Source organism: Bradyrhizobium sp. USDA 4011 (genome assembly GCF_054063415.1).
This window is the reverse complement of sequence record NZ_JBSSGG010000002.1, coordinates 114,365-172,035: the sequence shown is the minus strand read 5'-3', so window position 1 is coordinate 172,035 and position 57,671 is coordinate 114,365. Positions and strand designations below refer to the sequence as shown.

The following is a 57,671-nucleotide window of genomic DNA, read 5'->3' as shown; positions in this document are numbered from 1 at the left end:
AACAACGCCGGACCAACTTCGGAAGCTGCATCGATCAGGATGCTGATGCGCGACTGGTCTGGCTCGGCGCGCTCCAGGTGCTTGTGCGCGTTCTCGATCATGACGATGGCGGCATCCACCATCGCGCCGATCGCGATTGCGATGCCCCCTAGGCTCATAATATTCGAGCCCAGCCCAAGCAGCTTCATGGCTCCGAACGCCATCAGCACACCGACCGGCAGCATCAGTATCGCGACCAGCGCGCTGCGGACGTGCAGCAGGAACAGCACGCAGACGACGGCAACCACAATGCTTTCCTCAAGCAGGGTGTGCTTGAGCGTATCGATCGCGGCATAGATCAGGTTGGAGCGGTCATAGACCGGCACGATCTCCACCGATTTCGGCAGGCTGGTTGCGATCTCGCTAAAACGCTTCTTGACATTCTCGATGACGTTGAGCGCGTTCACGCCGAAGCGCTGCAGCACGATCCCGCTCGCGACCTCGTTTTCACCGTTCAGTTCGGTAATTCCGCGCCTTTCGTCAGGTCCGAGTTCGACCCGCGCGACGTCACGCAGCAGAACCGGGGTGCCGTTGCTGGTCTTAAGCACGATGTTGCCGAGGTCGTCGATGCTCTTCAGATAGCCCTTGCCCCGGATCACATATTCAAATTCCGACAACTCGACGGTGCGGCCGCCCACATCCGTGTTGCTGGCGCGGATGGCCTCTCGAATCTTTTGCATGCTGATGCCGCGATCGCGCATGCGCTGAGGATCGAGGACGACGTTGTACTGCTTGACAAAGCCGCCGACGCTTGCGACCTCGGCCACTCCTTCGGCCTTCGCCAGCGCGAATTTCAGATTCCAGTCCTGGAGTGTTCGCGTCTCGGCGAGATTCATCTCCTTCGAGATGACCGCGTACTGGTACACCCACCCCACCCCGGTCGCATCTGGCCCGATGGTCGGCGCAACTCCCACGGGCAGGCGGGAGGCGGCACTGTTGAGAAACTCGAGCACGCGCGAACGCGCCCAGTAAATGTCGGTGCCATCCTCGAAGATCACATAGACGAAAGAGACGCCGAAAAAGGAGAACCCGCGCACCACCTTGGACTTCGGCACTGTCAGCATCGCCGTGGTCAAGGGGTAAGTGACCTGGTCCTCCACCACCTGCGGCGCCTGACCGGGATATTCGGTGTAGACGATCACCTGCGTGTCGGACAGATCGGGAATTGCGTCCAGAGGCAGGTGGATCAGGGCATACAGCCCCGCAGCGGCTGCAAAGCCGGTGCCGAACAACACCAACAACAGATTTCGTGCCGACCAGGCAATCACACGGGAAATCATTTGTGGTCTCCCGTGTGCTGCGTATGCCCTGAGGTGTCGCTTGCATCCGAACTTGTCGCCGCCTGTGCAAAGCTTTTCAGAGCGGCTTTGAGGTTGCTCTCCGCATCAATTAGGAAGTTCGCCGTTGTCACGACAGCTTCGCCTTCGGCAAGGCCGTCTCTGATCTCGGCGTATCCACTGCCCCGTCGGCCTAGCTTGACCTCGCGCGGCTCGTAGCGCCCCTCCCCCTTGTCGACAAGAACGGCCTGTCGGGTGCCGGTATCCAATACCGCACTCTCGGGGACCGCGAGCGTAGGAGCTGAACTTGCGGTGTCGATTTCGGCATCGACATACATGTCCGGAAGCAGTGCAAAATCGGAGTTGGACAGTTCAATTCGCATGCGGGCTGTGCGGGTATCCCGGTTGACCTGCGGATAGATCACGCTGATGGTTCCGGTAAACGTCCGGCCAGGGAAGCTGCGAGCCCGGACATTGACGGGCTGGCCGACCGCGACGCTGCCGAGGTCGCGCTCGGCCACATCGACCAGCGCCCAGACCGACGAAATGTCGGCGATCCGAAAGAGTACGTCGCCGGGTTGCGCGCGCATTCCCTCAACCGCGTTTCGTTCAAGGACTATACCGTCTCGCGGCGCGGTCCATTCGATCGTCACCGGCGCAACGCGCGTCTTGTCCATCGACGAGATGACCCGCTCAGGAACATCCAAATTCATCAAGCGTTGTCGCGAACCCCGGCCGTACTCCTCCACACCTCCGGTGGTTTTCGAGGTGATCGTTGTGAGGTACTCCGCAGCGGCAGACGCGATTGCCGAACTGTAGATTTGCATCAGCGGCTGGCCGGCCTTCACGCGCGTGCCGGTTGTGACGTCAGCGATCTTCTGCACGAAGCTCTCGGACCGCATTGCAATGACCGAGACACGTCGCTCGTCAAGTTGGATAGTCCCGGGTGCCCGTACCGGCGTGCGCATGATCCGATGCTCGACCGGCTCGGATTTTACTCCCGTACGCTGGATTTTGCCCGGTGAGAGCTTGATCGAACCGTCGTCCGGCTCATCGCCCTCATAGACGGGCACATAGTCCATCCCCATGGGATCTTTCTTGGGTATCGGCGAAGTATCCGGTAGGCCCATGGGATTGCGATAGTAGAGAATCTTGCGCGGCCCGTTCGCGTTTTGAACCTGAGCCTTTTTCCCCGGGGGCTCGAGTGATGGCTCCTGATCGTCATAGACTGGAAGATAGTCGATCCCTCGCTGGTCTTTTTTGGAAGCGGCCGACCATAAGGGCGCTCCGCTGGGATCGCGGTAATAAAGCACCGAGCGCTCGGCGGCGGATGCCGGTGGCGCCGGATGCAAGAGTTCTTGTAATAGCGGCTGTTGGGCCGACCAGTAGCTGGCCGCGCCCAGCACGATTGCGAGCGCGAGCTTTGTCATGATGGAGTGTTTCATCGTCGTTACCTTGGAAGGAGGGCTGTGAGGCGTGTTGAGCTGCATCAAGAGGCGCAACGGCTTGACGGCATTTCGCATTCGAAATGCGCGCCTATTTGCTGGCCTTGATCACGACCTTGCCGGTCACCGTCTCCTGCTCGCCTTGGACCTTGGCGGCAACACTCAGCTGATAGCGTCCTGGCATCGGCAAATCAGCCGTGAACGGATAGATACCTGGCTCCTTTGACGGTAAGGCCGTCACTGGGGATTCCATTTCCGCCATTCCGTCCGGCGCCATATCGACCCGCGAACGAAAGATCACCGCATCAGTGACTGGGTTTCCGGTCGCCTTGTTGATCAGGCGGACCGCAATGGGGACGTCCTCCCCCTTTTTCACCTCCGCGCTTACAGGTTCGAAAACGTAATCGCTGGCCGCGGCCCAGGCGTGCTCAGCAATGGCTGTTGTCGCGGCAAGCGCCGCAACGGCTGCAATCTTCCACTGCATGGTTTTCCCTCTCTGACTGTCGCGATAGTGCGTCACGCGCGGGCGCGAACGGGCTCCCGCGGTTGCAGTGCCAACAGTCAGATGCGAGGAGGCTTGAAAGGGGGACTTCCGCGGTGGAGCGAAGCGACCTGATCCAGCGGGGTCGGCAGCCGATCGCCACTGGCTACTGGGGGATTGAACCAGAAGGGTGATGCGAAACCGATGCTAGCTGCTTGCGCCGCGCAGAAGGCCATCGGGCATTGAGCCTTCTGCTGGTCGCAAGGCTTGACGTCGATGTCATCTTGACAACATCCGTCCTCGCCCGCCGAGGACCCCGCCATCGTTTGCTGCCCCGCCAGTACGTTCATGGGTGCGGCAAACCCCACCGTCGGTAGCAGCGCCACCGAGACGGCGATGATCAGGGCAAATATCGGCCGAACAAGGCGCATCGCGTTTCAACCACCTGCGTGGCCATACTGAGAGAGGCAAGAGATTGTCAAGATCCTCCTTTTAGGAGATTAAGGATATTCCCTCGGACGTTCCTTGATCCAGCTCAAACCCCGGTGCTTTCTCTACCCTGTCCGCACTCGATCACCATAGGTGGAGCGCCCACGACTTTCCCGGACAGAAGTGATGCGCCCCGGCGTAGCGATCATCCGTGTTGGTCGAAGCCGCCATTGACACCGCGCCCGACCTCAACTCAGCTCGACGTGGCTCTGATTCGCACCGGAAGTTTTCTCGTCATGGGTGGGACGACCCTGATTCACCTGTCGCGGCTGATCTCGTTGCAGCGCAAGCTCGATGTCACCGCGCAGAACGTGGCAAACCTCGATACGGTTGGATTTCGGGCGCGGGAACTGTCGTTTCGTGAATACCTCAAGCCGGAGAGAGGTCTGAATGAAGCGGCGCAGCGAGAGCGACCGCTCTCGCTGCCCGACCCACGATTTCAATTCACCGACGATTCCCAAGGCGCCACTGAATTGACGGGCAACCCGCTCGATGTTGCCATCAATGGCCAGGGGTATTTCGTAGTACAGACCGAGCGAGGCGAGCGCTTCACGCGAAACGGCGCGTTCACGATTGATGGCAGTGGCCGTCTCGTGACGCTGGAAGGACAACCTATCCTCGGCCAAAACGGTCCACTGCAGGTCCCGCCCAACCAAGGGGGATTGGAGATCTCGCCTACTGGGATTGTCAACACGAAGCAAGGCTTCCTCGGTCAGCTCCGCGTGGTCCGCTTCGAACGGCCGCAGTTACTTCAACCCATCGGCGGGACTCTATTCAGGTCCGACGACCCGCCTTCTGACATCGCTCCGCCGGCTATCACCCTCACGAGCGGCGCCTTGGAGAAATCCAATGTGCAGAGCACGCGCGAAATGAGCCGCCTTGCGGAGATTACCCGAACCTACGAGATGGTCGGCAGATTGCTCAAGAGCTCGCAGGATGCCGACGACATCAATAAATTGGCAAATGTTCCCGAATAGCCATGGCGCCGTGAGCAGTATGGTCCATGCCGCGTCGATCGCGCGCCGGAGTAGAGCTGCGCTGATCGTCGCGCTGTCGTCGGCCAGATTGCGTGCCTGGATTGTCTCCTCGCAGAGCAATGAAGCAGCTCCCGTAGCGGCATATTGCCGCGGCTCGCGCTTGCGAGCCGCTCCAAACATCTTCAAAGTCTAGTCCTATCGCCGAAGACCTGAATTCTATGGGTTCGTGACGATAAAGCTGAGCACTAAATTAAAGTGGCATTTTCAATCATTCTGACGATGCGGATGGCGACGCGCCTGCGACAAGGCGCGGAGACAGCCGGCCTCGTCACCTACCTCGTCAGCTTTCCGCGCGCGATCCAACGCAGCCCGATCGTGGGCCGCCTCGATCTTTGCCCGCGCGTCGGCCTCGGTCGCGGACCTGATCGTGGGCTGGCGATGCATCTGCGCACGCACTGACTGGTGTGCGGACCAACCCCGCGCCGCAAGGTCGGCAACCGCGCTTTCGTAAGCCGCGATCTCCTGGGCGCACTGCCCGGCGTGCGCCGATCCAGCAACTGGAAGCGCGAGCGCAATTGCACCAAATAGATGGGCGAGTCGCATTGTCATCCGACACCTCGCATTCAGCGGTTAAGTCAAGCAAACGCTTTCTCAACGGTCCTCAGTAGCACAGCCGGTGACTTGTCGTGGCGGGTCACCGGCGGAATCGGGCGATCGATCTTCATGAGTTGATAGACCGCCATCTGCGCCGCGCGCACCGAGTACTCCACGGTGAAGACGACGTCGTCGGGAATCTCCACGAACTGGCTGACGAAGGCGAGGTTGACCGAGTTCTTCGGCACCGGCAGCGGCCGGTCGGTGAGCGCGCGCGGCATGAACATGCTGGTGATGTAGGGCATGCGGCAGGGAATGCAGATCGCATCCTCGAACACCGTGCGATCGAAGTTCAGGTGCCCGCACAGCTCGGTCAGGATCTCGGCGCCGTTGCATTCCGACATCGGCTTGGCGACGAAATTGCCGACGCGGTCGGGATGCAGCGCATAGCCCCAGAACACCTGCACGTTTTGCGGCTGGTTCACGAAATGCGGCTGATGATACAGCACCACCGACATCAGCCAGTTGGAATCCTTGAAGGTCACGAGGCCGCCGGTGCCGGCCGTGTTGCCGGAGAAGGCTTCCATCTGGTCGAAGAACCGGCTGTCACGGCAGGTGACGGTGAAGGACAACCACCAGGATTCGGGGATCGAACTGTTGAACGCGGCCGGGTTGCCGAATTCGGGATGTCCCTTCGCGATCTTCTCCCAGAGCGCCCAGCCTTGGCTGTCGGCCTTGGTCAGATGCGTCGGCGGCTCCGTCATCGAGCCAAGGCTCGAGGCATCCGTCATCGAGCCGTTCTGGAAGAACACGAGGTCGCCATCCTCGAGGCGGATCTCCGCCGTCCGGCCGTCGCGGTTGAGCACGAGCTGGCGCACGCGCAGTTTCTCGCCCTCCCGTTCTAACGCCATGTCGACCACACGCGTGTCCTGCACGAACTGCACGCCATGTCGCTTCAGCCAGTCGGTCAGCGGCCGCACGATCGCGTCGTATTGATTGTAGACGGTGCGCTTGACGCCGCCGAGCGTTTCGATGCGCGGGAACTCGTTCATGAAGCGATGCAGATAGCGCTTCAGCTCGACCGCGCTATGCCAGGGCTGGAAGGCGAAGGTGGTCTGCCACATGTACCAGAAATTGGACTCGAAGAATCCGGGTGACAGCCAGTCGGTGATCCGACTGTTGCCGAGCGTCTCCTCGGAGGTCTCGACCAGGCGCAAGAGCTCCAGCCGGTCGCGGCCGGAAAAGCCCATATGCGAGACGTCGACCTTGAAGCGATTGCGGTCGACGAGACGCGCGCGGGAATTGGCCCTGTTCTCCTCGTTGAAGGCGACTGTCTCGTCATGCACGCTCAAGCCGGGACGTTCGAGCGAGGGGATCGACGACAGGAGATCCCAGGTGCATTCGTAATGATCGGTGGTGAGCATGCGGCCGCCGCGCAACGTATAGGCGCCGTTCGGAAGTTGCGCGCCGTCCAGGCTGCCGCCGAGCGCCGGCAGCGCCTCGTAGATCGTGATGCCGCGTCCGGCAACGGCGGCATCGCGGATCAGAAATGCCGCGCCAGCAAGCGATCCGATGCCCCCGCCAATGAAATACGCCTTCACTGCTTGCCTCGATTGCCGTTCAGAGTTGTTTGATTATTGCACCCGAATGGGGTGTCGGGGCTTGCGGTGGATCAAGGTTTATCGGCTCCCCGGAATATCGGGTTGAAACCCGAAGCTACGTGGGATTCTTCTCGATCGGCCGCGCCTGGTTGCCGTTCCTATCGCCCAACCGTGCGGATGATGACGTGCCACCATAATGGTGACATGTATGCGTATTGCATGGAGAAGCATCAGTGACCAACGATGTTGGTTGAAGCCATTAAGGCTGCGATCGGGTCGGGGAGATGTCGTCCATCACCACGTCGGCTGTGCGCGGCGTGGTCGCTCTTGGTTTCGGCAAGGAAGGCAAGAACTCCTCCTAAGACGATTTGCCGTGCCCGAGGCGAGCGAGGCGCTGACCGAGGAGTGCTTCCATTCGATGTCACCTACAAGGGGAACACCGCATCTGGGTTCAACTTAAAGGGTGATGGCGACGATGAACATGTTGGAAACGACACGAGCTCAGTCGCCCGCTGTGCATGCGGGCCTATCCACGGATTCCACACAGTCCATGCGTTTCAAACGAGGGCCGATCGACTGGATCACCGCACTGCCGATTTTGCAAAGCAGCGATCACAGGAGAGCGAGCGAGGTTCGGACGTATCAAATGACCAGGCGCTCGCCGAGTCGGCCGTATCAGGAACGTTTTGCGCGGGCGGTTGCAATAGGCTTGGGTGGAGAAAGGACGGCGACCTCCATCCGCGCCGGGACTGTCGCGCTCCAGCCAAGCTCGCGCTCAATGCGAGAGCGCAATGCATCCGACGCAGCGGGCTCGCCGTGCGTGATGAATGTCATGCTAGGGGCGGACTTGGCGGTCCTCAGCCATGCCAAGATTTCCTCGGCATCCGCGTGAGCCGACAGCGCGCTGATATTCCTGACTTCGGCTCGGACTGGAATGTCCTCGCCGTGGATCCGGATGGCTCTCGCACCCGCCATCATCGCCGCCCCGCGCGTCCCTTTCGCCTGATAGCCGGCAAACAGAATCGTGCTTTTCGGATCGGACGCAAAGCGCTTGAGGTGGTGCAGGACGCGTCCGCCGGTCGCCATCCCACTCGCGGATATGATGACCTTGGGTATCGCCATGGCGCCCAATCGCTTCGAATCTTCCACGCTGCGGATGTAGGTCGCCACCGCGCACGAACTACGGCATTCGGCTTCTGACAGTTTGTGATCCCTTCGATGATGACAAAAGATCTCACTGGCATTGACCGCCATCGGGCTGTCGAGAAAAATTGGGACGTTTGCGAGCTTTTCGGCCGCCTTCAGACGTTCGAAGTAGAACAACAGGCTCTGCACCCGCCCGACCGCAAAGGCTGGTACGACGACCGTTCCGCCCCGCCGAACGGTGCGATTGACAATGTCGTCGAGTTCGCTCTGCGGGTCGGCTTGCGGATGCTGGCGATCGCCATAGGTTGATTCGACGACGACATATTGCGAATCGGGACGCGCCTCAGGGTCAACCATCAGCGGATCATTGAACCGCCCGAGATCGCCAGAGAACAGGACACTCACCCCGCCCCATTCGACTTGGAGCGATGCCGCACCCAAAATGTGTCCGGCGCGCGAGAGACGCAGCTGCGCGCCGCCGGGCAACGTTTGAGTCTGATGAAAGGGAATGGTCCACAGCTGCCGCAGCGCAGCTTCAGCATCTTCAACCGTGTAGAGGGGCAGAGCCGGCTTATGGCGAGAAAACCCGTGGCGATTGGCAAAATGCGCATCGCTGTCCTGGAGATGCCCAGCATCGCGCAACAGGATCTCGCAGAGGTCGGCTGTTGCCTCACTACACAGGATATCCCCTCGAAAGCCGCCCTTGACCAGCTTGGGAAGATAGCCGGAGTGATCGAGATGGGCGTGGGTCAGCATCACGGCCGAAATGCTTGCCGGATCGACCGGAAATCGCGACCAGTTTGCCTCGCGGAGTTCTCGTTCGCCTTGGAACAACCCACAGTCGATCAGCAGTCGTTGCGATCCGTTTTCCAAGAGATATTTGGATCCCGTGACCGTGCCAGCGGCGCCGAGAAAGCTCAATTTAATGCTCACGGAAAGGTTCCCCTCAGAACTCCAAGTCCTCTTAGATCGTGATCGAGCTGCTTTTGCCGGCGTGCCGGGTCTTGCGCTGCAATCGAACAAACACACCCTGCATTAGCGCCCATCACACAAAGTCGTCAGGCGCCCAGTTGCGCACACGGCCGAACGCGCGGAGCAGCGTCAGAACCAAACGATCAAAAATCAGGGACGCGGCGGAAGCGCGATCCCTCCTCTTCTCAAGTTTCTTTAAAATGTATCTCGGCTTGCGCTCGTGTTTGTTGAGCTGTATCAAGCGGAAGCTGATTATTGTTTTCCTTTAAGCACGGCCCCGTCACATTCAAGCTTGGCGCCAAAATGTCAGAGAAGCCGTCCGCTTCGCCCGCTCCTCAGACGACCTCCTCTCCGCGGCAGGCCGTCGTCGGGGACGCGCTATCTCGGGGCTATGATCGTCTGAGAGCTTACCTTGTCCGCCGGCTTGGAAATGCGGCCGACGCCGAGGATGTTTTGCATAGTGTCATTCTTCGCGCGATGGAGAAAGCCGAAGCGCTTCGCGATGAAGGTGCCGTCCATGGCTGGCTCAGCCGCATCGTCGCGTCTGCTATTGTTGATCACCAGCGCCGCCAGGCATTCCGCCGCCGCAATGAGAACGACCTTCTGCTGCAACAGGGTTCGCCGGAACCGATTGGCGACGAGAGCGAGGCCGCGGCGTGCGAGTGCGTTCACCTGATTTTGCCTTCGCTCAACACGGAATATGCGCAAGTGATCCGCCGGATTGACCTGGAGGCCGAGGATAGGCTTGCGGCCGCCGCCGCCCTTGGGCTGACAGTCAATGCGCTGACGGTTCGGCTGCATCGCGCACGCGGCCAGCTCAGGCAGCGATTGCTCAAGATGTGCCGGTCCTGCCGCGAGCACTCGTTCCTACGTTGCGGTTGCTAGAAGATCAGCTTTCGACAAACTCTCGAATGTGCAGGAACCTCGCTGCGACCTAACCCCACTCTCTGTGGGGCGAGCACCGGCAAGCAGCAAGCAGTAAATTCCACCGACCGCCAACAGGGCAAGTTTGGGAACACGGAACGAAGCGCCATCACGGCGAAATATCGCGACCATTCTATACTGCGAAGGACGACAGTTGGCTATCGACAAAGCTGGGGAACGCAAGGTCCGGATAGCTTGGCCTGGAGACTTGACCCGAGATGATGGAATGCAAAATAGAGGGGCGCGGCGCAGACGACAATTCCATGCGCGTCGGCAGACCAGCGTGCCCGCAGGGACTCTGCCGGCAGGCTCGTCGTTACCGTCGCGGCAAACGAGCCCATACCAAGGAGCGTTACGAATGAGCTGTGGTAAGGCCTGCTTCACGACTTAGGGTGAGGGCAAAATCATCCTTTAGATTTCGTGGCGGACCGCATTGGCCTGCAGTTCAGAGCAACTTTCGATGCTCGCATTTGAACGATGTTCGCTGGAACTCGTTACAGATGTGACCCGCTCCTTGTTGAGCTAGATCAACTTTGGCGGGCGCTCGGCGCTTTAACCTTTAGCTTAGGGCTGCGGAGCCCTCTCATCGAGAATAAGGAATTCCCATGTCAAACTCGTTCTCAAGAATCGCAATCCCAACCGCCATCGCGGCAGCGATGGCATTGTCCTTTGGTGCTGCGCTGGCTCAGTCCCAATCGGGGCAGAGTGGCAATCCGCCGACGCAAGCTCAGCCAGGCCAATCCTCGGGGGCAGCAGCCGATCAACCGAAAACTGGGACCAATTCCATGCCTATGCAAGGCATGGAGCACGGTCGCATGATGCGCGACCAGGGTCAGAAGATGATGCATAACGACCAGTCCCAGACTGGCAATCAGCCGTCGACCACGCAAGCTCAGCCGGGGCAGCCCTCGGGGACAGCGACCGATCAACAGACGACCGGAACGACTTCCGCGCCGCAAGGCATGGAGCACGGCCGTATGATGCGGGACCAGGGCCAGAAGATGATGCAGAATGATAAGAACATGGAGCATGGCCAGATGGGAACTCGCCCCTGCGGACCGGGGCAAACCCAGACACAGAACTCCGGCTGCAAGTAGGATCCCACTCCCGCCCGTCCCAGCGAAAGCCGGGACGGGCGGCGGGAGCGAAAGTGGGCGGAATGACCGAAAATAATTCCTCGCAAAAAGCGACGTCCGACGGTGTTTCGCAACCCGATTCCGGGCTTGCTTTCTCCCAACGAAACTCGTCTTCATACATTCTGCCCGCCTTGGATCAAGACTTCCTCCTAGGCGACTCGATGCGAGGCGTACGGTTTCTGCTCGAATACGCCAAGGCCGAAGAAGCGCTACGAAGCTGGGGCGTACGATCGACCATCGTGGTCTTTGGATCAGCGCGCGTGCGGCAGAACGGGCCTGGAAAACACGCCGACTGGTATGAACAAGCTCGTCAGTTCGGCTTGATAGCGTCGCAACGTGGCGGCGCGCTGACCGACAATGGTGGCGTGCGTGACAACGTCATAGCGACCGGCGGCGGGCCCGGTCTTATGGAGGCGGTCAATCGCGGCGCGCATGACGCTGGCGCTCCCTCTATCGGCTTTAACATCACGCTCCCGAGGGAGCAAAAGCCGAACCCCTACTCGACTCCCGAACTGACCTTCCAATTTCACTATTTTGCGATGCGCAAGATGCATTTGGCAATGCGCGCCAACGCCTTGGTCGCCTTTCCCGGCGGCTTTGGCACGTTCGACGAACTCTTTGAAATTCTCACGCTGCGTCAGACCGGAAAGTCGCCGCCAATCCCGATCGTCCTATTTGACGAGAAGTACTGGCGCGCGGCGGTTAACTTCGATGCGCTGATCGCCAGTGGCACGGTCGACAAGTCGGACTGCACGCTATTCCGTTTTGCCGAAGATGCCGAGGAGATTTGGAATGAGTTGCTGTCCTGCGGATTGGGCGTGCCTGGCCTCTCGTGCGCGGCGTCGCGCTATCACCACCTGCTCGACGGCCGATCGACAACTTCCGCCACGACAGTCGCCAGCCCCGCTCCCCTCGGCTCTGCAACGAGTAGGCGTTAGCCGTCCATGAGTCGCTGTCACGATTAGGACAGGAGATTTAGTCATGTGGAATCGACGTAACCTCTTGGGATCCTGCCTCGTGTTGGCCGCATCCAGCGGCATCGCCCGAGCTCAGGCGCCGGGTATGCCGGGGATGGGAATGCCGGGCATGGGACAGAGCCCAATGACCCGAGAGAGCTGCATCGATATTTGCATCAAGTCGCACCGCATGTGCCTTGAGACGGCGCGATATTGTTCCGAAAAGGGCGGCGCCCACGTCGCGCCCACGCATTTGGCGCTGCTGCTCGACTGCGCCGAGATGTGCCAGATGACGGCCAACTCGCTGATGCGCAGGTCGCCGCAGCACGGAGCGATTTGCAGCGCCTGTGCGCAACTGTGCGATGCCTGTGCCAACGATTGCGAGACCATCGCCGGAGACGAGCAAATGGCGCATTGCGCCTCGCTCTGTCGTGACTGTGCTCGTGATTGTAGAGCCATGGTGAACATGCCGATCTGATTTGGGAGACAGCGAAGCACCAGTACAGTGCATAATGGTCCCCGGCCCGGGGCCTCGCCGACCGGCCCGCCCGCGAGCGCTCGACCGGGAATAAGCTTCTGCGCATCCCGAGCCACGAAAAGTTTCATTCGTCTTCCGCAATCGAGCTCGCTTGGGATAGCTGATCAACCATTCACCCTTTGCCCCGTGTTGCTATTGAGCAACGCGTCGACGGCACCAGCAGCTCACCCTCGTTCACTGTAATAAAAAGCGACCCTTAGCGTCTTATCTTAGCGAGTTGACTCGCTCGAGTTCGCCTCACTTTCGAGACAAGTTTCGGATCGCTTTGGCTCTTGCGGGGCATTTAGCGCCAAGGTAGCATTTTCGGGGAGGCTACGCGGCAATGGAAGCACGGGACAACCATCCAACGCTGCTGGACCATCTTCGCCGTCAAGGCGTGTCGCGGCGTGATTTTTTGAACTGGTGCGCCTATACGGCTTCGATTCTTGCCCTGCCGCCGAGCGCAAGCCAAGCGATCGCACAAGCGCTTGCGACCAAGCCTCGCCCCAGCGTCATCTGGCTGTCCATCCAGGAATGCACCGGCTGCAGCGAGTCGATTCTGCGCTCGTTCGAGCCGACGCTCGAAAGCCTGATATTCGATCAGTTTTCTCTCGACTATCATCATGTGCTGCAGGCGGCCGCTGGAAACGCCGCCGAACAGGCGCGCGACAGGGCGATTGAGCAAAACTTCGGCAAATACGTGCTTGTGGTTGACGGCGGAATCCCGCTTGATCCGGATGGATATTACTCCACAACCGGCGGAAAGAGCGGACGCGATCTCGTGCGCGCTGCAGCAAAAGGAGCGGCGCTCATCATTGCGGTCGGCACTTGCGCCACTTATGGGGGCATCCCTGCAGCCTCGCCCAACCCGACTGGAGCGGGCGGAGTTCACGATGCCCTGCGCGAGCTCGTCGACAACACGGAGGTCGCGGCTCCCATCATCAACGTTCCCGGTTGTCCGCCGGTCCCGGAGGTGATGACCGGAGTTGTGGTGTATTTTCTCACTTATGGGAAACCGCCTGATCTCGACAATCTGGGACGCCCCATTCCATTTTTCGGGCGGACCGTTCATGACGATTGTCCGAGGCTGCCCTTCTTCAATCAGGGGCTGTTCGCCAAAAGCTTTGACGATGAAGGCGCCCAAAAGGGGTTTTGCCTCAAGGATCTTGGTTGCAAGGGACCCACGACGTTCAACGCATGCACGACGGTGAAGTGGAACGAGAAGACCAGCTTCCCGATGTTCTCGGGCCACGGCTGCCTAGGCTGCGCCCAACCGAAATTCTGGGATCGCGAAGGCGGCTTCTATGGCAAGGTCTTCTAAGAAGGTAGACGAAAAGCCCACCGCTGCGGCCAAGAATGCGCCCGCCGCGCAGCCTCGGCGAATTGTCGTCGACCCCGTTACTCGAATCGAGGGGCACCTCAGAATAGAAGCGGAGACGGATGCTCAGGGCGTGATCACCCGCGCATCCAGCTCGGGCACGATGGTGCGCGGCATCGAATTGATCCTGAAGGGGCGTGATCCCAGGGATGCGTGGGCGTTTACTCAGCGTTTCTGCGGCGTCTGCACGGTCGTCCATAGCATCGCCTCGATCCGGGCTGTTGAGTACGCACTCGGCTATGTGATCCCGGAGAACGCGCAAATCATCCGCAATCTGATGATTGCCGCGCAATATGTGCATGACCACGTCATGCATTTCTACCATCTGCATGCGCTCGATTGGGTCGACGTGGTTTCCGCGCTCAAGGCAGATCCCGCCGCGACTTCCAAACTGCAGATGAGTTTAAGCCCATGGCCGAACAACTCGCCGGCGTATTTCGGCGGAGTCCAGCAGAAGTTGAAGGGTTTCGTCGAGGGCGGTCAGCTTGGAATCTTTGCGAACGGGTACTGGGGTCATCCAGAGTACAAGCTTCCGCCAGAGGTCAATCTGCTCGGGGTTGCGCACTATTTGGAGGCCTTGGCCTGGCAACGCGACGTGGTCAAAATTCACGCCATCTTCGGCGGGAAGAACCCCCACCCCAATTTTGTCGTCGGCGGTGTCCCCTGTGCGATTTCTGAAACCTCGCATGCAACCGCGGTGAATGCAGAAAATCTGCGTCTCGTAGGCCAGGTCATCGGCAAGATGCGGGAGTTCGTCGATCAGGTCTATTTGCCCGACACGCTTGCGATCGCCGGATTCTACAAGGACTGGACAACGCGAGGCGAAGGCGTCGGAAACTTCCTGTCCTATGGTGAATTTCCGACCGGGGTGGGTGCCGCCGAGCGAGCGACCTTGCAGTTTCCCGCCGGGGTCATCATCAACAGGGACCTTTCGAAGATACAGCCGGTCGACTTTGAGGACCCGACGGAGATTCAGGAATTCGTCGCCCATTCCTGGTACAGCTATTCGGCAGGCAAGCAAGTCGGTTTGCACCCCTACGACGGCGAAACGAAGCTCGAATATACGGGACCGAAGCCCCCTTACGAGCAGCTCGATGTTGACCAGTCCTATTCATGGATCAAGTCGCCGCGATGGAAGGGTCTGCCGGTCGAAGTCGGGCCGCTTGCGCGTGTTCTGATTCTCTATGCAAGCGGAGAGGTGCGGACGCGAGGACTCGTCGACCACAGCCTCGGACGGTTGGGACTTCCGATCTCCGCCCTGTTCTCCACGCTGGGCCGCGTCGCTGCCCGCACCATCGAGACGAAATTGATCGCCGACATGATGCCGGGCATGTACGATGCGCTGATGGCGAACATCGCGCGCAGCGATCTTCGCACCTTCGATGATGTGCTGTTCGATCCGAAGACCTGGCCGAAGAAGGCGCGTGGCGTCGGCATGATGGAGGCGCCTCGCGGCGCACTGGCTCACTGGCTCACGATCGAGGAGGGACGGATCGGCAACTATCAGGCCGTCGTCCCCAGCACTTGGAACGCCGGCCCCCGCGACGCCCAAGGGCGAGAGGGGCCCTACGAGGCGGCGTTACGCGGCCACAAGTTACAGGATGCTTCCCGTCCCTTGGAGATCTTGCGCACGATCCACAGTTTCGATCCGTGTCTGGCCTGCGCCGTTCATGTCGTCGACCCAAACGGCGAAGAACTGGTTCGCGTGAAGGTGCTCTAATGCTGAATGCGAACAAGACAGCGAGGAAAGACCGGCAGCGGCGACTGAGCGTCTTCTCATCGGTCGCCATATTCGTCCTGACTCTGCTTGGTTGGCAAATGTCCCCTGTCCTCGCCCGCCCTGGGAATGGCTATGGCGACTTGATCGACAACTATTGCATCGAACGTGGCCGCTTGCGGGTCCGCGCGCACCAGCCGCATTGCGCGATGTGCCACCACCTTGGCACCTTCGACACGTCTCCCGAACATCGAATCGAACCGAACTGGAACGAGTTCATCAGAGGACGAACAACTGGCGATTTCGGCTTCTTCTGCCCAGGGGGGACCGATAGCACCCAAACGGCGCGCGTGCCCGGAGAGAAGTTGCCTCCGGGGCCTAAAAGCGCAACGGCAGAAGCCGCTGAGAACTCGACAAGCCCAATGGGTATGCCGCCGGGCCCAAGTCCATCTCTGCCGACGCCGGAGGGCGCGCAACCCAATACTGCGTCCTCCGAGAGTCAACCGAAGGTGAATGCGCAGCCGGCGACGTCAGACGAGGAGCTGTCTCGGGAGATGGCGGCCTTACATGATGCGGTCGGGATCACGACGGCACAGGAGCCGGCGTGGCTCGACCTCCTCGACGCAGCCGCGCGCGCGCTGCAGCGTCCTTCCGGTCCTGCCGAAGCTGCCACCAAGGACCCGGTGACGTTACTCAAGGTTCATGAGCTGCAATCATCCAAACACGTGGCGAGCATGCGCGCCGTTGGGCTCGCGCTTGCGCGCCTCAATGCGAGCCTTTCGGATCAACAGCGCCAGAGGCTTGTCGAGGGGCTCAGACCGATCCTGGCCGCCATCCCACCGTAGATCGTCGGAGAACTATCATGTGCCTCGCCATCCCCATGCGGGTGGATAGAATCGAAGGATTCCTCGCGCAATGCTCCGTCAAAGGCGTCTCTCGCGAGGTGAACCTGTTCCTGCTACAGGACCAGGACGTCTCGGTCGGTGACCACGTCCTGGTTCACCTGGGCTATGCGATCCAGCTCATCGACGAGCGGGAGGCCAAGTCCACCTGGGAAGTCTTCGACGCCATGCTGGCCGCAGGGGACAACCACTCGCATGCATGAGCTTTCGGTGTGCTGGGCTCTGATTTCCGAAGTCGAGCGCCTCGCGCAGGAGGCGGGCGAGGACAGCATTGCGCATATCGCAATCCGCGTCGGTGAGCTGTCGGGTACGGACCCAGGCCTGCTTGTTCGCGCATTCGAGGTCGCGCGTTCGGGCACGAAAGCGGAACATGCGTATCTGACGATCGAGCGCTGCGATCCACGTGTCAAATGCACGGAGTGCGGCCTGGAAAACGTGACACGCCCCAATCGCTTGCTTTGCGCGTGCTGCGGTTCATTTCGAGTAAATGTCATCGGCGGCGACGAACTGTCGATCGCGGCAGTCGAATTTACCGGAACCGGCATCCCCCGCACCTCGGATCCACCAGCAGCCGGCGGATCGGCGAACCTGAACACGGAGGAGGCGCCGCATGTGTAGCCATTGCGGCTGCGCCGCCAACAACAAGCACCGGCTTCATCTTCCACATAGGGGTTCGGAAGATAGCACAATTGCGTCGGTAGACGGGCTTGCCCACGAGGAAGGCGTGATCCGCAATATTCTCGCCGCCAACGATCGGATCGCCAGCCACAACCGGCAGCATTTCGATGAGAGCGGTGTGCTTGCGATCAATTTGATGTCCTCCCCCGGATCCGGCAAAACCTCGCTTCTCGAAGCAACAATTGATGCTCTCGGCCCCGAACTCGGTTTCGCCGTCATCGAGGGCGACCTTGAAACCGAGAACGATGCTGCCCGGATCCGAGCAAAGGGGGTCCCCGCCCTCCAGATTACGACCGGCGGCGCCTGTCATCTCGATGCGACCATGGTGCATCACGGGCTCCATGAGCTCGATCTGAACGGCGTCGACGTTTTGTTCATTGAGAATGTGGGCAATCTGGTATGCCCCGCTTCATTCGATCTTGGAGCGCACTGCAATGTTACGCTCTTGTCGGCCACGGAAGGTGACGACAAGCCGGCCAAATATCCGATCATCTTCCGCAAGAGCGATCTCGTGATGCTCACGAAATCGGATCTTTTGCCGTACCTGGACAACTTTCAGGTGGATCGAGCAGCAGCAACGCTCAAGGCATCAGGTTACGACGGTCCGCTTCTGAGAACGTCGGTGGCCAAGTCGGTTGACGTGGGCGAATGGCTGGCATGGCTCCGCCAGCGTCTGGCCGATCATCGCGCCGGCCTATTCCTCAATCGCAACCACCCCGGTTGAAGCAGGAGAGGCTTGATGAGCTCGCCTGCTCGCATTTGGCTGGACCGGATCAAGGATCTCCCGCTCGATCGGCCGATTCGGATCCTCAACGTGTGCGGTGGTCATGAGCGGACGATTGCGACCTCAGGCATCAGAAGCCTGCTTCCGCCTGCGGTGCAGCTGATTCCGGGACCCGGATGCCCGGTTTGCGTCTGCCCGGAAGAGGATGTCTTCCATGCTATCCAACTGTCGCTGACAAAGTCCGTCATCCTGGCTGCGTTCGGCGATATGCTTCGCGTCCCCGTCAATGGACCGAAGGCCCAGCCGCGCTCCCTTGAACAGGCAATCGCGCTCGGCGCGGACGTTCGCCCCGTCGCGAGTCCGAGCGAAGCTGCCGCTATTGCCAGGGAGAATCCGCGCAAAACGGTGGTTTTCTTCGTCGCCGGCTTTGAAACCACTCTTGCTCCCGTCGCGGCGCTGATCGCGATGGGCCTTCCGCCGAATCTTAAGCTGCTGATTTCCGGGCGGCTGACATGGCCAGCGGTCGCCATGCTCCTTCAGTCCGAACAACCGGGATTTGACGCTTTGATCGCGCCGGGGCACGTCGCAACCGTCATGGGCCCCGAGGAATGGGAGTTCGTGGTTCGCGGTCACCACATGCCCGCCGCGATCGCGGGCTTCACGGCTGACGCCTTGCTGGCGGCCACCTATTCGACGCTTCGGCAGCGGCTCGAAGGCCGGTACTTTCTCGATAACTGCTATCCCAAGAGTGTCAGGCCCGGTGGTAATGCCGTCGCACGCCGGTATCTTACCGAAACACTGGAGGTGACGGACGCCGCCTGGCGCGGCATCGGCGTCATCCCCCGATCCGGCTTCCGCCTCCGGCCCGAATATGCCGACCACGATGCAAGGATAGATTTTCCGTTGGACGAAGCAACAGAACGCCCTCGTCGTGGCGAAATGCCCCCAGGTTGCGACTGCGCGCGGGTCATTCTCGGCAAAGTCCTGCCAACCGATTGCCGATTGTACGGTTCTGCCTGTACGCCCGAATCGCCGATAGGTCCTTGCATGGTGTCGGACGAAGGGGCCTGCCATGTGTGGTGGACTGCCGGCTACCGCAGCGGCTGCCATGCCTTTGCGGGCGGCAGCGTGGCCCGCGCAGCAAGGTGAGCGCCGATGTCCTCCGCACCGCATGCCGCTGGTCTAGCAGTCACTGTCGTGGGCATCGGCAACGTGCTCCTCGGTGATGAAGGGGTAGGCGTTCACGTGATCCGGTACCTGCGTGACTGTCCGGAACCAAGCGCAAAGCTGGCGATCGTCGACGGCGGTACCCTGAGTTTCAATCTGCTGCCGGTCATCGAAACCGCCGGAAGTCTCATCGTCATCGATGCTGCGATGATCGGAGATGAGGCTGGAGCGGTTCGCGGCCTGGTTGGTGACGAGCTCGACGCGTTCCTCGGCACCTCGAAGCATACCGCGCACGAGATCGGGCTGAAGGAACTGTTCGACATGGCTCGGATGGAGGACCTTCTGCCGCATCGTCGCGCGCTGATCGGTATTCATCCTCAATGCATCGATTGGGGCGAAGGCCTGAGCGACCGAGTCGCAACGGCGGTGCCGTTGGCCGCCGGATTGGTGCTGCGCCTGGCTCGCAAATGGGTCCGCGCCGATCGGCTCGCGGCGCTCTGATGAACAGGAATGAGACCATCGAATCGCGCGGTGAGACAAGGCTGTTCGAAATCGTGGGTCGTGTCCAGGGTGTTGGATTTCGACCGTTCGTGAAGCGTCTCGCGGACGCTCACCAGATCGTGGGCTGGGTGAAGAACGAGGCGAGCCATGTGTCCGTGCTTGCCAGTGGCGAGCCTGACGCGCTCGACCGCTTTGCGGCCGGCCTGATCGCCCAAACGCCACCGCTGGCGCGGCCGATGATTAGGTCGGTTAGCCCGCGCCCACGAGCCGATTGTTGCGAATTTTCGATCCTCGCAAGCAAATCTGGTTCGACTCGCGATGCGGAGCTACCGCCCGATTTGTTCCTCTGCGACGACTGTCTCGCCGAGATAGATGATCCATCAGAGCGCAGGTACCGCTATCCTTTCACCAATTGCACCCAATGCGGCCCGCGATACACCATTATCACCGCCCTGCCCTACGATCGCACCAACACCTCGATGGCGGGCTTCGAACTGTGCCGAAACTGCCGGCACGAGTTTGAGAACCAGCAGGACCGCCGGTTTCACGCGCAGCCTTTGGCGTGTCCCGAATGCGGTCCGAAATTGGTCTTCAGGACGGCGAATGGCGAGGAGATATCCGGCAGCGAACAAGCACTCGCCGCCTCTGTCGAGGCCTTGCGCTACGGCCTGACAGTGGCCGTTCGCGGTATCGGTGGGTACCACCTGATGTGCGATGCGACGAATGAGACTGCGGTGCTCAGGCTTCGCAACAGGAAGGGACGCCCTGACAAGCCGCTTGCCGTGATGGTGCCGGGCGGCAACGACCGGCATCGATTTGCCAGAACGATCGCTGATCTCGATGAAATCGAAGAAGCGGCCCTCTGCGACCCCGTTCGGCCCATCGTCCTGGTGCGGCGGCGCGCGGGCGCGCCGGTCGCGGCTGCCGTTGCGCCCGGACTTGGCCAGGTCGGGTTGATGTTGCCCTATAGCCCGTTGCACCACCTGATCCTGAGCGAATTTGATGGTGTGCTGGTCGCGACGAGCGGCAACATCAGCGGCGAACCTGTGATCACCGATCCGGACGAGGCCGAGGAGCGGCTCGCCCGCTGCTGCGACGCCTTCCTGCACCACGATCGTCCCATCCAGCGCCCTGCCGACGATCCGGTCTGGCGGGTGATGGGCGGGCGGACCAGATCGATCAGGCTCGGCCGCGGTTCGGCACCCATCATCCTGCACAACGCCTATGCGGCGGCTGACGCCGTGCTCGCCTGCGGAGGTCAACTCAAGGCGACGGTGGCGCTCGGGCTAGGCGACCGGGTCGTCGTGTCGCCACACATTGGGGACATGGGATCCTTGCGCTCACAAACAACGCTGAAGCAGGTAGCTAGCGATCTTCAAAGACTCTATGCGACGGATGCAACATGTATCCTCCACGATGCTCATCCGGATTTCACGACGACGCGATGGGCTCTGCGGCAAGAAGTGCCCGCAATCGGGATCCAGCACCATGTAGCGCACGCATCTGCGCTGGCCGGGGAGCATGGTTGCAAGGAGAAGATGCTGGCGTTCACCTGGGACGGTCTGGGGCTTGGGACCGATGGCACCTTGTGGGGCGGCGAGACCTTGTACGGGTCGCCCGGACAATGGCAGAGGGTCGGCAGCCTGCGTCCGTTTCGGCTCATCGGCGGCGACCGCGTTGCAGTCGAGCCGTGGCGCAGCGCGTACACGCTGTCGTTGGAAGCCGATCATAGGTGGGACTGCGTCCACACCCATGCAGCCGCCTACCGCCGTGCCTGGGCTGCCGGGGCCGGCATGATGTCCAGCTCGGTCGGTCGATTGTTCGATGCCGCCGCAGCAATGGTGGGCCTCATCGAGCACTGCAGTTACGATGGCCAGGCGCCGGCGCTGGCTGAGAGCATGTCAGGTGAAGTCATCACCGAGCCCGCTCTGCCGGTCCGCCCCCAGGGCGAGATCCGGCGGATCGACTGGACTCCCCTGGTTCCAATGCTCGTGGATTCGTCCTTGTCCGTTGGCGAGCGGCTCGGACGCTTCCACGGTTCATTGTCAGCAACCCTGGTTCGCGAGGCCCTGCATCATGGCGCGGCCAATCGCACCAGTATCATCGGACTGACGGGCGGCGTGTTCCAGAACAAGCTGCTCACCGAGCATGCGGCGGCCGCTCTGATCAGCCACGGCTTCCAGGTTCTCTTGCATGAACGCATACCGATGAATGACGGTGGACTGAGTTATGGTCAGGTCGTTGAATTTTCTGCGCGGAAAGCCCCATGAAACCTGGTGACGCCAAGCACTCCTCGCGCGACCTGAGCCGCATTTCGCTGGCGCACGGCAATGGCGGCAGAAGGATGCGTGAGCTGATTGAACAGGTCTTCCGCCGACATCTCCACAACGACCTGTTCGATACAAGTGCCGATGCAGCGATCTTACCGATGCTGCCAGCCGGCAGTTTTCCGGCCCTGACCTCGGACGGCTTTACGGTGGATCCGCTGGAGTTTCCAGGTGGCGACATCGGAAGTCTGGCGATCAACGGCACCGTCAATGACCTCGCAGTGTCGGGAGCAGAGCCGCTCTACATCGCGCTGAACTGCTTCATCGAGGAGGGCTTCGAACGGGAGCGCCTCGAGCGCCTTGTCGCATCCATGGCCGCCGCGGCGCGGGCCTCATCGGTCAAGGTGGTGACGGGCGACACCAAAGTCCTCCGCAATGGCGAGGGTGGCGGGCTTTATCTGGCGACAACCGGGCTTGGATTTCGCAGCCCTGACATCGCCCTTGGCCTCGATCAGATCCTCCCTGGCGATCGCATCATCGCCAGTGGCTCGATCGGCGATCATGGAACGGCCGTCCTGCTTGCCCGCAAGCAATTTGGTCTCACGGGAACGCTACAGTCGGACTGCGCCAGCGTTCTGCCGCTTGCTAGAAGCGCCCTAATGCAGCAGGGCATCCGATTCATGCGCGACCCGACCCGGGGCGGACTGGCAAGCGTCGCCCACGAGATCGTTCGATCAACAGCAAAAACCGTGCGCCTGTTCGAGCGTAAGATTCCGCTGCGCGATGAAGTGCAGGCCGTCTGCGATATGCTCGGCTATAATCCGCTCTATCTAGCCTGTGAGGGCAGGATCGTGGCTGTCGCCGATTCCCCGTCAGCCGAACGGCTGGTGCAGGCTTGGCGCGGCCTGCCGGGTGGAGAAGACGCAGCGGAAATCGGCGTCGTGGGCGAAGATGGGCCTTACGTCGTGTTGGAAACGGAGCTCGGCGGCGAACGGTTGGTCGAGGAGCTCGATTCCGACCCGCTACCACGAATCTGCTGAGCTTCGCGGATCTTGAGCCGAAGGTCTTTCATGGCCTGTTCGATCTCGTCGGTCTCGCACTTCAGTAGTTCAGGGACATAGGCAATTTCGATAAATTCGCCGACAAGATCACCGCCGGTGTTGTATTGCTGCCCCCACCATACGCCGGCCACGGCCGTTTCCGAAAAGATGCATGATCCCACGCCCCTAAAACTTGCCTCGACCTGCCCGTTGCCAAGAAAGTCGCGTAGCGCGGCGGTACCGCCTACAGGCAACGGAAGCCGGCGCAGATCGATGCGAAAGCTCGTCCCCGATTCGACGATCTCCGCCAACTTTGCGCTCACTTCCGAGAGCAGCGCCGCGATGATTGGATCAGAAACGAAATTGCCGTTGCCAGTCATTATCAACGTCCTCAGGGACTTGCCCCACCCGCATGGATCGGCAGCGTCCGGCTTGGGCCGCCAGCGGTGACGCATGACGTGCCCGTAGCCATTCACCGAAGGCAATGCGCGCGACCCGACAACGCCGAAAACTTCCCACGGCGCGCCCAACGCTAAGGGCGCGAGCTTTGCACATCTCCCGTCCAGACGCTATTGTCGCATTTGGGGGCTGGTTAATCTCGCATGACGACGCCGGAGGGCGGGGAGCAGACCTGGCTCGGTATCGCGATCCGGGGACTTCAATGAGCATTGCGCGTACGTCAATTCGGTTGCTGGCCATGGCGGTCGTCGCGGTTTGGTCTTGGCGCAGCGGTGCGGCGCAGACGCTCGACGGGGCACTGGCTCAAGCCTACCGCAACAACGAGACGCTCAATGCGGAACGCGCCAATCTGCGGGCGACGGACGAAGAGGTGCCCCAGGCGCTCTCCGGTTATCGCCCGCGCATCGAAGCGACCGCGGAGGCCGGTCCTCGTTACCTCAACGAGAAGGGAGCCGATGGCGCGCAGCAAAGCTCGACCACCACCCCTCGCGGCGTCGGGGTGACGGCAAGCCAGTCCATCTTCAACGGATTCCAGACGGCAAACCGGGTGCGTGCGGCCGAGAACCAGGTGCTTGCCGGCCGGGAGGCGCTCCGCGTCATGGAGCAGACCGTGCTGGTGGATGCAGCGACCGCCTATATGGATGTACTGCGCGATGCCGCGATCCTTGAACTGCAGAAGCGTAATCTCGACCTACTGGGAGAGCAACTGAACCTAGTCCGTAACCGGCAAGCGAGCGGTGACCTGACCACTGCCGATGTGGCGCAAGTGGAAGCTCGCCTTGCCGCGGCGCGGACAGCGGTGCTCGCGGCTCAGGCGACGTACAACTCGTCGCGCGCCACATTCGCTCGCGTAATCGGCAGCGAACCCGGCAAATTGACGCCCGGCCAACCGGTGGATCGCTTTGCTCCTGCGACGCTCGAGGCCGCCATCGCACTTGCGCGCACCCAGCACCCGGCCCTTCTTGCCGCCATGTACGGCGTCGATATCGCGCTTCTGCAGACCAAAATTGCCGAAGGGGCGCTGTACCCGATGGTGACGCTGGAAGGTAGCGTGAAACGCCGCTGGGACATCATGCCCGACCAGAATCTGATGTTTCCGGCGACGGGCACCGATGCGTCGATCATCAGCCGGGTGGTCATTCCTCTCTATCAGGGGGGCAGCGAGTACGCCAAGATCCGCCAATCGAAGGAAATGACCGGTCAGAAACGACTGTCGCTTGAAGCGGTGCGCAAGCTCGCACGGGCCACCGTCGTGCAGGCGTGGAGCGCGGTTGCTGCAACGAGGGCGCAGGTCGATTCGGCGCAAGCTCAGGTGAAGGCGGCCGAGTTCGCACTCGAATCCGTCCGGCGCGAGTTCGGCGCCGGCCAGCGCAGCACGCTCGAGCTGCTCACGGTTCAGCAGGAGCTGCTGAATGCGCGGATCGCCCTGGTCATGACTCAGCGGGAGCGGGTGACGTCCTCCTACGCGCTGCTCGCGGCCGTTGGCCGGCTCGCTCCTGGCGTTCTCGGATTGCCGACAGAATCCTATGATCCGTCGGTGCACTATCATCAGGTCAGGGATTCCTGGTTCGGGGTGCGCACACCCGATGGCCGCTGATGCCGCTTCCGACTGCACATCGCTACGGACTCATGGGAGAAGTTATTTGTTCCGGGAGCCAACTCGGCGCGCTCGGGCGATTCCGGCTCGGCGGAGCTCCCGATTTCTGCGGAAAACCAGCTGATCCCGTTGTTGGGCTATGCCAACCGCTTTGCCAACCACGCGGCGATGATCATCCCGGCGAGCGCCAGCGCGCTCGCGATAGCGAACATGACGTTGGACAACCCATATGCCAGCAACAGGCCGGCGGCGCCCGACCCCAGGGCCTGACCAAGGCTGGTGACCGCAATCCATCGGCCCAAATCCTCGCCCTGATGCTCGCCCGCAATCAGGGAGGTCCAGTAGGTGATAATCGGGGCAGCCACACCCGCCGCCATCGCAATCGCGCCGACGCCAAGCGCAAGTGCTGGCGCAGTTGTCGCGGCCGAGGCGAGAGCAAGAGCGATCCCAAGCATGCCCAGCGCGGGCGCGATCAACCAGCGCGTCGCCTTCGGCGGCACAACCGGCGAGAACACGAGTATTTGGGCGAGCAGCATCACAGCGCTGCACTCGGCGAGCATCAATCCGATGGTCAACCCGGAGGCGCTTGAGCCAAGATTGCCGCGCAAGGCCAGGTGAACGTCAAGAGCAGCAACAGCGCCCGCAACGATCGCGGCCAGCACAAGCAAGCTCTTGGAGGTTCGTTGGTCATCGGCTCCGCGGAGGGTATGCATTGGCATGTGAACTGGAGGGTCTCTTCGAGACGGGAACTGTGCGCGCGATCACGCAAGCGCTAACCAGCGCAAGCACGATTGGCCAAAACAGCGGGGCTCCGGCCTCAAGTTGAGCTTGCTTCGAACTCAGGATGGACAAGGTGCCGCCGAGCAGCGGACCAACCATAAAGCCGATCATGGTTGCCGCTCCAATCCAGGCGAACCGCCGCGCACGCCACCCATCGTCGGGCGACCAGTCACCAACGGTCGCGAGCGCCACGGGTGTGATTGCCGCTGCCGAAACCCCGGCCAGCGCTCGCGCCGTGTAAAGAAGCAACAAGTCGCCTGCAAGTTCGAACAGCATCAGGCTGGTGGAAAATCCTGCAAGACCCAGGATGAGCACCGGTCGACGGCCCCAGCCGTCCGAGATCCTCCCAAGGAAGGGAGCGGAAACGAAAATGGCAGCCGTGTAGGCCGCCGTCATGAGACCTGTATGCCGCGATATCGTCGCGGGATCATCGAAGCCGGACACGGCCGCAATCCGCGACGGCAGGTTTGGCAGAATGATGCTGAACGCCAGGGCGGTCGCAAAGGCGGCGAGTACCAATGCCCCCCTGGTTGTGAGCGGCAAGCCGCGGTTGGAAACACTATCTGACATCTTGCGGTCTCGTTCAACTGGAGACCTTAAACAGCTGCACAATCGATAAACAAGCCTGCGCGTGCTGGTTGGATGCAGTGACGCCTCACCGACTATAGAAGTGATCATCCCTTGAGCATCCATGATCATCTAGCGGGCATTGGTCTGTTGACGCAATTCGCTCAAAGATGACGCGCTTTCTGGTACGACGCGCAAACGCGCCCCGTCGTCTCCGTGCGATGCTCGCCGCTTCAGCTGACAAATTCGGAGGGGGCGCGGAATTCTCGCGAACTTGGCGGTGACCACAGGGGTAAGCCAACCGGAAGCTCAAGTGCTGCTGTGCAGTGGACGTACCCTCAACGAAGATGCTCAGGGCTAGAAAACTCTTGATCCGCCTCCGCCAAAAGAGCCGGCTCACGGGACCATTATCCTTCCGACCTGATCAGCCATTTAGATCGTTCGAACGCGGCTTTCCGGGGGATGACACGAACGGCAGGCGGCTCACTCACCCGCGCTCCGCAATGGGTCCACACGAAGTGAAAGCTGAATCGGGGTCGGATTCTGTAAGATGTCCAGCACGGGGCAATGACGGTCAACGATTTCTTTGAGGCGCGCCAACTCGCCTTCGGGAGCCGGACTGTCCAAAATTACCTCGGCTTCAATGACTTGATAACCCGGCCGAACGTCCGCTTCGACGTCGAACAAGCCGCGCAAGTCAATCCTGCCGGAAAGCCGAACCGAAACGCCATTGAGGGGAATGCCAAGCGCGTCGGCATAGAGGCGGTAGGTGATTTCCTGACAAGAGCCCAGGGCAGCCAAAATGTACTCCACTGGGTTCGGTCCTGTGTCCTGCCCGCCGAGGCCCGCTGGCTCGTCGACCTGGACGCTGAACTGGCGAATCGCGACGGCGCTGTCAACGCCATCTCCGAGACGGGATTGCGCTCGGAAGGTCGCTAACGCTTGGGCAGGGTCAGCGCTCAGCGCAGCCTGCGCGCTCGAGAACACCTCCTTGAACTTGAATGCCATTTATTCCTCGACGGGTTGTGACGGTCGCGAAAAGCGATGGTTGTACAGATCAAACGGCCTATCAATCGGTCCGCACAGAAAACGACGGGCGTCATCTGAACCAAGAGCTCACGGCTATTTCGTCCTATTGATGCGATGGAGGAAAGACAAATTCCGCTGTCCGGGCAACGAAGACCAAGAACTCGAATTCTCCACCACTCCCGCGCGATCAATCAGGATGGCGATCGCATTCTTCCAGGCTTGAGGCAGATCAACACACGTCACGGCTTGCACGGCAATCTCACGGACCCTGCTAGGGACCGGTGGCGAAGCCGCGACGGGAGATCGACATGGCATACCTGGAGACCGAGGTGATAGCGGCGCACCGCCACATTCGCCGCCGCACGGTGGCATATGTGCTTCTCGGCACTTTGCTCGCCAGTTATTTATCCTATCCCTATGTGACCCTGTATCGGCTTGATCGGGCCTTGGAAGCCAGCGATACCCGCGTGGTTGCAGAACTGATCGACTGGCCGAGCATTCGGACGCAGCTGAAGACGGACGTTACGACGTCGCTCGCAACGCAGGCCTATGGCGCAAGCGGGCCGGAAGCGATTGGCGCGGCTTTTGCGCTGGCGTTAAGTCCATATGTGTTCGACCCCGTAGCCGAGCGCGTTATCTCGCCGTCCGGACTCATCGCCTGGTATTCGGACGCACGAAGATCGGGCCGATCGAGCACGTTATGGGAGGCAACGAGCTACGCGTTCTTCCGGACCCCGACGCGCTTCCTAGTCACACTGAGGATGAACGAGCCGCAATATCCGAATATCGAATTCGAGATGAGATTGAAGGGTTTGAGGTGGCAGGTCGATCACCTGGTCTGGCCGCGCGCGCGCGGTATCGCCGTTCCCGGGTCCGGCGCATCCGGACCGACGACAGAATGATCAATCGCAGCCACTCATGAGCGCGCTTGCACTTGCAGCAGCCCCGCGAAGCTTGCGGATGAAGGCGTTCACAATTGATGACGGCGGAGACGAGGGGCTCATAACTCGAGCGCCACTCTTAACCGGGCCTTCTCGAGCCGCCGACTTACCGCTGCCAGGCGGGTGATGAATTGATTGAGCTCCTCACCTTCAAAGCCCGCGAAAACGATATCGGCGGCGGCTTGCTGCTGCTCGCTATCGCGGCTTAGCTGCTTGAGCGCCTTGCGTGACAATGAAAGCCGAACGACCCGCCGGTCCAACGGGCAAGGCTTGCGCCCCACCAGCCCGGCCTTTTCAAGCAGCTTGGATTGGGTTGTGACAAAGGATCCATTAACATGCAACATCCTCGCAACGGCATTGACCTGAACGCCGTCGCCGGTGTCCAGATCGGAAATGGCCATTAGGATCATCCATTGCGGCCCGCTGATGCCGAGCGCTCGGGCCAAAATCTGCCGAAGCTCCTCCAGATGGGCATTGATCGCCGTGATTGCCCAGGTCAGGCGATTGGCCGTCTCACTCTCGCGCTTCCAGTCTGTGCTCTTGGTCGCGGACATCGTTCTTTCCGTCACAGCGTAACGCATTCCGGCGGCAGCACGGCGTCAGTGCATGCCGCCGCCGGCTGCTTCTTTGCGATCCTTGAACGAGTTCGTTTTATGACATTGGTGGCATTGATTGATCTGCGTGCTTCCGTGCCCACCCATCGAACCAGCCGAAAAATGTTCGGTAAAATGGCTCGGCGGGGCCTGATGGCATTGCGCACAGATCTTTGACGCGGGAGAGGGATGCAGAAACCAAGTGATCCGCCATGTCTCGGTGTCATGGCAGCTTGCGCAATTGCGTCCCAGGAGCTCCTGATGTGGGTCCTGATTACTGTGGCAGCTCGCACAATCCAGCGCACTCCTCTCCACCCCAGGTGAGACGGAAATTCCGAGAAAATCCGCCATATCCTTGACCATCTGCCGGGTTACTCCCGGATGGCCTGCCGCTCCGATGGCGAGGTGTGAGCCAATTCGCGCGAGCGCCGCGTGATCCATTCGGGTCGGCCGGCCTGCCGCTTGATGTTCGCTATGGCAGCCGCGGCAATCCTCGACCGTGGCGTGGAAGGCAGTCGGCTGCTTGGCCAGATCCGCGGCGGCGTTGGCGTGGCATTTGATGCAGGTCTGAGCTTCAACACCGCGCGCAGGTGTATGACACGCTTCGCACTTGCCGCTCAAGAACGCATGCTCCTTGGAGAGGGGACCAGGCTGGAAGGTTTCTTGCCATCCCGGAATAGAGGCCGATCCGGTGCGATAGAGCATCGCGATGGCGGTTCCGCTGGCAAGCAGCCCGGCGACGACCAGCAGAAGGTAAAAGGCATTGAGCGGCTTCACGACAGCCACCGCAGCCCGTAGTAAATTTCTCCTGCGATGTGCAGGGCGAGCAAAGTGTACATGAGGATTGCGGCCACGACATGCGCCACGATCCAGCGCATCGACACCTTCTTCAGGATCTCGCGCGAGCCGATGGCATATTCGAGATCGGCGATGCCTTCAACGACCTGCAGCATCGAAACGTTCTGCAGGGCTGGCGCGCTGATATTAGCGGCAGCGGCGTCCTCGAGGGCCTGGCGCTCGGCAAGGGCTTCCGCTGCCTGATTGTAGGTCGCGCGAAGTGTCCCCAGGTGCGACTCCGCCTCCTTCAGCTCAAGAGACGTCTGCGGCAGGTAATATCGGCCGATGAACCCCGTCGCCACCACGATCAACATCGTGACGAGAAGCGCGATTCCGAGTTGGCTCTGGTATTTGTGGCCGGTGTGAAGAATGGCCAGAAACGCGCCGAAGACACCGGCATAGACGTGAAACGCCAGCAGCGCGCGCAGCGACACGACGCGAGTCACCCATCGCTTGAGCCAAGCCGTATATTTGACGAGCGGATAGATCAGAAGCAAGACCATCAAGGTGGCAGCGGCCACCCCGAGCACAAAGCCTGTCAGGCTTCCGGCAAAGCGCGGCGCGGTGTGAAACAGGAATGCTGGCACCAGGAAGAGGATGACAGAGAGCACGGCCTCGGTGATCTGCCGTTCGGTCTGATTCATCTCAGGCCTCGACAACCAGATTGCCGACGGATTTGGCTTGGCAGGCGAGGATGATGTTCTGGGTCTTGTCCTCGGGTGTCAGGGCGTCCTCGACCTCCATCGTCACCTGACCTTCGAGGAGTTTCGTCTTGCAGGTACCGCAAACCCCGACGCGGCAGGCGTAGTCGATCGACACTCCATTGGACTCGGCGACCTCAAGCACGGTCTTGTCGGGCGGCAGGGCTGCGATTTTGTTGGCCTTGGCAAACCGAATGGTTGCCGTCGCCGGCCCTAGAGCAGGTGCGGCAGGCGGCGCACCCGCCGCCGCGGGAGCAGCCGGCTCGGCTGAGAGCACCTGTGTCACCCCCGGTGGCGGCACGGCGCCGCGCGCTGGTCCGAACGCCTCGGTCTTCACCTGGTCAGACGGCACCCCGACTGTCGCAAGGATCTTCTTCATGGCCTCCATCATGCCGGGCGGGCCGCAGAGGTGGACGCGCCGCTTTTGGATATCTGGAACCGATTGGCTCAGGAGCTCCTTGGTCACGTGACCCTGCGGTCCCATCCAGGAGGTGCCCTCTGCGCGCGCCATGGTGGCGATCACGTGCAGGTTCGGCATGCGGCGTTGCAGATATTCAAGCTCGTCGCGAAAGATGAAGTGCTCGGTGGTCTGGACGCCGTAGACGAGAAAAATGTCGCCCCGCCAGGCGGTATCAAACAGATAGCGTATGGCAGCCATCAAAGGGGTGATTCCCACCCCGCCACCGATCAGGACGACGCTGTCGGCCTCCTTGCCTCTGAAGGTGAACGCGCCAAAGGGCGCAGTGACTTCGATCAGATCGCCTTGTTTGACCTTGTCATGCATGTAATCGGAGAAGATGCCTGGCTCCTCCCGCTTGATGGTCGTCTCCACATAGGCGGTCTGTGCGGCCGACGAGGCGATGGTGTAGGAGCGCCGCACGAGCTTGCCATCAATTTCAGCGGTATAGGTGAGAAACTGCCCCGGCAGGAAGGTAAAGGGAATGGGACCGCCGTCGGGGCTCTTGAGTCGAAAGGTTTTGACGTCGTTCGTTTCGCGAAAGATGCCGGCGACCTGTAGTTTGCCTTTCCAGGGCGAGGATGCGGCGGCAGGACTTGCCGCCGCAACTGCCGAGCTTGGCGGGGCAGCTTCACCCGCCCGGGTCGATGGAGGCGTACCCGGAGATGCGGCAGGAGGTGGTGTGGTGGGCGGCGGCGCACTTGGCGGCCCCGGAGTAGCTACTCTGCCAGATGCAGTGGCGAGAGCGGGAGCGCTCGTCAATCTTTGCACCAACAGGTTGGCACGGCGCAGACGCAGAACATACACGAGGATCATGGCCACGGTGAATGTCGCCAGCACCGCCATTGTGACGACATGAAACCACGACAATCCAAGCCCCGCATCGTTCGAAGCCGTCAGGGCAGGAAGATTCAGTTGTGTCCTGAACCAGTCCAGCGCGATCTGCTGTGGGGGCTTTCCTTCTGAAAGCGCCCGAAGCGTGGTAGCCGCGCTCTTCGCCTGGTTAAGCGCATCCCGAAGCCGCGATGTAGCCTCCTCCGCGCCCTTGGAATCAGCCCTCGCATTCGCCTGGCGAAGCGCCGCTTCAGCGCTGGCGATCTCTTCTGTGGCGGTATTGAGCGCCGCGCGCGTTTGCGACTCGATGCGCTGGCGCTGCTCGGCTGAGAGGCTCGGCATCTCCATCAGCGACGGATAAAACTCCTTGCGCGGACGGCCCCCCATCATTTCGCCCATCCCGCCCATGCCGCCGCCGTGGCCTGCGCCGCCCGGGGATGCGCCTCCCATTTCTCCCATCCCTGCGCTCGGCGGGCCCATTGGCGGCCTCGACGGGACAGGCGGAAATCCCATGCTGCCCGGCGCCGCTGGATTCGCTGGCGCAGATGCATTCGGATGATGGGATTCGTGCCCCCCTTCCGTCTGCGCATCGGCGTGGAAGACAGAAAGGCTCACGAACGTGGCTGCTGCAATCCGGGCCAACCATGAACGGCGACGTTGAGATGCGAACGGCACGAAAGAGACTCCCGAACTTCTATTATGAGAGAGCATCATCTGGCAGAGAACACAACCCGGTTGCTTTTCCCGGAGTCTCCAGACACGTCCCATCGCCAGAGAGGGCACACAGCGCGACATCATAGTCCCGGGACTCAGCGATTTCCCTTTGGAAGATGGCGGGATTTGAAGTCACCCCGCGCACCCTATCCTCCTGCACAAGCCGCCGGCTGCGTCCAGGATGTTGCGGGCCACGAATCGCCCCCTTTCCTGCAGAGGTTTCAGGAATTGGCAAAGCCCCGGCTCCTACACCTGCAATGCGTCATGGTCATAATGAACCGGATTGGGTCGCCGTGATTGACCTGCATCATACTTGACAAGCCGGATGTTCGACAAACTGTTATAAGTTCATCCGATCATCGAGCTCATGCAATGCAACATTGTGAACGGAACCTTTGCCCTCCTTTGCCAGAGTGTCAATCCAAGCATCAAGCCGTGATAACTGCTCGAGATCACCTGGACGCGCTTGCGAAGGAAGCGGCGATTTCAACAGCTCCGCGGCGCCGGACCAACCACTGGGAACCGGCCCCGTATTTCGATGCGCCGGGCGCGCCGGGGATACTTCCGACCTGGACGAGCAGCTCAAAAGACGTGGTCGGCTGCTCGCTCGGGCCCGCCCGGCTTTGGTTCACGGCAGGTTACGGCATCATCAACGAAGTCTATTGGCCGAGGATCGACATTCCGCAGATTCGGGACCTCGGCTTCATCGTAGCCGACGACCGGGGATTTTGGATCGAGGTCAAGCGGATCGGTCAATATCAGCTGCGATCGGTCGCACCAGGCGTTCCCGCCTATGAAATCACCCATTCCCATTCGCGGTTCAGCTTGCGGCTTCGAATCACGCCCGACCCGCTGCGCGATGTGCTTTTGATCGAATGTCGCCTTGAGAGTGACGATCCGGCGTTGCGAATCTATGTGCTGGTTGCCCCCCATCTCGGCGCCACCGGCTACAGCAATCGCGCTGTCATCGCCGAGCATCGCGGACGGCGTTTTCTGTCGGCGGAACGGGCGCCGTTTGCGATGGCCCTTGCCGCCGTCGACGAGCACCAGCAGGACGCCGTCACGAGGGCGAGCGCGGGTTATGTCGGCGCCAGCGACGGCTGGCAAGACTTCGCCGGCAACGGCAGGATGGCATGGGAGTACCCGGCTGCCGGTCCCGGCAACGTCGCGCTGTTGGCGGAGCTGCAGCCATTCAGCGTGCTCGCTTTGGCCTTCGCAAGCAGCCAAGGTGCGGCCGCGACACTGGCCGTGTCATCACTGATGCAGCCGTTCGATAGCGTTTTGGACGCGCAAATCGCCGATTGGAGCGCCTGGCACCGCAGCTGCGCTGAATGTTGCGCCCGACCGGCGGGCGCTCCGGCTCATTTGCAGGATCAGTTTGTTACATCCGTGATGGTTTTGCGCACACACCTCGATAAGACCTATCCGGGCGCGATGGTGGCAAGCCTGAGCGTGCCCTGGGGCGACACGGGTAACGAGCGGAGCGGTTATCATTTGGTTTGGCCTCGCGACCTCGTCGAGTGCGCCACGGCGCTGCTTGCCTTCGGAGGGGAGGCGGAAGCGCGCAACACCCTACGCTACCTGATCGCAACACAAAATGTGGAAGGACACTGGCAGCAAAACCAATGGTTGGGTGGCGAACCCTATTGGCGCGGGGTCCAACTCGACGAAGCGGCCTATCCGGTTCTTTTGGCCGCTCTGCTCGCCGACCGGGATGCCTTAGGGGGAACAGAGCCCCACGACATGATCCGTCGCGCGCTCGGCTATATCGCCCGGGTTGGCCCCTCGACCGATCAGGACCGTTGGGAAGAAAATAGCGGACTGAACGCGTTCACCCTTGCCACCTGCATCGCGGCGCTTGTCGCAGGCGGCTCGCTGCTCGAGCCTATGGCGCGCCACTGGGCCACGGCGCTCGCAGACTTCTGGAACGCCCATCTGGAAGACTGGCTCACCGCGTGCGGCACCGATCTGGCAAAACAGTTCGCCATTGCCGGCTATTATGTTCGCACGTCGCCGCCATCAGTACTTTCCGAAGGCCAGACCGCGCTCGATGAGCACGTGCCCATTCGCAACCGAAGCGATGGGATGCGAATGCGGGCGAGCGAACAAGTCAGCACGGATTTCTTGCGCCTGGTCCGCTATGGCCTCAGGGACGCATCTGATCCACTGATCCTGGATACGATCAAGGTGATGGACCGGCTCCTAAAAGTCGAAACCCCCTCCGGTTCGTTCTGGCACCGCTATAATGGCGATGGCTACGGCGAGCACGATGATGGCCGGCCGTATGATGGGGCCGGCAGGGGCCGGCCCTGGCCGCTTCTCGCAGGGGAGCGGGGCCATTATGCCTTAAGCGCCGACGAAGATCCCTTGCCGATGCTTGAGACGATGGCCGCATCAGCCAGCCCCGGCGGTATGATCCCTGAACAGGTCTGGGATGCGTCACCAATCCAGGAGCGGCGATTGCATCCCGGCCGCCCCACCGGATCGGCCATGCCGCTCGCATGGGCGCATGCCGAATTTGTCAAGCTTGCCGTCTCCCGCAACCACGGCCGGCCATTCGACCGACCGGAGGCCGTCTGGAATCGCTACGGGGGAAGGAAGAAGACATCCGCTTACGCCTTCTGGTGGCCCCACGCGCAAATCCGGTCGATCATCGCTGGCTGCCGTCTGGTCATTGCGCTGCCTCGGGCGGGTATGGTGCACTGGGGCGTCAATGGCTGGCGTGAGGTCTCGGACCTCGAAGCACTCGATAGCAGTCTCGGCTTCTGGGTGGCGGAACTCGACACTGGCCGGATGAACAAGGGTGAAAGTATCGATTTCACCATCCGTTGGCAGGAGGGTGGTTGGGAACGGATCGACCATCGCATCGAGGTGGTATCTGCTCGCGAGAATATGTGAGGGCGTTCAGCCATGCCAAACTCCCGATAGCGGGTGGGATAGCCATGGTAGAAGAATTCCTTCCCATCTCCTTCGGCTGGAGATCATCATGTATCGCTGTATTCGAACACTTTCTGTTGTTTGCGCCGCGCTTGCCTTCGCAATGACAGCAGCTGCTTCTGCGCCCGACACTTCGGAGGTCGCGCGAGCCGCCTTTGAGGCCAAAGATCGCGGTCAGTTCCTGATGGCGATCGGCCTGTTCAATCAGGCCATGAAGGACGAGCAACTTTCGAAAAAGCAACGCGGCCTGCTGCTGTTCGGCCGTGGCGCCGCCTATCAGCAACTCGGGATGACAGAGGCCGCCCTCACCGATCTGGACGGGGTGGTCGCGCTGCTACCTGATTTTCCTGGCGGCTACGTCTATCGCGCCGTGATCTGGGCCGCGGAGCGGCGATACGGAGAGGCCTTCACGGATTTGCAGCTAGCCCATCAGCTTGCCCCGAACGATGCGAGCGTGCTTCTGAATCTCGGCAACCTCTACGCTCAAACGGGCAGGCTCGAGCTCGCAATTGAGAACTACGGCCAAGCGATCGCGCTGCGTCCGGATTTCGACAAGGCCTACTTTGATCGGGCGGGCGCTTACACGGTTAAGCACGATTTCGCACGCGCAATGGCGGATTTTGACAAGGCGATCGAGCTTCGTCCCTCGTTCGCGGATGCTTTCGCCAGTCGCGGGGCGCTGTATCTGGCGAATGGGAATTTCGAAAGAGCTCTTTCCGACCTCAACGCCGCCCTCGAGCTCGCGCCGCGCAACGCGCGATATCATGACGCCCGTGCCAATGCCTATCTGGTTGAGGCCCGCTACAGCGACGCGCTTGCCGAGTTCGAGGAGGCCTTGCAGATCGATCCCGGCAATCCCGCGCTGTATTTTGGACGTGGCCGCGCCCGCCTGTTTCTGGAAAATACCGCGGACGCAATCAACGATCTCCAGGTGGCGGTGCGGCTGCGGCCGACCGATGGCAACGCTGCGATCTGGCTGCACATCGCACGGCTTCATGCAAAATCCATTGACGACGATGAGTTCGCCACCAACGCCGCAAGAGTGAAACGTGACGTGTGGCCTGGCGCGGTGCTCGACCTGTATCTGGGAGCACTGATGCCGACGGACATGCTCGCAAAGGCCCAAGAAGGTGCTGAGCATGACTCCGAGCGGCGGCTTTGCGAGGCTCAGTTTTATGTCGCCGACTATGGTATCCACCGAGGCGCTACAAACGAGGCCTTGGACATCATGAAGGGTGTTGTTTCGCGCTGCCGCTCTTTTGCCCTTGTCTACGGCTCCGCACGGGCGGAGATCCGCTTGGCGCAGCACTGAAGCGTTGGTCGTTATCTGCAACAAGCACGGTGCACACCAGGGATTCCGTGAAGAGTAGCGTACCACGGGTATCGGCGCCGTCGCACGAACTCTTGCGACATCGTTTCTGGTCGGGATCCGCAGTATCATTCTGCTGGGCAACTAACGCGATGAAATCGCGAGTGCCAACGAGTTGACGCGGGTGCGCAGATCGATGTCCTCCACGCATGCATCTTAGCGCGGCACCGAAACCGTGATCCGCATTGAGCCGACGTGAATCAAGTTCGGCGACTTCGCCGAGCACGCCATTTGCGGGCTGTCGCGCGGCTTGCCCTGCTTGGCCGGCCAGGAACCATTGGATTGCGTTAGCCGATGCGGATCCGCGCCTCGGAGAGGAACTCGTAGGGCGGCAAATACAGATTGGCAGGCGCGGGACCGCGTCGTACGCGGCCAGAGGTGTCGTAGACGGAGCCGTGGCACGGGCAGAACCAGCCGTCATATTGGCCTTGGTGGCCGAGCGGAATGCAACCAAGATGCGTGCAAATGCCGACCACAACAAGCCATTGTTCGTGGCCGCTTTTCACGCGATCGGCATCACTTTGCGGATCGGGCAGTGTTCGCGGATCGATGGCGCGCGCCTCCTCGATCTCCTTAGCGGTGCGGTGCCGCACGAATATTGGCTTGCCGCGCCAGAAGACTTTGATGATCTGGCCTTCGGCAATGGGCGCGAGATCGATTTCAATGGGAACAGCCGCCGCAATCGTTGACGCATCGGGGTTCATTTGGCTGATCAGAGGCCACATAGCGGCCGCCGCGCCTACAGCTGCAGCCGCCCCGGTCGCAACATAAAGGAAGTCGCGGCGTGTTGGCTCGGCCAGACTGTCAGTGGTCATGTTTTGACTCTCGTGTCGTTCGAGGCGCCAGTGTCTGGCCCGATGGCCTCGTTCTGCGTATCTGTCCTCGATCGGGATCTCTTTGTGTGTTGTCACATTCTCGGACGTCACGTCACTAGCTCAACGGTCAGCACGCCGTTCGCGAACTGCGCCTCGACCTTGTCGAGGTCGATGCCGACTGGCATGTCAATGAACCGTTCGAACGAGCTATATCCGCGTGGGGAGAGTCGCGCGACGATACATCGAACGCCTCCTCCAACTCGAAGGGAACTTCTCGCGGCAATTGGTGTGTCAACGTTCCGCCGGTTGTGCCGGTTTGTCTCTGACCAACGGTACGCCATCACGCGGCTCCTGCCACTTGTTGCCGGCTAGGCGAGTATGGCAATGCTTCTGCAGGAAGCTGAGGTTACGGCGCTTCAGTGTTCCGAGGAGAGACCAGATAAACATCCTCCTGAAAGACCACATCTAAACAGCGGCTCAGCCTCCTTGGATTTCATTGAACGCCTACCATTGCTGTCGATCGTCTATTTACCCATATTCATCGACTTCGGCGCCGATGCAGGTGCGGCCGCTGAGCCTGGCATCGGCGCCATTCCCAGCACCATCTTGCGCTGATCGTCGGTCAGGACTTTGGCGGCATCGCCCACGTTGCGAATGAAGTTCAGTCTTTGATCCGCCCTCAACTTTTCGATCTCGCGGATTTTGGCCTCGACCGACGTGGCATCTGGCTGGTCTGCTGCCGTTTGCAACCAGAGGGCCTGCTCTGCTTCGTCGATCTTCCGCTGCTGATTTGACTGGTCGACGAGGGCGCGCTGCTTGATTTCGTTGAGGCTGGTCCTCTGCTGGGTAGAAAGGCCGAGCTTGTCGGCATATTCGAGGTAAAATCCCGTCGCACCCACGTGATAAATATGAGATGAGCCGGGAAATCCCGGTAGGCTGGTTTGCATTAACATGCCCGATGCACTGGACGACCCAGATCCGGGCGCCTGTCCCATCGATCCCATGCAGCAACCGCCGCCCATGCCGCTGGACGAAGCGCCGGACATTCCCCCCATACCCCCTGACGGGCTTCCCGACATTCCGCCCATGCCGGACATCGAATTGTTGGATTGGCCTCCCATCGAGCCCATTTCCTTGTCGTCCATCATCGCCATGCGAACGGACGGTGATGCCGCGAGCACAGAGGTTACGACTAGCTGCGATGACAGCACGCCCATGAGGGCGACTGCGGCGACCCGGTACGACATTGTCGGGACAGATAGCAGGTTGTTTCGACGGCTAAGGCTCATGTCTGGTCCTCCTGATACTCACGTCATGTTGCTGTCTCTTGGTGAAAGACGTTTGATCTAAAACAAAGTCTGCGGTCAAATGCGTGACAACCTCCAAATAGGTGACGGCACTTCAACGACAAATGGCCGCCGAGGCTTGTAATGATTTCGCTGTTCGAGCGTCTATCGAATGGTTGGTCCTTGGCATCAAAGGGGGAAGCGGAATGGGAGACCGGCGGAAGGCGCATGATTCGGCTCGGCATAAGCGGCCGATCAAACCCGGAAGTGGGGCTGCGCTCGGCGCCGACCAGGTTCCACGCAGTTGCCCGAAAATTCTGTTCGTCACCTCCGAATTTGCCGACTACGTAAAAGTGGGCGGCCTTGGCGAAGTATCCGCCGCGCTGCCCCGCACGCTCCGAAATAAGTGCGATGTGCGCGTCTTGCTCCCAGGGTATAGCGATGTCGTGAGCCAACTTCGGGCAGTCGAAATCGTCGGTCATTTGCCTTCCCGCGGCGGCGTCCCGGCCTGCGATCTTGCGCGCAGCACCACGGACGACCATCTTGCCGTCTATGTGCTGCTCTGTCCGCAGCTTTTCGAGCGCGACGGCGGTCCCTATGGAGACGCAACGGGCATTGACTGGACGGACAATGATCTTCGTTTTGCCAGGCTCGGTCTTGCCGCTGCACAGATCGCGTCCGGCACAGGTGATCCAAATTGGATACCGGACCTGCTGCATCTCAATGACTGGACCTCGGCGCTGGCGCCCGCCTACCTGGCCTGGAGCGGCCGATCGATACCGAGCGTGCTGACCATCCACAATCTTGCGCATCGCGGCTTGTTTGCGCGGCATCGCTTAGATCGGCTCGGCATTCCCCACGCAGCATTCGACATCAATGGGGTCGAGTTCTGTGGTGACATTTCCTTCCTCAAAGCGGGGATTTTTTACGCATCGCACATTACGACCGTGAGTTCCACCTATGCGCGGGAAATCGTGACACCCGAGCATGGCTGCGGCTTGCACGGGCTGCTCAGAGGAAAGCTCGATCAGGGGCGCTTGACCGGTATCATCAACGGCATCGACGAAAGCTGGGACCCTCTGACGGATCCGCACCTGGCGCGACCGTTCAGTCCGGATGACTGGAAGGGAAAGGCCGCCAACGCGCAAGCGCTAAGGAGAACGTTCGGCTTGGCGGTGTCGCGGGGCCCGCTGTTTGCGATCGTCTCGCGATTGGTCCATCAGAAAGGCCTGGACATTGCAATCGAAGCCATTGAAACGATCGTGCGACAGGGCGGTCAGATTGTCGTCACCGGCAGAGGCGAAAGCGAACTCGAACAGTCACTTTGCCAGATGGCCAAGCAACATCCCGGCAAGGTCGGCATCAAGATCGGATACGAGGAAACGACCGCGCGTCAGATGCTGGCGGGAAGCGATTTTCTGCTGATGCCCTCGCGCTTTGAACCATGCGGATTGACCCAGATGTACGCGCAACGTTTCGGCTCATTGCCTGTTGCACATCGAACCGGCGGGCTTGCCGATACCATTCAAGACGGTGTCACCGGTCTGTTGTTCCGTGAGTTCTCGCTCGGCGGCCTCCTCGGAGCGATCTACCGCTCTCTCGACGTTTATCATTCACCTTCGCGTCTGCGCACGATGCGCAGGGCCGCGATGGCGCGCCCCACCGGCTGGAATGATGCCGCAGCGGATTATGCAAGCATCTATGATTCAACCCTGACCGCGGCGTGAAGTCGGTACGCGGGCCAAACCATAAGAGTGTGCAAGTCTGGAGAAAAAACAAGAATCGCCGCGAGTTCCAATACTATCATCAACGTTCAAGCGAACCGCCGTCTCGTCGGCGGAAACATGGGAGGGAAAATGGGGCCCGCATTGCCGCAGCTTTGCGCGCTTGGACAAGCGATCTGCGTCCTGATCGCGCCAGAGACCACGTACAAGGCCAACTGGCAGGTGTACCAGAAAGGGCGTTCGGTCGAGGTCCTCTGCGTCGAAAATCCGACCCAGAAGCCCGCCTACGTCGTCTCGCGACCGCAATCCGAGAGGCCGCCGGAAATCGAACTTGAGGACGGGCTAAAGTTCTGCTCTCAGCTCGTGTCGTAGGCTGGATGCCGTCTAGGAAGTGGCCAAAAAAGCTTGCGCCGCAGATGCTGGCGGAAAGTGATCTTCGGCCGATGCCCATGCGGGTTGACGCAGATGTGCTTGCAACGCTTCGGCACACATCTATGAATTAGCCATGACCTCAGCCTGAAGTATGGCGCGCTGGTCACAGTGTCGGAATATTAATCCGCGCAGCTTGTACAACGAACCGGGTGTGCAAGTCTGGAGAAGGATACGAACCGCTCCGAGTTTCCGGGAGACCCCCATGCAGTCGTTGCTTCATCGCTTGCCGCTTCGCCTATTCCTGCTAGGCGTCATTCTCACGATATCGGGCGTGCAGGCGAGGGCTGGGACCTACAATCTGGTCCTTGAGCGTCGCGCGGTAAACATTACCGGCCGTCCGGCCGCGGCGATGTTGATCAATGGTCAGCTGCCAGGACCGCTGCTGCGTTTCAAGGAGGGCGAGAATGTCACGATCAATGTAACGAACCAGCTCGACGAACCCGCATCCATTCATTGGCATGGCTTAATCGTTCCGCCGGAGATGGATGGCGTGCCCGGCATCTCGCCCGGTTACGGCAATGGCATCCAGCCGGGGACGACATTCACCTATCGCTTCAAGGTGAAACAATCGGGAACGTACTGGTACCATAGCCACTCCTCCGGCGAGCAGGAGCAACTCGGGATTTACGCGCCGATCATTATCGAGCCTCGGCAGCCGGACCCTTACCGGTACGACCGTGACTACATCATCATGATGTCGGATTGGACCGACGAGGCCAGTCGCGTGATCCATAACTTGAAGATCGATAGCAGCTGGTACAATTTCAACCGGCGCACTCTGGTCAGTCTGTTCCAGGAGCTTTCGCAGGCGCCGGACGAGCAGGCAAGCAAAGCTATCATCAACGACCGCATCGCCTGGTCCATGATGCGAATGGATCCGACCGACATCTCGGACGTGTCGGCCTATACTTTCCTGGTCAACGGCCGAACGCCCGAGCAGAATTTCACGGCTCTGTTCCGCCCCGGCGAACGCATCCGTTTGCGCTTCATCAATGCCTCGGCGATGACCTACTTCGACGTCCGCATTCCCGGCCTGAAGATGACAGTGGTCGCCGCCGACGGAAACAACGTCGAACCCGTGCGCGTCGATGAGTTTCGCTTCGGCAATGCCGAAACTTACGACGTGATCGTCCAGCCGACGGAAGACCGCGCTTACACCATCGTGGGCGAACCGATGGACCGCACCGGGTTCGCGCGGGCCACCCTGGCGCCGCGCCCCGGCATGATCGGCGGCCTGCCGCCGCACCGGCTTAGACCCCTGGTGTCCATGGCCGAGATGGGCATGAATTTGGGACCCAAAGGACAGGATCGCGGCACGCGGCAGCCCGAGCAGGATTTGCCAGGCCATGTCGCACCGGAAGATCCTGTCGCTATGGAAATTGGCATGGGGGGCATGTCCTCCGGTGGCGGGATGAGCGGCATGCAAGGAATGAAAGGAATGCCGAAGGGCGTCCCGACGAGCTCCGGTAGCGCCCAGCACACTGGCCACGCGGCGAGCGCCCCGCGATCCAAGCCCAGCAAGCCAGCGAAATCGCCAACCGTGCCGGGCATGGACCACGGCAAGATGCCCGGAATGAGTTCAGCGCCTACGCAAAGTACCAGCGAGGCGCTGGCACAAATGTCGGGAATGGATCATGGAGCGATGAAAGGCGGTTCGCAGGGCGCAAGCCGAAGATCTCGGATGTCGCCAGCGTCGATGCCATCTACTGGGCTTCAGACTGGGCCGCAGGCCGATGCCTTGCGCGGCGGCGAGGACATGGCCAGCGTCCCGGTCACCTCGGTCAACATGGACCCCGATCCACTGACCAACGATACCGGCGCGCCTCCAGGCACCAGAGTTCTTTCCTATCGCGATCTCAAGGCGATCGATCCCTACCCATACAAGCGCTACGACCGTATCATCGAAATCCGTCTCACCGGAAACATGCAGCGCTACTTCTGGTCGATTAACGGCCGCAAGTTTAGCGAGGCACAGCCCATCGTGCTGCGCTACGGCGAGCGTGTCCGATTCCGGTTCATCAACGAAACCATGATGAACCACCCGATGCATATTCACGGCACCTGGTTTCTGCCTGACGTCGGCAATGGCGCGCGAAGCCCAAAAAAGCACACGGTCAACATCAAGCCAGGCGCGACTGTCGACGTCGATGTTCCGGCCGATGCCGAAGGGCCTTGGGCCTTCCACTGTCATCAGCTCTACCACATGGAAACCGGCATGATGCGCAAGATCGAGGTCGTGCGCGAGACGGCCTCGGCCGCAAAATAGGAGGACGGAATGCAAAAATTGCTTTCCACCTTGGTCGCAAGCGGAGGTCTTATTCTTGCGACGCTGTCGATCGCCTCAGCGCAGTCATCAACCAACTCGCTAAAGCCGAACTATTCTGACCTGAGCGTCCCACCCGTCCCCTACTATCAGCCAATGTTCCCAGATCAGCAGCCATTCGGCAGCATGCGGTTCGAGAAGCTGGAATGGAACGGGCCCGGGTCGAACGCTCGATGGGACATGGAAGCCTTCGTCGGGGGGGACTACGACAAGTTCTTCCTGAAGTCGGAAGGCTTCTATGACGGCAAAACGAGAAAGCTCGAAGAAGGACAAGTGCAGCTACTCTATTCGCGCCTCATCAGCTATTATTTTGATGCACAATTCGGCATTCGCCAGGACTTTTCGGCCAAGTCCAACCGCACCTATGCCACCATAGGCGTCGAAGGATTGGTCCCATTCTTCATCGAGATCGACGCCGACCTCTACATCAGCCAGAAGGGCGAGGTCTCAGCCGCGCTCACCGCCTTTCACGATGTTCTGATTACCAACAGGCTTATTCTGCAGCCTCGCATAGACCTCAAGCTGCAGGCGCAGCGCGTCTCCGATCTCAATCTCGGCAGTGGATTCACCGATGTCGAGCTGGGTGCTCGGCTACGCTATGAAGTTACTCGCAACGTCGCCCCCTATATCGGCGTCGTATGGGACCGCAAGCTCGGAGAAACAGCCGGTATTGCGAGGGCCAACGGAGAGGCTGTCGGCAGCCTGTTTGTTGCGGGCGGCGTTCGCGTATTGTGGTAAAGCAAGATCGAACCAGGACAGCTTGTAGAAATCCCGAAGCTTCAACCGGCTCTCTTCGACTTGGTCACTTGAAATCGAACCTGCAGCTGGTGCCTTACATGTGATGCGACCGATATTTGATGCCGTTTGCGATCTGGAGCTCTCGAACGTATCGCACGATGGCCGCCACCTGATCCTCACGGACCTGGGGTTGCGGCGGCATGTTTCCATAGGGCCAGTGATGCTGCCTCACGCCGAACTTGGCTGCCGAAAAAAATGCGGGATCCGCATGGTGCCCGGGATTGTAGATGTCATGAACAAGGGGTGGACCCTTCTCCGTCCCCGAGGCCCTCATTCCATGACAAGTTGCACAATTGGCCTCGAATAAGGGTTTGCCCTTTGTGGCCAATGCGGACAGCTCGGGCTCGGTGACCTCCACCTTAACAGATCGCGGCGGTCCGGCGGAGGACATCATCCACAACACAGCCACTGCTGCGACGAGCATTGCCGCGCCGAGGGCAAATTTGATATTGCCATACCGGACTTGCTTCATGACTTGATCTGGCTCTCTCGGATTATTTTATCAGCCGTGGCGGAAAACCGCCAGCCGATTGGCCCAGGATGCGGCTGAGCTTCGGAATGAATCCGGGCACCTTGGCCGCATATCTTGCGTATGCCTCGCCAAATGCCGCTCTGGCATCCTGCTCTTCGGCCCACGCAAGCTTGACATACATCATTGTCAAGACCGGAAACATAGCGAGCGTGAGGATCGTCGGCCACTGCAACAGGAAGCCGCACATGACCATGATGAAGCCGACATACTGCGGGTGCCGGACATAGCTGTAGGGTCCCGTCGTTGCGAGCGACCGCGATTGCTGCACATCATAAAGGACCTTCCACGCTGCAGAAATCAGGATGAAGCCGCCGCCGATGAAGACGAAGCTTAAGATGTGAAATGGACCGGCGTGCGGATTGGCCTTCCAGCCAAACATCATTTCCAGGAGGTGACCCGCATCGTGCGAAAACCAATCCACGTCGGGAAACCGCGACTGCAGCCAGCCGGACAGGAAGTAGATGGTCAGCGGGAATCCATACATTTCCGCGAACAGTGCCACCAGAAACGCGCTGAATGCGCTGAATGAGCGACAATCCCGAGGTGTCCGTGGTTTGAAGAACGTGTAAGCAAAGAAGATGAAGATCGCCGAATTGACGATCACAAGGCTCCATAGGCCGTAGGCAGGCGTGGCCTCGTTCATGACGCTCTCCGATTGTCCTGCTGACTGTCAGTGCCGTCATGGCCGTGCCCACCGTGCACGAAAACGTGCATCAGCGGACAAGCCAGCAAGGGGAGCCAAATCAGAAGCCCGAGCACGTGTGCGCGGTGTTCGGTGAACAGCAGGACACCTGCGACGATCAAAAATCCGATCACAACCAGTCCGGCGCGCGATTGAAGTGACAAACCCTTCGGCGGCTGTGCCTGGTGATCGGAACGCTCCTGCAGCGACATCGTAAACTCCTGCTACGTAAACAGTAAACAGTATGCTGCAGCGGAAGTCTTGATCGATATCAAAGGCGCGAACCGAGAGGAACGATCCGCCCACCTACGGGCTTCCGTTGTCCCGAAAAGAGAGTTTCCGGTCGCCCGCCTCGCGTCGAACATGCAGCTACATCATCGGGAATTTCTGGCTCGTTGATATCTCCAGACCCGCCTGCTCGGAGATGGCGCGAAGGAGTAGCCCGGCGGCGCCATAGGAATTAAAGCGAACGCAGAACTCCCGCCGTCCTGCGGAACCGACAGCTCATGCGCGCTCTGCCTCGCCTCGTTTGGCCAATACCGCCTATCCGAAATGGTGACACCTGCGTAAGCACTTGCCGTTGCTGTTGCCAATGGCAGTGCCAGCAACAGAGTTCTGACTGTGTGCTTGAACATAACCCGGCTCCAACTCAACGCGCCGACCGGCAGCTTTTCGCCCAAGGAGGCGATCCACGAATGCCAAAATGGCAGGAACCAACCGAGTTGCTTGTCTAGCGGCATTCGCGGCCTGCGGATCCCACTGCGGCGGCAGGTATTTCATTAAATAACATAGTCCAGGTCCGATGGGCGTCTTTGATCCGGGATCAAGCATTCGTGACCGTCGCTCGTTTACTATCCGCCCGGCCGACGACTTCCATCAGTTCCGCGATCTTCGGCGCTGATCGGCTTGTCGCCGCTGCGGATGGCGTGTTCCACGCAGTGGGCGACGTGATCCTTCAGGATTTCTTCTTCTACACGACGAAGCGAGGAACGCACGGCTGAGATCTGGGTAACGATATCGATGCAGTATCTGTCCTCGTCGACCATCTTTCGCGAGCCCGTGAACTTGGCCTTCGATGCGGTTCAGGCGTTTCTGACAAGAAGCCTTGATGTCGTTCATCATGAGCCGTACGTACCCCCCACGGGTACATTCCGCAAGAGATGGAGTAGATGATGATGTTTGAGCAGGACGCCTCAGGTTTGGAAAAAGCGCGCGGAAGCTGCTGCGGACAGTCTCACTCCACCTCCCAGGAGTCCGCAGATCACCATCGTCACGATCCAGCGCAAGGCCCGACCGTGGATCCTGTCTGCGGGATGTTGGTCGATCCCGCCACGGCTCGTCACAAGATCGAGCACGACGGACAGACCTTCTACTTCTGTTCGGAGCGCTGCCGGGCGAAATTCGCGGAAGATCCGGCGACGTACGTTCACCGCGAGACGCAGCAAGCGACCCCTCCCGACGCGCCGGAAGGCACAATCTACACATGCCCGATGCATCCGCAGATACGCCAGTTCGGGCCGGGCAACTGCCCTATCTGCGGCATGGCGCTCGAACCCGAGCTGGCAAACGCGGAAACCGGTCCGAACCCCGAGCTGATCGACATGACCCGGCGCTTTTGGGTGGGCCTCGCCCTCTCGGTCCCTGTTGTAATCCTTGAGATGGGCGGTCACCTCATCGGCGGCCATGGCTGGATCGATCAGACGCTTTCCAACTGGATCCAGTTGGTCCTTGCAACGCCGGCGGTGCTTTGGGCGGGCTGGCCGTTCTTCGTGCGCGGCTGGCAATCGGTCCTGACACGCAATCTGAACATGTTCACGCTGATCGCGATGGGCATCGGGGTCGCGTGGGTCTACAGCGTCGCCGCCACCGTTGTCCCGGGTGTCTTTCCGGCCACGTTCAGAGGGCAGGATGGAGCGGTAGCCGTCTACTTCGAGGCGGCTGCGGTCATTACCGTGCTGGTCCTGCTTGGCCAGGTGCTCGAACTGCGGGCCCGCGAAGCGACTTCAGGCGCGATCAAGGCTCTTCTCGACCTCGCGCCGAGGACAGCCCGTCGTATTCGCTCTGACGGCATGGACGAGGAGGAGGTCCAGATTGCGGTGTTGCAGCCAGGTGATCGCCTTCGCGTGCGGCCGGGCGAGAAGGTGCCGGTCGACGGTGAGATCGTCGAAGGCAGATCCTCGCTCGACGAGTCGATGGTTACCGGCGAATCGATGCCCGTCACCAAGGAGGTCGGCGGCAAGGTGATCGCCGGCACGCTGAATCGTTCCGGCGGCTTCGTCATGCGCGCCGAAAAGGTCGGCAGCGACACCATGCTGTCTCAGATCGTTCAGATGGTTGCGCAGGCCCAGCGCTCCCGCGCTCCCATCCAGCGCTTGGCCGACCAGGTTGCAGGCTGGTTCGTCCCGGCCGTCATCGTCGTTGCTATCGCGGCCTTTGCCGCCTGGGCGGTCTACGGTCCGGAGCCCCGCTTCGCCTTCGGCCTCGTCGCCGCAGTCAGCGTCCTAATCATCGCCTGCCCCTGTGCTCTCGGTTTGGCCACTCCGATGTCGATCATGGTCGGTGTCGGGCGCGGCGCTCACATGGGCGTCCTGATCAAGAACGCCGAAGCGCTGGAGCGCATGGAGCGCATCGACACCATCGTGGTGGACAAGACAGGCACCCTCACGGAGGGCAAGCCGAAGGTCGTGGCTATCGTGCCCGCTGGCAACTACTCGGAGGCCGAAGTGCTGCAGCTCGCGGCCAGCGTGGAACGCGCGAGCGAGCACCCACTTGCGGACGCGATCGTGAACGAAGCGAAGGAGCGAGGCATCCAGATAACTGACGTCCAGGACTTCGACTCGCCCGTCGGAAAGGGCGCGCTGGGAGCTGTCAATGGCAAGAAAGTTCTGCTCGGTAACGCCAGCTTCATGCGCTCGCAGGGAGTGGATACTTCCGCCATAGAAGCCGAAGCCGAGCGTCAGCGCGGCGAAGGCGCCACCGTCATCAACATGGCCGTGGACGGCAAGCTCGCCGGCATCCTCGCCATCGCCGACCCGGTTAAGCAGTCCACACCGGAGGCGCTGCGGGACCTTGGGGCCGAAGGCGTCAGGGTCATCATGCTCACCGGCGATAACCGCACCACGGCTCAGGCGGTCGCACGCAGGCTGGGCATCGGCGACGTCGAAGCTGAAGTCCTGCCGGATCAGAAGAGCGCAGTCGTCGCCAGGCTACAGAAGGAAGGCCGGAAGGTCGCCATGGCCGGAGACGGGGTGAACGACGCGCCGGCGCTGGCCGCCGCCGAAGTCGGAGTGGCGATGGGCACAGGGACGGACGTGGCGATGGAGAGCGCAGGAGTGACGCTCCTGAAGGGCGATCTGAACGGGATTGTGCGTGCACGGCGTCTCTCGCGCGCCACGATGCGCAACATCCGCCAGAACCTGTTCTTCGCCTTCGTCTACAACGCGGCGGGAATTCCGATCGCAGCCGGGGTGCTCTACCCGACGTTCGGTCTTCTGCTGACACCGATCGTCGCCGCGGCCGCGATGGCGCTCTCCTCGGTCAGCGTGGTGGGCAATGCGCTGCGACTACGAACTGTCCGAATCTGAAACTAGCCAGCCCTGCAAGTTTGCTCGAAGAAAGTCTCGTTCCGTGGATCTTTGTCGGCGAGGACGTACAGCAAGAACCCGAGCGGCCCATGTAGAGCGTGACCAGGATAAGCCCCACTTCATAACTGTCGGGCCGGGATTCCCCGCGAACTGGTCGTAGGCACATAGGCCGTAGATGCCAGCGCGAGCACGAACCAGACAATCAGAAAACAATCATACGGTAGGGCAATCACGGCGGCTCCGAAGCGCTGATTGACATCGTTCCCGTCGGCATTGTTCCTCTTAGAGTTGGTGAGCACCGGGCAATCAAAGAGCCAGGCAGCGGAGGCGACTTGACAAGGCCTAAGCCCACCGATGATCTTGTCTATTCGCGAATTGATTGGTGATCGACTTAGACAGGCAAGAAATGTCCAAGGGAGAGTGGGGTGGCTGATCTCCTGCGCGTATTGATTGAACGTTGGCGTGATGATCCGGAATCAACCTATCGAAGTTGGTTTCTCTGGGACGAGCGACTCAAGAATTTTCGATCGATCCGGCGGGGCATTGCGCAGGTGGTCGAGGAGATCGAGGCCGGAACTTTCGGCAACGTCTACAGGGGCTCCTCGCTGGAAACGATCGTAGGCTCCATTGCGGAGCAGCGGCAAATATTCAAAGGCGCCGATCATGCCTTCCTTTGGAAGCCTAAGCTGCGCATTCCGGATATCTATGAGGATGCGCAGAACCAGCGGGCCTTCGGTCGACTGCTCCATCACTGCTCGTGTTGCAGCACCGAACAGGAGTTGATCGAGGGAATCGAGACAATCGATCGGTTGGCCATCAAAGGGCTCGGTCCGGCGGTCGCAAATCTGCTTTACTTCCTGCACCCTACCCTGATGTCGCCGTTCAACACCGCCATCGTCAATGGCTTCAATGCTGTCACCGGTTCGAAGGTCAAGCTCGGACGCTGGGATCAGTATCTGGCGATGCGAGCCGGCATGTTGCGGCTGAACCAGACCCACCGCGATCTCCTGTCGAACGATCTCGGGGCAATCGCGGGCTTCCTCTTCGATATCGGTATGGGACGTTACTCCGCGCCGCCGGTGGCCGAAGGAGATGCGGCGCGCGATGCGTGGTTCGCAGAATTGTCGAAGGCACGGGATACAGCCAAGAGACTACAGGGATCGATCGCCGCCGCCCGAGAAGGCGATCGCACGCACACGGAAATTCAGGCGTGGCTCAGGGATTTGGGGCTAGCGCTCGGCTACAAGGTCTGGGTTGCCTCAAACGATCGTGGGCGCACCCACAATGGTGGCATGCTGGCCGCTGGCTGCCTGGAGTGCCTTTCGCCGTCGATCGAAAGCTTGTCGGGGGCGGACTCGATCCGACTCATCGACGTCCTTTGGATCAACTCGGATGGCACGCGCGTGACGGCCGCTTTCGAGGTCGAACACACGACCTCTATCTACTCGGGGATCGTTCGCATGCTGGATCTCGCCTTAAGCAGCGACCTGCACGCGACGGGCGGTCTCTTTCTGGTTGCCCCCGATGCGCGTGAAGAGGAGGTTCGGGCACAACTTCGCCGCCCCGCTTTCAGTCGCGTAGCGGATTTGCAGGTACGCTTCTTGCCTTACGGCGAGTTTGAAAGGCACAGGGAGGCAATCGCGCGGTTCGGGAGCGGAATGAAAGGCATTCAGGCGATTTCGCGCATACTTTGACCGGCACCGGCCCCAATCGCGATCCGATCGGCTCCCGGACGTCCCGGGCTAAACCACTCAAGCGATCACCATCCGGTTGACGAGCGCCAGCCTGTTCGAGAGATGGACCTTGTTAAGGGCCGGCTGAATCTCGCCCAAATGAGCTCCTCTGCCAGCTATGGCGCAATCCGCTTCAGACCCCAGCTCGCTCTCCGCCGTAACATCTCTGCCACCTCATTCGGCGCCCGACGAGCCTTCCGTGATTCGTTTCATCGTCAATTCGCTCGTCGGCTGTCCAATGAGGGGCAATTCCTCATGACTCCTGAGGGGGCAAGTTTCATGGCGCGACGGCCAGTGTAGGATTGCGAGCCGCATTCGTGCCTGCCCGGGAGGATGTTGCCGACGAAAGTCGGTTAAGAGCTGCCCCGGATTTCCCGACGCAAGGCTTAAGTGTGCGCCAGTTGTGGAAAAAACCTTACCTCTGTGTCGCTAGGCAGCTATTGTGAAGGGTATCGATACTTTCAAGATCGGAAAAGAGTTTGCGCGAAAAAGAACTCCGCATAGCGCTTGTTTGCTTTGGCGGTGCCTCGCTCGCTATCTATATGCATGGGATCACCAAGGAGGTTCTGAAGCTCGCCAGGGCTTCGAGCGCTCTTCATTCCGTTGCCAACCGGAAGAAGCGCTCGAGCGTCGCATTCGCAGATGTCCGCGATGCCTCCGACCCCGAATTTGATACCGAAAGGATCTATTTCGACCTTCTGCGCGACGTCGGTCGAACGGTCGACCTGCGAGTCGTGGTTGACATAGTTGCTGGTGCCTCTGCGGGGGGAATCAACGGGGTCATGCTGGCACGTGCACTGAGCCATGACCTGCCCCTGGGGAGATTGCGCGACCTCTGGCTTGAGAATGCCGATATAACTGAACTCCTGGCATCCGAAGCAAAGGCAAGTAGATTCAGCAAATGGGTTCTTCGGCCGCTTTTCTGGGCAGCGGGTCTAATTGGAAAGGGGCTCGTTAGAGACCCGGAGGTGCGTTCCAAGCTGTCGCTGTTCATGCGGTCTCGCTGGTTCGAACCGCCGTTTGATGGTCCGAAGATGACGGCTCTGATGTACGACGCGGTGGCGGCGATGGGAAGGCCACGGGAGGAGACGTCGTCTCTGCTTCCTCCAGGTCAGGGTCTCGACTTATTCGTGACCTTGACTGATTTCAACGGTCATCAACGAAGCATGCCGATTCACAGTCCGCCGATCATCCATGAGCGCGATCACCGTCACCAGCTTCATTTCAAATATCGGCGGAGCGCAAGCGGAGCTATCAAGAGCGATTTTGACATGACGAATGCGCCCGCACTAGCTTTCGCCGCGCGCGCAACATCATCAATTCCAGGAGCCTTCCCGCCGGCGCGCATTCTGGAGGTCGATCAGCTACTCAGAGACCGCTCTATTATTTGGCCGCACCGCGCGGATTTTATGGTCAGAAACTTCGAAAATTATGCGCAGATGAATGTTGACGCTGCGTCCGTGCCCTTCATCGATGGCAGCGTCTTGAGCAGCCATCCGTTTCGCCAGGCGGTCAGCGCCATCCGAGGCCGCGCCGCTTATCGTGAGGTAGATCGACGGGTCGTTTACGTTGATCCCAATCCCACACCAACGGGCTTAGCTGCCCATCACGGCCTGCCGGGGTTTTTCTCGACATTGAAAGGCGCGATGTCCGAGATTCCGTTGTCCCAACCTGTAACCGACGAGCTTGGCTGGATAGCCGACTTCAACGAACAAGTGCGGCGGCTCAGATCGATCGTGGATAGCGCTCGTCCTCATATCCGGCGAGTTGTGGAGGAAGTCGAGGCCTTCGACTGCGAGGGGTCGGACAGCGCGGCTCAGATTCGCGGTTGGCGCGAGCAGGCAAACGAGAGGGCCGCTCGCGACGCGGGCTTCGCATACGATGCCTATGTGCGTCTGAAGCTCGCCTCGGTGCGAGATTTCATCAGCCGAATGATAATGGAGATACGCGGCGTTCGTATGGAATCGCCGTTTGCACGGTCGATCACGGAGATCATAGACGCCTGGGCGATCCGCGCTGGTGTAATATACGAGCCCGCAGACAGTTCGTCTGTGCGTGGAGTTACAGGCGGTGAGATCATCCCGAAGTGGATCGCGTTTTTGCTTACATTTGACATAAGTTATCGAAAGCGCAGGCTACGGTTTTTGATTGAAGGTCAAAATCGCCTTTCCCAAATGCTCGGTTCACAAGAGTTCGATGGGCTAGACGCCGCCAGCGTCGACCGCTTGAAACGTAAGTATTACGAGTGTGCCGAGGCGCTGGAGCGGAGAGAGACGGAAGCCAGCGTCAGCGCGACCACGCGCAATCTGGTCGAAGACATCTTTCGGGCAGGTCCATCTCCGGCTGAAGTCAAAGAGATATCCAAATTTGCGCAGTCGTTTGTGACGCGACATAAGGATCGGATTGATCTCCTCATCGAGCACTTGGGCTCGGACGTGGACCTCAAATCCACTACCTCGGACCTCGACGTTCTCCTTGCCGAAACCGAGCGGTGGCCACCGCGTGCAGCGCATGAGGTCCTGGTGAATTACCTCGGGTTTCCCTTCTGGGATATTGTGACGTTTCCGGTCATGCCGTGGCGCGAAGTTGGGGAGTTCAATGAGATCCGGATTGATCGCATCGCCGCACAGGACGCTGTCGGCATCAACAGACTTGGTACATTCCGGCTAAGGGGAACTGGCTTTAGTCAATCTGCAGCGTTCCTGTCGCGGGCTTACCGTGAGAACGATTACCTACTCGGCCGCCTGCATGCCATGGACCGTCTGATCGATATTGTTTCCGAGGCGGCCGGTCCGGACTCTCAAACTCCAGCTGCCATAGCGGCAGCCAAGAAGCGAGGATTTCTCTGTATTTTGGATGTGGAGGAACGCCACCTACCCGCGTGCGGGAAACTGATTGCTGAACTAAGGGCTGCGCTCACCTGAGACGAACCCAACGATCCAATGATGCGGGATGGTTGACTGCGATATGAGATGCTCAATGAAACTCGCACTATCAGCGTTCGCGATGCAAAAATGGACCGACTTGGACTCGACGATCTCATGTGCCGATTGGACTTGGCAATGCCAAACTTGGCCGAGCTGACCGTCGTCAACCCCCTATCCTTAAAAAAAAGTCCGCCCCGGGCGGTTAGACCGAGATGGTGAGTTGATATAACGAAAGCGGTTGCGGGAGCCGCTGTCACATGCGCTTCATCAAGCTGGTGGTATCTCGCGGTCTCGGTTATCCGTTCGACCGACAAAAGCTGTGTAGGAAAGGCACAAAGGCAAAGGGCCTGCTTGCAAAAACGGCTTTCTGGTAGTCACCCCCCCCACGTCGGTCAGTTTGTATCTTACAGATCTGAATGTCATCCGCGACCTGCTTTCGCGTGATTTGTCCAAAGGCCGATGAGCATCTTGCCGTAATGACGACGCCCACGCCACAGGTGACTCTCGGCGAGGCTCGTGTGCGGCTGAGCAAAATCTCGTCTGGCTTGGCCAGGCCTATCGGCGAGCCCAATTGCCTGGGCCTCCCTGGTCAGTGCGGGTTCTCGACGGTTCGGCAATTCCCGAGGGTCAGTCGGAGTCTGCGGTGCGCGGAATCATTGCGTCCGATGAATTATCTTCGAAATGTCAGATTGTGAATCCGCGCGACGACGTGACGTGATACAAAGTCGAAAGATTGATTGCATGAACTCGCGCATTCAGCGCTCTCGCTCTTGCAGCCTCACTCGTTCGCCGCCCCGGCTTTGCCGGACCTCTTCTTTGTTGCGCCCCGATTGCTGCCGCTCTCCAACGGGCTCCATGACGGTTGCTCGCGCAAACGAGTGCCCCTGCTCGAGGCGTTGGGCGATGCGCTCCTTGGCGAAAGCCAGAATGCTCTGGCGAGCATTCTCATCGTTCGGCAGAGCGCGTTCGACAAGCTTGTTGATGACGACAATCTGGGATCGGGCCGCGAGCAGGTCGGAATCATGCGAGGCAGCCGGTCGGTCTGCACGGCGCGCCTCCACCGTTACACTCCACCTGTTGCGCCACATCTGGCGCCGTTCAATGCCAGCGTTTCCTGTGGCGGTGTCTATGGAGTTGATCGTCCTGATGATGGGTTCGACGCCATCCCTGCGCAGAGAGATGCGGTCGCCAGGCCTGGCGCCACTATCTGCGACATCAGTTACAACGCCGACGCCCCACACCTGATGTCGCCGGCCATCGCCCAGTTCGATGGCTACATAGGTTGACGGCTCCGCGTCGGGTCGGTTGCGGTAGGGGCCAATACCGACCTCCATCAGACGTCCGGAAACGCCCTTGTCGTAATCGAGCCTATCCGCCTTGGTTGACCTGTCGGAGGTCGAGCGGACCCCTACGTCGTTGGTCCGGGGGTGGGCTCGATCCCATGCGACTCGTCGGTCAGCGAGCGCCTGGCTGTCAAGCTCGTTTGGCTGATAGCCCTTCACGTCGATCCCGCGTGCGGCAGCCTCCAGCCAAGCCTCGCGTCTAAACTCGACAGAACCACGGACGTGAAGCGCCTCCCACTGGCGATGTTGTGCCACGCTGACCATATCGCGGATCACCTCAATGGCAGCTAGGCGGGTGACCAGGCGATCGTCAGTGGCCTTGAACGCGAGGTACTCTTTCCGCTCATCGGCATAGAGCCGCGCTTCCCGGGCGGATCCATCCTTTTCGGTTTGACTGGCCACCACGTAATATTTGCGGCGGATGCGATCGGGGAGAGCATTGTCGAGACCTTCCGTGGAGGAAGACTTGTCAGTGGCGGCCTTGCTTCCGGAGTCATCGCCCCTCTTGTCTCTGTTCGAAGAATCCGCGGCGCGGCGGTGCCGTTCGAGGCTGAACTCGTTGCTATCATCATGTGTGTCGCTCATGCTGCTGTTCGCTCCGCTTGCGGCCGGGCCGTCGCGCCGGCGGGATGGCCTGGGCGTCGATATAATTCAGAACCCAGGCCTTCATGTCGTCTTCGGAAAGGCCTTCGAGGTCCACATCCACGTCACCGAAATCAAAACTGGCGCCTGCAGGAATCGTGGAGGGATCGGCCACCTCCTCGTCGGTCATGGGTCGTGCTCGGAATACCGCACGCAGCTCGGCGATCTCGGAGCGCAACTCCTTGATTTCGGCGTCGAGCAGTGCATTTGAACGCGCTTTGGGCATCTTGGGGACAGGCGCCGGCAGCAATCGCTTCAGAAAAGACTTGTCCTCGTAGTAGATGATCTTATCGGCGATGATTGGCGGAATGCCGGTGCCAAGAATGAAGGCCTTGGACTTCGGAAGAAGCTTGAGTTCTTGTGGCAGCATGAGGGCGCGCCGGTGCTGGGACACTGTTTCGCTGATTGCACGCATCGCGAGCCCTTTTGGTCCGCTGCGGCTGCGGGCGTTCACGGTCTCGTAGCCGATGCGCTCCGAGAGCTCATTCGCCACGTCCTGCTCTTTCGGGGCAAACACGACCTCGACTGCGTGGTTAGTCATGAAGTTGCGGGCTGCGTCGATCCCGTAGATGGCGCGCAGCTGCGCCGGGCTCTGGACGACAGTGAGAAGGCGGATGCCGTAGCCGGCGATGAAGGCGACCGATTTTGCCAGCACATTGACATTGCCGAGCGCCGGAAATTCGTCCATCAGCAGCAGTACCTTGCGATTGAGTTTGGGGTTTTGTTCTGGCAGCTCCCGAGTATTGAGATCGACCACCTGCTGAAAGAACAGGTTTAAGAGCGGCGCCATGCGGTCGAGATTGTCAGGTGTCACCCCAAGGTAGATCGACATGGGCTCTTGGCGAAGCTTCCGCAGGTCAAAATCATTGGTCGAGGTTGCGGCATCGATGCGGGGATTGAGCCAGAGGCCGAGCCGTGCCGTCACGGTCTTGCGGACCGAGTTCAAGGTGTTCTCTGAGGCAGCAAGGAAGTCGTTCAGCGCTGTGATGCAGTACCGCGAGAGCGGTGAAAGACCCGCCTTACGGTCGGCGATGATCTTGTCGAAGTGGGCTTTCAGATCCTGGGTCGCCGACAGCTGGCGCAGGATCTCGCCGATCGTCAATGGCAAGCCCGGCGTTTCCGCGACGTACCCGCCGATCGCCACAAAGGATGAACGAGCGGCCTCAAACCAGAACGGGTCCCCGCGGCTCTCGGCCGGAAACAGCATCACCGCAATGCGCTGTAGGTCGTCATACAGGTCGGCGGGATCGCTGCGCACATATCCCAGCGGATTGTAACGCGCAGTACGACCGTTCTCGTCGAGCGGATCGAACAAATGGACCTCCTGCCCGTGGCTAGCGCGAAAGCCGGCCGAGCGATCCCAGTTCTCCTTCTTCACATCCAGCGCAACAACCGAATCCGGCCAATTGAGCAAGTTCGGAATGACATAGCCGACCCCCTTCCCCGCGCGCGTTGGGGCATAAAGGAGGACGTGCTCCGATCCGCCGAAGCAGAGCATTTTTCCATCCTTGCGGCCGAGCAGTAGACCCTCTTTGGATCGCAGGCCGGCAGCCCTGATCTCGCGCTCGGATGCGAAACGGGCTTTGCCGTGAAGGGGAACCGGACGGTGCCGGAGGATGGCGCCGAGCAGGCCAAAGACTGCAATCAAGCCAGCGAGGGTCGACAGCGTCAGCCAACGGTCGAAGCGCGGATCCGTGCCATAACGCGGCCAGCCTGTGGCGATCTCCGACCAGTGGAAGCCGCCATCGTGGAGTCTGAGCCCGAGCAGCAGAACGTTCGAGGCGACCAGCAGGAAAACGGCGCCGGCCGCGAGCGCCAGCGCCGTGCCGAGGCCGGTCTTAACGGGCGTGGTCGCGTTTGCGAACGGGGTCATAGTAGATTTCCGAGATGCGGTAGCGGCCGTTACGCTTCTGCATCTGCACCACCACGTCGACCAGATGCAGCAAAAGCGAACGGATATCGTCGCGGTGGAGGTCACGTCCCTCCGCACTCTCTTTGGCCAGCAAGGTCATCTGTTCGAAGGCAAGGCGAGCGCTGTCGGCGTGAACCGTCGTGATCGATCCTGGGTGCCCCGAATTCACATTCCTGAGATAAAAGAAGGCGGTGC

Annotated in this window: 48 protein-coding genes and 2 pseudogenes (2 of these 50 running past the window's edge); 27 read left to right on the top strand and 23 right to left on the bottom strand. The window is 60.4% G+C overall.

Annotated elements, in window-relative coordinates:
* From ACVW1C_RS41160 to ACVW1C_RS41150, 3 genes are all read right to left on the bottom strand, one after another.
* A protein-coding gene (locus tag ACVW1C_RS41160; protein WP_028133056.1) for an efflux RND transporter permease subunit crosses the window boundary here: on the bottom strand, positions 1–1,319 show its 5' end (the start). It extends 1,876 nt beyond the left edge of the window; 1,319 of the gene's 3,195 nt are visible here — the first part of the coding sequence; its start codon is at positions 1,317–1,319; the stop codon falls past the left edge of the window.
* Entirely contained in the window at positions 1,316–2,761 is a 1,446-nt protein-coding gene (locus ACVW1C_RS41155) for an efflux RND transporter periplasmic adaptor subunit (RefSeq protein ID WP_080672102.1), read from the bottom strand. Before ACVW1C_RS41155 ends, ACVW1C_RS41160 begins: the two co-directional genes overlap by 4 nt.
* Before the next feature lie 91 nt (positions 2,762–2,852).
* A complete protein-coding gene (locus tag ACVW1C_RS41150) occupies positions 2,853–3,245 on the bottom strand; it encodes a FixH family protein (RefSeq protein ID WP_028133057.1) in 393 nt (130 codons plus the stop codon).
* Between the two features lie 656 nt (positions 3,246–3,901).
* On the opposite strand from ACVW1C_RS41150, the gene ACVW1C_RS41145 reads away from it, so the two are divergent.
* Together ACVW1C_RS41145 and ACVW1C_RS41140 are read left to right on the top strand one after the other, a co-directional pair.
* Positions 3,902–4,708, top strand: a complete 807-nt coding sequence (locus ACVW1C_RS41145) for a flagellar hook-basal body complex protein (RefSeq protein WP_454652794.1) — start codon at positions 3,902–3,904, stop codon at positions 4,706–4,708.
* A gap of 285 nt (positions 4,709–4,993) precedes the next feature.
* Positions 4,994–5,167, top strand: coding sequence for a hypothetical protein (locus ACVW1C_RS41140; RefSeq protein WP_155253173.1), 174 nt, complete (start codon positions 4,994–4,996; stop codon positions 5,165–5,167).
* Positions 5,168–5,343: 176 nt separating this feature from the next.
* On the opposite strand, the pseudogene ACVW1C_RS41135 reads toward ACVW1C_RS41140, so the two are convergent.
* A pseudogene (locus ACVW1C_RS41135) lies at positions 5,344–6,924 on the bottom strand (oleate hydratase); the annotation flags it as partial.
* A 654-nt stretch (positions 6,925–7,578) separates the two neighbouring features.
* Positions 7,579–8,982, bottom strand: a complete 1,404-nt coding sequence (locus ACVW1C_RS41130; protein WP_049819849.1) for an MBL fold metallo-hydrolase RNA specificity domain-containing protein — start codon at positions 8,980–8,982, stop codon at positions 7,579–7,581.
* 342 nt (positions 8,983–9,324) lie between these two features.
* Between ACVW1C_RS41130 and ACVW1C_RS41125 the strand changes: the two genes are divergently transcribed.
* The 14 genes from ACVW1C_RS41125 (at position 9,325) to hypE (ending at position 22,928) form a co-directional block, all read left to right on the top strand.
* Complete coding sequence (locus ACVW1C_RS41125; protein WP_080672081.1) at positions 9,325–9,906, top strand: RNA polymerase sigma factor; 582 nt, start codon at positions 9,325–9,327, stop codon at positions 9,904–9,906.
* Between the two features lie 644 nt (positions 9,907–10,550).
* Positions 10,551–11,042, top strand: a complete 492-nt coding sequence (locus tag ACVW1C_RS41120; protein ID WP_155253174.1) for a hypothetical protein — start codon at positions 10,551–10,553, stop codon at positions 11,040–11,042.
* Between the two features lie 62 nt (positions 11,043–11,104).
* A complete protein-coding gene (locus ACVW1C_RS41115) occupies positions 11,105–12,019 on the top strand; it encodes an LOG family protein (RefSeq protein ID WP_049819850.1) in 915 nt (304 codons plus the stop codon).
* Positions 12,020–12,062: 43 nt separating this feature from the next.
* Positions 12,063–12,515, top strand: coding sequence for a four-helix bundle copper-binding protein (locus tag ACVW1C_RS41110; RefSeq protein ID WP_028133063.1), 453 nt, complete (start codon positions 12,063–12,065; stop codon positions 12,513–12,515).
* 382 nt (positions 12,516–12,897) lie between these two features.
* Positions 12,898–13,875 (top strand): hydrogenase small subunit, encoded by a 978-nt coding sequence (locus ACVW1C_RS41105; protein WP_028133064.1) that lies wholly within the window; start codon positions 12,898–12,900, stop codon positions 13,873–13,875.
* Positions 13,859–15,652 carry a nickel-dependent hydrogenase large subunit gene (locus ACVW1C_RS41100; RefSeq protein WP_250173152.1) on the top strand — a complete coding sequence of 598 codons (1,794 nt, stop codon included), beginning with the start codon at positions 13,859–13,861 and terminating at the stop codon, positions 15,650–15,652. The genes ACVW1C_RS41105 and ACVW1C_RS41100 overlap by 17 nt, the downstream gene beginning before the upstream one ends.
* Positions 15,652–16,494 (top strand): Spy/CpxP family protein refolding chaperone, encoded by an 843-nt coding sequence (locus ACVW1C_RS41095; RefSeq protein WP_028133065.1) that lies wholly within the window; start codon positions 15,652–15,654, stop codon positions 16,492–16,494. Before ACVW1C_RS41100 ends, ACVW1C_RS41095 begins: the two co-directional genes overlap by 1 nt.
* A gap of 17 nt (positions 16,495–16,511) precedes the next feature.
* A complete protein-coding gene (locus tag ACVW1C_RS41090; protein ID WP_028133066.1) occupies positions 16,512–16,754 on the top strand; it encodes a HypC/HybG/HupF family hydrogenase formation chaperone in 243 nt (80 codons plus the stop codon).
* Positions 16,747–17,169: a hydrogenase maturation nickel metallochaperone HypA/HybF gene (locus ACVW1C_RS41085; RefSeq protein ID WP_049819851.1), complete on the top strand. Its 423-nt coding sequence runs from the start codon at positions 16,747–16,749 to the stop codon at positions 17,167–17,169. Before ACVW1C_RS41090 ends, ACVW1C_RS41085 begins: the two co-directional genes overlap by 8 nt.
* Complete coding sequence (hypB, locus tag ACVW1C_RS41080) at positions 17,162–17,953, top strand: hydrogenase nickel incorporation protein HypB (protein ID WP_080672084.1); 792 nt, start codon at positions 17,162–17,164, stop codon at positions 17,951–17,953. Before ACVW1C_RS41085 ends, hypB begins: the two co-directional genes overlap by 8 nt.
* A 15-nt stretch (positions 17,954–17,968) precedes the next feature.
* The gene (gene hypD, locus ACVW1C_RS41075; RefSeq protein ID WP_028133067.1) at positions 17,969–19,102 is read left to right on the top strand and encodes a hydrogenase formation protein HypD; all 1,134 of its coding nucleotides are present in this window, start codon (positions 17,969–17,971) and stop codon (positions 19,100–19,102) included.
* Positions 19,103–19,108: 6 nt separating this feature from the next.
* Complete coding sequence (locus ACVW1C_RS41070) at positions 19,109–19,621, top strand: HyaD/HybD family hydrogenase maturation endopeptidase (protein ID WP_049819852.1); 513 nt, start codon at positions 19,109–19,111, stop codon at positions 19,619–19,621.
* Complete coding sequence (hypF, locus tag ACVW1C_RS41065) at positions 19,621–21,891, top strand: carbamoyltransferase HypF (protein WP_049819853.1); 2,271 nt, start codon at positions 19,621–19,623, stop codon at positions 21,889–21,891. The genes ACVW1C_RS41070 and hypF overlap by 1 nt, the downstream gene beginning before the upstream one ends.
* Positions 21,888–22,928 carry a hydrogenase expression/formation protein HypE gene (gene hypE, locus ACVW1C_RS41060; RefSeq protein ID WP_049819854.1) on the top strand — a complete coding sequence of 347 codons (1,041 nt, stop codon included), beginning with the start codon at positions 21,888–21,890 and terminating at the stop codon, positions 22,926–22,928. The genes hypF and hypE overlap by 4 nt, the downstream gene beginning before the upstream one ends.
* On the opposite strand, the gene ACVW1C_RS41055 is transcribed toward hypE, so the two are convergent.
* Positions 22,847–23,308: a hydrogenase expression/formation C-terminal domain-containing protein gene (locus tag ACVW1C_RS41055; protein ID WP_080672103.1), complete on the bottom strand. Its 462-nt coding sequence runs from the start codon at positions 23,306–23,308 to the stop codon at positions 22,847–22,849. The two genes, hypE and ACVW1C_RS41055, sit on opposite strands and share 82 nt — an antisense overlap.
* 281 nt (positions 23,309–23,589) lie before the next feature.
* Here ACVW1C_RS41055 and ACVW1C_RS41050 point away from each other — a divergent pair, with 281 nt between their 5' ends.
* A complete protein-coding gene (locus tag ACVW1C_RS41050) occupies positions 23,590–24,984 on the top strand; it encodes a TolC family outer membrane protein (RefSeq protein WP_080672085.1) in 1,395 nt (464 codons plus the stop codon).
* A 137-nt stretch (positions 24,985–25,121) separates the two neighbouring features.
* Here ACVW1C_RS41050 and ACVW1C_RS41045 read toward each other — a convergent pair whose 3' ends face one another.
* The 3 genes from ACVW1C_RS41045 to ACVW1C_RS41035 form a co-directional block, all read right to left on the bottom strand.
* On the bottom strand, positions 25,122–25,646 hold the full coding sequence (locus ACVW1C_RS41045) for a hypothetical protein (protein WP_155253175.1): 525 nt from the start codon (positions 25,644–25,646) through the stop codon (positions 25,122–25,124).
* A gap of 25 nt (positions 25,647–25,671) precedes the next feature.
* Positions 25,672–26,334 (bottom strand): MFS transporter, encoded by a 663-nt coding sequence (locus tag ACVW1C_RS41040; RefSeq protein WP_196235980.1) that lies wholly within the window; start codon positions 26,332–26,334, stop codon positions 25,672–25,674.
* Between the two features lie 480 nt (positions 26,335–26,814).
* A complete protein-coding gene (locus ACVW1C_RS41035) occupies positions 26,815–27,339 on the bottom strand; it encodes an OsmC family protein (RefSeq protein ID WP_028133071.1) in 525 nt (174 codons plus the stop codon).
* A 329-nt stretch (positions 27,340–27,668) separates the two neighbouring features.
* Between ACVW1C_RS41035 and ACVW1C_RS41030 the strand changes: the two genes are divergently transcribed.
* The gene (locus ACVW1C_RS41030) at positions 27,669–28,262 is read left to right on the top strand and encodes a DUF2939 domain-containing protein (protein WP_028133072.1); all 594 of its coding nucleotides are present in this window, start codon (positions 27,669–27,671) and stop codon (positions 28,260–28,262) included.
* Between the two features lie 98 nt (positions 28,263–28,360).
* On the opposite strand, the gene ACVW1C_RS41025 is transcribed toward ACVW1C_RS41030, so the two are convergent.
* The 4 genes from ACVW1C_RS41025 to ACVW1C_RS41010 are packed head-to-tail and all read right to left on the bottom strand — an operon-like array spanning position 28,361 to position 32,173.
* The gene (locus ACVW1C_RS41025; RefSeq protein ID WP_028133073.1) at positions 28,361–28,855 is read right to left on the bottom strand and encodes a MarR family winged helix-turn-helix transcriptional regulator; all 495 of its coding nucleotides are present in this window, start codon (positions 28,853–28,855) and stop codon (positions 28,361–28,363) included.
* Between the two features lie 45 nt (positions 28,856–28,900).
* Positions 28,901–29,671 (bottom strand): cytochrome c3 family protein, encoded by a 771-nt coding sequence (locus tag ACVW1C_RS41020; protein WP_080672104.1) that lies wholly within the window; start codon positions 29,669–29,671, stop codon positions 28,901–28,903.
* Positions 29,668–30,375: an iron reductase gene (locus ACVW1C_RS41015; protein WP_028133075.1), complete on the bottom strand. Its 708-nt coding sequence runs from the start codon at positions 30,373–30,375 to the stop codon at positions 29,668–29,670. The genes ACVW1C_RS41020 and ACVW1C_RS41015 overlap by 4 nt, the downstream gene beginning before the upstream one ends.
* Position 30,376: 1 nt before the next feature.
* Entirely contained in the window at positions 30,377–32,173 is a 1,797-nt protein-coding gene (locus ACVW1C_RS41010) for a 2Fe-2S iron-sulfur cluster-binding protein (RefSeq protein ID WP_245269301.1), read from the bottom strand.
* Positions 32,174–32,872: 699 nt separating this feature from the next.
* On the opposite strand from ACVW1C_RS41010, the gene ACVW1C_RS41005 reads away from it, so the two are divergent.
* Positions 32,873–35,335 carry a glycoside hydrolase family 15 protein gene (locus ACVW1C_RS41005; protein ID WP_245269302.1) on the top strand — a complete coding sequence of 821 codons (2,463 nt, stop codon included), beginning with the start codon at positions 32,873–32,875 and terminating at the stop codon, positions 35,333–35,335.
* Between the two features lie 88 nt (positions 35,336–35,423).
* Positions 35,424–36,686, top strand: a complete 1,263-nt coding sequence (locus tag ACVW1C_RS41000; RefSeq protein ID WP_063831398.1) for a tetratricopeptide repeat protein — start codon at positions 35,424–35,426, stop codon at positions 36,684–36,686.
* 344 nt (positions 36,687–37,030) lie between these two features.
* On the opposite strand, the gene petA is transcribed toward ACVW1C_RS41000, so the two are convergent.
* The 3 genes from petA to ACVW1C_RS40985 form a co-directional block, all read right to left on the bottom strand.
* Positions 37,031–37,558: a ubiquinol-cytochrome c reductase iron-sulfur subunit gene (gene petA / locus ACVW1C_RS40995; protein ID WP_028133079.1), complete on the bottom strand. Its 528-nt coding sequence runs from the start codon at positions 37,556–37,558 to the stop codon at positions 37,031–37,033.
* A gap of 107 nt (positions 37,559–37,665) precedes the next feature.
* The gene (locus tag ACVW1C_RS40990; RefSeq protein WP_080672088.1) at positions 37,666–37,899 is read right to left on the bottom strand and encodes an Hsp20/alpha crystallin family protein; all 234 of its coding nucleotides are present in this window, start codon (positions 37,897–37,899) and stop codon (positions 37,666–37,668) included.
* 183 nt (positions 37,900–38,082) lie between these two features.
* On the bottom strand, positions 38,083–38,847 hold the full coding sequence (locus ACVW1C_RS40985) for a Spy/CpxP family protein refolding chaperone (protein ID WP_245269303.1): 765 nt from the start codon (positions 38,845–38,847) through the stop codon (positions 38,083–38,085).
* 122 nt (positions 38,848–38,969) lie between these two features.
* Here ACVW1C_RS40985 and glgA point away from each other — a divergent pair, with 122 nt between their 5' ends.
* The 4 genes from glgA to ACVW1C_RS40965 all read left to right on the top strand — a co-directional run bounded on the left by glgA (position 38,970) and on the right by ACVW1C_RS40965 (position 44,061).
* On the top strand, positions 38,970–40,571 hold the full coding sequence (gene glgA / locus ACVW1C_RS40980) for a glycogen synthase GlgA (RefSeq protein WP_245269304.1): 1,602 nt from the start codon (positions 38,970–38,972) through the stop codon (positions 40,569–40,571).
* A 129-nt stretch (positions 40,572–40,700) separates the two neighbouring features.
* Positions 40,701–40,940 carry a hypothetical protein gene (locus ACVW1C_RS40975; RefSeq protein WP_028133081.1) on the top strand — a complete coding sequence of 80 codons (240 nt, stop codon included), beginning with the start codon at positions 40,701–40,703 and terminating at the stop codon, positions 40,938–40,940.
* A gap of 262 nt (positions 40,941–41,202) precedes the next feature.
* Complete coding sequence (locus ACVW1C_RS40970) at positions 41,203–43,266, top strand: copper resistance system multicopper oxidase (protein WP_080672090.1); 2,064 nt, start codon at positions 41,203–41,205, stop codon at positions 43,264–43,266.
* Between the two features lie 9 nt (positions 43,267–43,275).
* The gene (locus tag ACVW1C_RS40965; RefSeq protein ID WP_028133083.1) at positions 43,276–44,061 is read left to right on the top strand and encodes a copper resistance protein B; all 786 of its coding nucleotides are present in this window, start codon (positions 43,276–43,278) and stop codon (positions 44,059–44,061) included.
* Between the two features lie 94 nt (positions 44,062–44,155).
* Here ACVW1C_RS40965 and ACVW1C_RS40960 read toward each other — a convergent pair whose 3' ends face one another.
* The 4 genes and pseudogenes from ACVW1C_RS40960 to ACVW1C_RS40945 form a co-directional block, all read right to left on the bottom strand.
* Positions 44,156–44,593: a c-type cytochrome gene (locus ACVW1C_RS40960; protein WP_028133084.1), complete on the bottom strand. Its 438-nt coding sequence runs from the start codon at positions 44,591–44,593 to the stop codon at positions 44,156–44,158.
* 22 nt (positions 44,594–44,615) lie between these two features.
* On the bottom strand, positions 44,616–45,296 hold the full coding sequence (locus tag ACVW1C_RS40955) for a methyltransferase family protein (protein WP_028133085.1): 681 nt from the start codon (positions 45,294–45,296) through the stop codon (positions 44,616–44,618).
* Positions 45,293–45,547: a DUF2933 domain-containing protein gene (locus ACVW1C_RS40950; protein ID WP_028133086.1), complete on the bottom strand. Its 255-nt coding sequence runs from the start codon at positions 45,545–45,547 to the stop codon at positions 45,293–45,295. The genes ACVW1C_RS40955 and ACVW1C_RS40950 overlap by 4 nt, the downstream gene beginning before the upstream one ends.
* Before the next feature lie 611 nt (positions 45,548–46,158).
* Positions 46,159–46,457: pseudogene (locus ACVW1C_RS40945) on the bottom strand (metal-sensitive transcriptional regulator).
* Between the two features lie 53 nt (positions 46,458–46,510).
* Here ACVW1C_RS40945 and ACVW1C_RS40940 point away from each other — a divergent pair.
* The 3 genes from ACVW1C_RS40940 to ACVW1C_RS40930 all read left to right on the top strand — a co-directional run bounded on the left by ACVW1C_RS40940 (position 46,511) and on the right by ACVW1C_RS40930 (position 53,576).
* On the top strand, positions 46,511–48,919 hold the full coding sequence (locus ACVW1C_RS40940; protein ID WP_028133088.1) for a heavy metal translocating P-type ATPase: 2,409 nt from the start codon (positions 46,511–46,513) through the stop codon (positions 48,917–48,919).
* Positions 48,920–49,344: 425 nt separating this feature from the next.
* Positions 49,345–50,613, top strand: a complete 1,269-nt coding sequence (locus ACVW1C_RS40935) for a type II restriction endonuclease (RefSeq protein ID WP_250173146.1) — start codon at positions 49,345–49,347, stop codon at positions 50,611–50,613.
* Positions 50,614–51,131: 518 nt separating this feature from the next.
* Complete coding sequence (locus tag ACVW1C_RS40930; RefSeq protein WP_319335186.1) at positions 51,132–53,576, top strand: patatin-like protein; 2,445 nt, start codon at positions 51,132–51,134, stop codon at positions 53,574–53,576.
* Between the two features lie 758 nt (positions 53,577–54,334).
* Here the strand turns inward: ACVW1C_RS40930 and ACVW1C_RS40925 are convergent.
* The 3 genes in view from ACVW1C_RS40925 to virB11 are tightly spaced (each overlapping or abutting the next) and all read right to left on the bottom strand, a layout consistent with a single transcriptional unit that may run on beyond the window.
* Positions 54,335–55,507, bottom strand: coding sequence for an LPD7 domain-containing protein (locus ACVW1C_RS40925; protein ID WP_028133090.1), 1,173 nt, complete (start codon positions 55,505–55,507; stop codon positions 54,335–54,337).
* The gene (locus ACVW1C_RS40920; RefSeq protein ID WP_028133091.1) at positions 55,491–57,437 is read right to left on the bottom strand and encodes a type IV secretory system conjugative DNA transfer family protein; all 1,947 of its coding nucleotides are present in this window, start codon (positions 57,435–57,437) and stop codon (positions 55,491–55,493) included. Before ACVW1C_RS40920 ends, ACVW1C_RS40925 begins: the two co-directional genes overlap by 17 nt.
* Positions 57,403–57,671, bottom strand: partial view of a P-type DNA transfer ATPase VirB11 gene (gene virB11 / locus ACVW1C_RS40915; protein WP_028133092.1) — the final stretch only. The gene runs 763 nt beyond the window's last position; the window shows 269 of its 1,032 coding nt (coding positions 764–1,032); its start codon lies off the right edge, out of view; its stop codon occupies positions 57,403–57,405. The genes ACVW1C_RS40920 and virB11 overlap by 35 nt, the downstream gene beginning before the upstream one ends.

Bases quoted from the DNA above. Each gene is read 5' to 3' on its own strand.
- ACVW1C_RS41155 (WP_080672102.1), bottom strand. From the start codon at position 2,761: ATGAAACACTCCATCATGACAAAGCTCGCGCTCGCAATCGTGCTGGGC.
- ACVW1C_RS40940 (WP_028133088.1), top strand. From the start codon at position 46,511: ATGTTTGAGCAGGACGCCTCAGGTTTGGAAAAAGCGCGCGGAAGCTGC.
- ACVW1C_RS41115 (WP_049819850.1), top strand. From the start codon at position 11,105: ATGACCGAAAATAATTCCTCGCAAAAAGCGACGTCCGACGGTGTTTCG.
- ACVW1C_RS41050 (WP_080672085.1), top strand. From the start codon at position 23,590: ATGAGCATTGCGCGTACGTCAATTCGGTTGCTGGCCATGGCGGTCGTC.
- ACVW1C_RS41000 (WP_063831398.1), top strand. From the start codon at position 35,424: ATGTATCGCTGTATTCGAACACTTTCTGTTGTTTGCGCCGCGCTTGCC.
- petA (WP_028133079.1), bottom strand. From the start codon at position 37,558: ATGACCACTGACAGTCTGGCCGAGCCAACACGCCGCGACTTCCTTTAT.
- ACVW1C_RS41040 (WP_196235980.1), bottom strand. From the start codon at position 26,334: ATGTCAGATAGTGTTTCCAACCGCGGCTTGCCGCTCACAACCAGGGGG.
- ACVW1C_RS41100 (WP_250173152.1), top strand. From the start codon at position 13,859: ATGGCAAGGTCTTCTAAGAAGGTAGACGAAAAGCCCACCGCTGCGGCC.
- ACVW1C_RS41150 (WP_028133057.1), bottom strand. From the start codon at position 3,245: ATGCAGTGGAAGATTGCAGCCGTTGCGGCGCTTGCCGCGACAACAGCC.
- ACVW1C_RS41095 (WP_028133065.1), top strand. From the start codon at position 15,652: ATGCTGAATGCGAACAAGACAGCGAGGAAAGACCGGCAGCGGCGACTG.
- ACVW1C_RS40975 (WP_028133081.1), top strand. From the start codon at position 40,701: ATGGGGCCCGCATTGCCGCAGCTTTGCGCGCTTGGACAAGCGATCTGC.
- hypE (WP_049819854.1), top strand. From the start codon at position 21,888: ATGAAACCTGGTGACGCCAAGCACTCCTCGCGCGACCTGAGCCGCATT.
- glgA (WP_245269304.1), top strand. From the start codon at position 38,970: ATGGCCGCCGAGGCTTGTAATGATTTCGCTGTTCGAGCGTCTATCGAA.
- hypD (WP_028133067.1), top strand. From the start codon at position 17,969: ATGAGCTCGCCTGCTCGCATTTGGCTGGACCGGATCAAGGATCTCCCG.
- hypF (WP_049819853.1), top strand. From the start codon at position 19,621: ATGAACAGGAATGAGACCATCGAATCGCGCGGTGAGACAAGGCTGTTC.
- ACVW1C_RS41120 (WP_155253174.1), top strand. From the start codon at position 10,551: ATGTCAAACTCGTTCTCAAGAATCGCAATCCCAACCGCCATCGCGGCA.
- ACVW1C_RS40925 (WP_028133090.1), bottom strand. From the start codon at position 55,507: ATGAGCGACACACATGATGATAGCAACGAGTTCAGCCTCGAACGGCAC.
- ACVW1C_RS40970 (WP_080672090.1), top strand. From the start codon at position 41,203: ATGCAGTCGTTGCTTCATCGCTTGCCGCTTCGCCTATTCCTGCTAGGC.
- ACVW1C_RS41070 (WP_049819852.1), top strand. From the start codon at position 19,109: ATGTCCTCCGCACCGCATGCCGCTGGTCTAGCAGTCACTGTCGTGGGC.
- ACVW1C_RS40955 (WP_028133085.1), bottom strand. From the start codon at position 45,296: ATGAACGAGGCCACGCCTGCCTACGGCCTATGGAGCCTTGTGATCGTC.
- ACVW1C_RS41140 (WP_155253173.1), top strand. From the start codon at position 4,994: ATGGCGACGCGCCTGCGACAAGGCGCGGAGACAGCCGGCCTCGTCACC.
- ACVW1C_RS41085 (WP_049819851.1), top strand. From the start codon at position 16,747: ATGCATGAGCTTTCGGTGTGCTGGGCTCTGATTTCCGAAGTCGAGCGC.
- ACVW1C_RS41025 (WP_028133073.1), bottom strand. From the start codon at position 28,855: ATGTCCGCGACCAAGAGCACAGACTGGAAGCGCGAGAGTGAGACGGCC.
- ACVW1C_RS41110 (WP_028133063.1), top strand. From the start codon at position 12,063: ATGTGGAATCGACGTAACCTCTTGGGATCCTGCCTCGTGTTGGCCGCA.
- ACVW1C_RS40985 (WP_245269303.1), bottom strand. From the start codon at position 38,847: ATGAGCCTTAGCCGTCGAAACAACCTGCTATCTGTCCCGACAATGTCG.
- ACVW1C_RS40960 (WP_028133084.1), bottom strand. From the start codon at position 44,593: ATGAAGCAAGTCCGGTATGGCAATATCAAATTTGCCCTCGGCGCGGCA.
- ACVW1C_RS40950 (WP_028133086.1), bottom strand. From the start codon at position 45,547: ATGTCGCTGCAGGAGCGTTCCGATCACCAGGCACAGCCGCCGAAGGGT.
- hypB (WP_080672084.1), top strand. From the start codon at position 17,162: ATGTGTAGCCATTGCGGCTGCGCCGCCAACAACAAGCACCGGCTTCAT.
- ACVW1C_RS41035 (WP_028133071.1), bottom strand. From the start codon at position 27,339: ATGGCATTCAAGTTCAAGGAGGTGTTCTCGAGCGCGCAGGCTGCGCTG.
- ACVW1C_RS41010 (WP_245269301.1), bottom strand. From the start codon at position 32,173: ATGGGAGGCGCATCCCCGGGCGGCGCAGGCCACGGCGGCGGCATGGGC.
- ACVW1C_RS40920 (WP_028133091.1), bottom strand. From the start codon at position 57,437: ATGACCCCGTTCGCAAACGCGACCACGCCCGTTAAGACCGGCCTCGGC.
- ACVW1C_RS41105 (WP_028133064.1), top strand. From the start codon at position 12,898: ATGGAAGCACGGGACAACCATCCAACGCTGCTGGACCATCTTCGCCGT.
- ACVW1C_RS41015 (WP_028133075.1), bottom strand. From the start codon at position 30,375: ATGAATCAGACCGAACGGCAGATCACCGAGGCCGTGCTCTCTGTCATC.
- ACVW1C_RS40990 (WP_080672088.1), bottom strand. From the start codon at position 37,899: ATGGCGTACCGTTGGTCAGAGACAAACCGGCACAACCGGCGGAACGTT.
- ACVW1C_RS40965 (WP_028133083.1), top strand. From the start codon at position 43,276: ATGCAAAAATTGCTTTCCACCTTGGTCGCAAGCGGAGGTCTTATTCTT.
- ACVW1C_RS41055 (WP_080672103.1), bottom strand. From the start codon at position 23,308: ATGACTGGCAACGGCAATTTCGTTTCTGATCCAATCATCGCGGCGCTG.
- ACVW1C_RS41090 (WP_028133066.1), top strand. From the start codon at position 16,512: ATGTGCCTCGCCATCCCCATGCGGGTGGATAGAATCGAAGGATTCCTC.
- ACVW1C_RS41125 (WP_080672081.1), top strand. From the start codon at position 9,325: ATGTCAGAGAAGCCGTCCGCTTCGCCCGCTCCTCAGACGACCTCCTCT.
- ACVW1C_RS41030 (WP_028133072.1), top strand. From the start codon at position 27,669: ATGGCATACCTGGAGACCGAGGTGATAGCGGCGCACCGCCACATTCGC.